This window comes from Micrococcus sp. EWR3.9.1 (assembly GCF_052615555.1).
In genome coordinates this window covers 1-55,809 of the sequence record NZ_JBQXFD010000007.1, presented here as the reverse complement: position 1 = coordinate 55,809, position 55,809 = coordinate 1, and the positions used below count along the sequence as shown (strand labels likewise).

50 protein-coding genes (1 of these 50 only partly in view) are annotated in these 55,809 nt (G+C 74.8%); 33 read left to right on the top strand and 17 right to left on the bottom strand.

All coding sequences use genetic code 11. The features are described 5' to 3' along the window. The 3 genes in view from ACUJ8O_RS06285 to ACUJ8O_RS06275 are tightly spaced (at most 3 nt apart) and all read left to right on the top strand, a layout consistent with a single transcriptional unit that may run on beyond the window. Positions 1-86, top strand: partial view of a sodium-dependent transporter gene (locus tag ACUJ8O_RS06285; RefSeq protein ID WP_445373245.1) — the 3' portion only. 1,558 nt of this gene lie to the left of the window's left edge; only the last 86 of its 1,644 coding nucleotides appear in the window; its start codon lies beyond the left edge, outside the window; the stop codon is at positions 84-86. 3 nt (positions 87-89) lie between these two features. After that, the gene (locus ACUJ8O_RS06280; RefSeq protein WP_063189857.1) at positions 90-275 is read left to right on the top strand and encodes a methionine/alanine import family NSS transporter small subunit; all 186 of its coding nucleotides are present in this window, start codon (positions 90-92) and stop codon (positions 273-275) included. After that, entirely contained in the window at positions 247-717 is a 471-nt protein-coding gene (locus ACUJ8O_RS06275) for a GntR family transcriptional regulator (protein WP_063189855.1), read from the top strand. The genes ACUJ8O_RS06280 and ACUJ8O_RS06275 overlap by 29 nt, the downstream gene beginning before the upstream one ends. A 75-nt stretch (positions 718-792) precedes the next feature. On the opposite strand, the gene acs is transcribed toward ACUJ8O_RS06275, so the two are convergent. Beyond that, positions 793-2,733: an acetate--CoA ligase gene (gene acs / locus ACUJ8O_RS06270; protein WP_036314287.1), complete on the bottom strand. Its 1,941-nt coding sequence runs from the start codon at positions 2,731-2,733 to the stop codon at positions 793-795. 234 nt (positions 2,734-2,967) lie between these two features. Here acs and nth point away from each other — a divergent pair, with 234 nt between their 5' ends. Continuing rightward, positions 2,968-3,774, top strand: a complete 807-nt coding sequence (gene nth, locus ACUJ8O_RS06265; protein WP_445373244.1) for an endonuclease III — start codon at positions 2,968-2,970, stop codon at positions 3,772-3,774. Positions 3,775-3,791: 17 nt separating this feature from the next. Here the strand turns inward: nth and ACUJ8O_RS06260 are convergent, their stop codons facing one another. Continuing rightward, positions 3,792-4,997, bottom strand: coding sequence for an NAD(P)-binding domain-containing protein (locus ACUJ8O_RS06260; RefSeq protein WP_095347352.1), 1,206 nt, complete (start codon positions 4,995-4,997; stop codon positions 3,792-3,794). A 36-nt stretch (positions 4,998-5,033) separates the two neighbouring features. Between ACUJ8O_RS06260 and ACUJ8O_RS06255 the strand changes: the two genes are divergently transcribed. From ACUJ8O_RS06255 to ACUJ8O_RS06230, 6 genes are all read left to right on the top strand, one after another. Continuing rightward, positions 5,034-5,843 carry an NUDIX hydrolase gene (locus ACUJ8O_RS06255; protein WP_101967381.1) on the top strand — a complete coding sequence of 270 codons (810 nt, stop codon included), beginning with the start codon at positions 5,034-5,036 and terminating at the stop codon, positions 5,841-5,843. 158 nt (positions 5,844-6,001) lie between these two features. Next, entirely contained in the window at positions 6,002-7,327 is a 1,326-nt protein-coding gene (locus tag ACUJ8O_RS06250) for a CpaF family protein (RefSeq protein WP_445373243.1), read from the top strand. After that, on the top strand, positions 7,324-8,451 hold the full coding sequence (locus ACUJ8O_RS06245) for a type II secretion system F family protein (RefSeq protein WP_445373242.1): 1,128 nt from the start codon (positions 7,324-7,326) through the stop codon (positions 8,449-8,451). The genes ACUJ8O_RS06250 and ACUJ8O_RS06245 overlap by 4 nt, the downstream gene beginning before the upstream one ends. A 176-nt stretch (positions 8,452-8,627) precedes the next feature. Then, positions 8,628-8,861: a DUF4244 domain-containing protein gene (locus ACUJ8O_RS06240; protein ID WP_036336908.1), complete on the top strand. Its 234-nt coding sequence runs from the start codon at positions 8,628-8,630 to the stop codon at positions 8,859-8,861. Then, complete coding sequence (locus ACUJ8O_RS06235) at positions 8,854-9,306, top strand: TadE family type IV pilus minor pilin (protein ID WP_036384896.1); 453 nt, start codon at positions 8,854-8,856, stop codon at positions 9,304-9,306. The genes ACUJ8O_RS06240 and ACUJ8O_RS06235 overlap by 8 nt, the downstream gene beginning before the upstream one ends. Continuing rightward, a complete protein-coding gene (locus tag ACUJ8O_RS06230) occupies positions 9,303-9,746 on the top strand; it encodes an Rv3654c family TadE-like protein (protein ID WP_036336906.1) in 444 nt (147 codons plus the stop codon). Before ACUJ8O_RS06235 ends, ACUJ8O_RS06230 begins: the two co-directional genes overlap by 4 nt. Here ACUJ8O_RS06230 and ACUJ8O_RS06225 read toward each other — a convergent pair. Together ACUJ8O_RS06225 and ACUJ8O_RS06220 are read right to left on the bottom strand one after the other, a co-directional pair. Then, positions 9,662-12,262 carry a DEAD/DEAH box helicase gene (locus ACUJ8O_RS06225; RefSeq protein ID WP_069942058.1) on the bottom strand — a complete coding sequence of 867 codons (2,601 nt, stop codon included), beginning with the start codon at positions 12,260-12,262 and terminating at the stop codon, positions 9,662-9,664. The genes ACUJ8O_RS06230 and ACUJ8O_RS06225 overlap by 85 nt on opposite strands. After that, positions 12,259-13,032, bottom strand: a complete 774-nt coding sequence (locus ACUJ8O_RS06220; RefSeq protein ID WP_069942059.1) for a GNAT family N-acetyltransferase — start codon at positions 13,030-13,032, stop codon at positions 12,259-12,261. The genes ACUJ8O_RS06225 and ACUJ8O_RS06220 overlap by 4 nt, the downstream gene beginning before the upstream one ends. Positions 13,033-13,124: 92 nt before the next feature. On the opposite strand from ACUJ8O_RS06220, the gene trhO reads away from it, so the two are divergent. From trhO to proC, 6 genes are all read left to right on the top strand, one after another. Continuing rightward, positions 13,125-14,054 (top strand): oxygen-dependent tRNA uridine(34) hydroxylase TrhO, encoded by a 930-nt coding sequence (trhO, locus tag ACUJ8O_RS06215; protein ID WP_069942060.1) that lies wholly within the window; start codon positions 13,125-13,127, stop codon positions 14,052-14,054. Continuing rightward, positions 14,051-15,727: a DUF7059 domain-containing protein gene (locus ACUJ8O_RS06210; protein WP_445373241.1), complete on the top strand. Its 1,677-nt coding sequence runs from the start codon at positions 14,051-14,053 to the stop codon at positions 15,725-15,727. Before trhO ends, ACUJ8O_RS06210 begins: the two co-directional genes overlap by 4 nt. A 142-nt stretch (positions 15,728-15,869) precedes the next feature. After that, positions 15,870-18,704, top strand: coding sequence for a type I DNA topoisomerase (topA, locus tag ACUJ8O_RS06205; RefSeq protein ID WP_371510319.1), 2,835 nt, complete (start codon positions 15,870-15,872; stop codon positions 18,702-18,704). Positions 18,705-18,709: 5 nt separating this feature from the next. Then, positions 18,710-19,732 (top strand): Ppx/GppA phosphatase family protein, encoded by a 1,023-nt coding sequence (locus ACUJ8O_RS06200; RefSeq protein WP_036341216.1) that lies wholly within the window; start codon positions 18,710-18,712, stop codon positions 19,730-19,732. A 2-nt stretch (positions 19,733-19,734) separates the two neighbouring features. Beyond that, a complete protein-coding gene (locus ACUJ8O_RS06195) occupies positions 19,735-20,622 on the top strand; it encodes a sugar phosphate isomerase/epimerase family protein (RefSeq protein WP_036341218.1) in 888 nt (295 codons plus the stop codon). Next, the gene (gene proC, locus ACUJ8O_RS06190; protein WP_036317279.1) at positions 20,619-21,449 is read left to right on the top strand and encodes a pyrroline-5-carboxylate reductase; all 831 of its coding nucleotides are present in this window, start codon (positions 20,619-20,621) and stop codon (positions 21,447-21,449) included. The genes ACUJ8O_RS06195 and proC overlap by 4 nt, the downstream gene beginning before the upstream one ends. 15 nt (positions 21,450-21,464) lie before the next feature. On the opposite strand, the gene ACUJ8O_RS06185 is transcribed toward proC, so the two are convergent. Together ACUJ8O_RS06185 and ACUJ8O_RS06180 are read right to left on the bottom strand one after the other, a co-directional pair. Next, complete coding sequence (locus ACUJ8O_RS06185) at positions 21,465-22,142, bottom strand: potassium channel family protein (RefSeq protein WP_152743364.1); 678 nt, start codon at positions 22,140-22,142, stop codon at positions 21,465-21,467. Beyond that, positions 22,135-23,610 carry a TrkH family potassium uptake protein gene (locus tag ACUJ8O_RS06180; protein WP_095346276.1) on the bottom strand — a complete coding sequence of 492 codons (1,476 nt, stop codon included), beginning with the start codon at positions 23,608-23,610 and terminating at the stop codon, positions 22,135-22,137. The genes ACUJ8O_RS06185 and ACUJ8O_RS06180 overlap by 8 nt, the downstream gene beginning before the upstream one ends. Before the next feature lie 136 nt (positions 23,611-23,746). Between ACUJ8O_RS06180 and ACUJ8O_RS06175 the strand changes: the two genes are divergently transcribed. The 3 genes from ACUJ8O_RS06175 to ACUJ8O_RS06165 all read left to right on the top strand — a co-directional run bounded on the left by ACUJ8O_RS06175 (position 23,747) and on the right by ACUJ8O_RS06165 (position 25,628). Beyond that, positions 23,747-25,000: an acetoin utilization protein AcuC gene (locus ACUJ8O_RS06175; protein ID WP_063189786.1), complete on the top strand. Its 1,254-nt coding sequence runs from the start codon at positions 23,747-23,749 to the stop codon at positions 24,998-25,000. A 163-nt stretch (positions 25,001-25,163) separates the two neighbouring features. Continuing rightward, positions 25,164-25,262: a 30S ribosomal protein bS22 gene (locus ACUJ8O_RS06170; protein WP_005504750.1), complete on the top strand. Its 99-nt coding sequence runs from the start codon at positions 25,164-25,166 to the stop codon at positions 25,260-25,262. A 96-nt stretch (positions 25,263-25,358) separates the two neighbouring features. Further along, positions 25,359-25,628: a glutaredoxin family protein gene (locus ACUJ8O_RS06165; protein WP_063189784.1), complete on the top strand. Its 270-nt coding sequence runs from the start codon at positions 25,359-25,361 to the stop codon at positions 25,626-25,628. A 6-nt stretch (positions 25,629-25,634) separates the two neighbouring features. On the opposite strand, the gene ACUJ8O_RS06160 is transcribed toward ACUJ8O_RS06165, so the two are convergent. Continuing rightward, positions 25,635-26,375 carry a hypothetical protein gene (locus ACUJ8O_RS06160; RefSeq protein WP_063189782.1) on the bottom strand — a complete coding sequence of 247 codons (741 nt, stop codon included), beginning with the start codon at positions 26,373-26,375 and terminating at the stop codon, positions 25,635-25,637. 125 nt (positions 26,376-26,500) lie between these two features. On the opposite strand from ACUJ8O_RS06160, the gene ACUJ8O_RS06155 reads away from it, so the two are divergent. From ACUJ8O_RS06155 to ccsB, 5 genes are all read left to right on the top strand, one after another. Then, positions 26,501-27,175, top strand: coding sequence for a histidine phosphatase family protein (locus tag ACUJ8O_RS06155; protein ID WP_036336891.1), 675 nt, complete (start codon positions 26,501-26,503; stop codon positions 27,173-27,175). 144 nt (positions 27,176-27,319) lie between these two features. After that, complete coding sequence (locus ACUJ8O_RS06150; RefSeq protein WP_036336892.1) at positions 27,320-27,931, top strand: TlpA family protein disulfide reductase; 612 nt, start codon at positions 27,320-27,322, stop codon at positions 27,929-27,931. A gap of 16 nt (positions 27,932-27,947) precedes the next feature. Further along, entirely contained in the window at positions 27,948-28,703 is a 756-nt protein-coding gene (locus ACUJ8O_RS06145; protein ID WP_445373240.1) for a cytochrome c biogenesis CcdA family protein, read from the top strand. Continuing rightward, positions 28,700-30,397: a cytochrome c biogenesis protein ResB gene (gene resB / locus ACUJ8O_RS06140; RefSeq protein ID WP_041104033.1), complete on the top strand. Its 1,698-nt coding sequence runs from the start codon at positions 28,700-28,702 to the stop codon at positions 30,395-30,397. The genes ACUJ8O_RS06145 and resB overlap by 4 nt, the downstream gene beginning before the upstream one ends. A 2-nt stretch (positions 30,398-30,399) precedes the next feature. Next, a complete protein-coding gene (gene ccsB / locus ACUJ8O_RS06135; RefSeq protein ID WP_445373239.1) occupies positions 30,400-31,500 on the top strand; it encodes a c-type cytochrome biogenesis protein CcsB in 1,101 nt (366 codons plus the stop codon). A gap of 14 nt (positions 31,501-31,514) precedes the next feature. On the opposite strand, the gene ACUJ8O_RS06130 is transcribed toward ccsB, so the two are convergent. Continuing rightward, positions 31,515-31,919, bottom strand: coding sequence for a PLDc N-terminal domain-containing protein (locus ACUJ8O_RS06130; protein WP_036381004.1), 405 nt, complete (start codon positions 31,917-31,919; stop codon positions 31,515-31,517). A gap of 65 nt (positions 31,920-31,984) precedes the next feature. Here ACUJ8O_RS06130 and ACUJ8O_RS06125 point away from each other — a divergent pair, with 65 nt between their 5' ends. Then, positions 31,985-32,260 carry a DUF4229 domain-containing protein gene (locus tag ACUJ8O_RS06125; RefSeq protein WP_010080315.1) on the top strand — a complete coding sequence of 92 codons (276 nt, stop codon included), beginning with the start codon at positions 31,985-31,987 and terminating at the stop codon, positions 32,258-32,260. Between the two features lie 51 nt (positions 32,261-32,311). On the opposite strand, the gene ACUJ8O_RS06120 is transcribed toward ACUJ8O_RS06125, so the two are convergent. The 5 genes from ACUJ8O_RS06120 to ACUJ8O_RS06100 form a co-directional block, all read right to left on the bottom strand. Beyond that, the gene (locus tag ACUJ8O_RS06120; protein WP_010080316.1) at positions 32,312-33,184 is read right to left on the bottom strand and encodes a 1,4-dihydroxy-2-naphthoate polyprenyltransferase; all 873 of its coding nucleotides are present in this window, start codon (positions 33,182-33,184) and stop codon (positions 32,312-32,314) included. Between the two features lie 127 nt (positions 33,185-33,311). Further along, positions 33,312-34,493, bottom strand: a complete 1,182-nt coding sequence (locus ACUJ8O_RS06115) for an AMP-binding protein (RefSeq protein WP_445373238.1) — start codon at positions 34,491-34,493, stop codon at positions 33,312-33,314. A 66-nt stretch (positions 34,494-34,559) separates the two neighbouring features. Next, on the bottom strand, positions 34,560-36,125 hold the full coding sequence (locus tag ACUJ8O_RS06110) for an aspartate:alanine exchanger family transporter (protein WP_049147935.1): 1,566 nt from the start codon (positions 36,123-36,125) through the stop codon (positions 34,560-34,562). A gap of 31 nt (positions 36,126-36,156) precedes the next feature. Continuing rightward, positions 36,157-37,128: a 1,4-dihydroxy-2-naphthoyl-CoA synthase gene (locus tag ACUJ8O_RS06105; protein WP_445373237.1), complete on the bottom strand. Its 972-nt coding sequence runs from the start codon at positions 37,126-37,128 to the stop codon at positions 36,157-36,159. A gap of 190 nt (positions 37,129-37,318) precedes the next feature. Continuing rightward, positions 37,319-38,719, bottom strand: coding sequence for a glucose-6-phosphate dehydrogenase (locus tag ACUJ8O_RS06100; protein ID WP_010080320.1), 1,401 nt, complete (start codon positions 38,717-38,719; stop codon positions 37,319-37,321). A gap of 162 nt (positions 38,720-38,881) precedes the next feature. On the opposite strand from ACUJ8O_RS06100, the gene ACUJ8O_RS06095 reads away from it, so the two are divergent. After that, the gene (locus tag ACUJ8O_RS06095) at positions 38,882-40,765 is read left to right on the top strand and encodes a glycoside hydrolase family 15 protein (protein ID WP_445373236.1); all 1,884 of its coding nucleotides are present in this window, start codon (positions 38,882-38,884) and stop codon (positions 40,763-40,765) included. 12 nt (positions 40,766-40,777) lie between these two features. Here the strand turns inward: ACUJ8O_RS06095 and ACUJ8O_RS06090 are convergent, their stop codons facing one another. Both ACUJ8O_RS06090 and ACUJ8O_RS06085 read right to left on the bottom strand, forming a co-directional pair. Continuing rightward, complete coding sequence (locus ACUJ8O_RS06090) at positions 40,778-43,024, bottom strand: S9 family peptidase (RefSeq protein WP_170748105.1); 2,247 nt, start codon at positions 43,022-43,024, stop codon at positions 40,778-40,780. A gap of 102 nt (positions 43,025-43,126) precedes the next feature. Continuing rightward, the gene (locus ACUJ8O_RS06085; protein WP_036382947.1) at positions 43,127-44,617 is read right to left on the bottom strand and encodes an NCS2 family permease; all 1,491 of its coding nucleotides are present in this window, start codon (positions 44,615-44,617) and stop codon (positions 43,127-43,129) included. Between the two features lie 65 nt (positions 44,618-44,682). On the opposite strand from ACUJ8O_RS06085, the gene ACUJ8O_RS06080 reads away from it, so the two are divergent. Next, complete coding sequence (locus ACUJ8O_RS06080; RefSeq protein WP_052007026.1) at positions 44,683-45,981, top strand: MFS transporter; 1,299 nt, start codon at positions 44,683-44,685, stop codon at positions 45,979-45,981. 21 nt (positions 45,982-46,002) lie between these two features. Here the strand turns inward: ACUJ8O_RS06080 and ACUJ8O_RS06075 are convergent, their stop codons facing one another. Next, the gene (locus ACUJ8O_RS06075) at positions 46,003-46,476 is read right to left on the bottom strand and encodes an Lrp/AsnC family transcriptional regulator (RefSeq protein WP_036316705.1); all 474 of its coding nucleotides are present in this window, start codon (positions 46,474-46,476) and stop codon (positions 46,003-46,005) included. A 189-nt stretch (positions 46,477-46,665) separates the two neighbouring features. On the opposite strand from ACUJ8O_RS06075, the gene ACUJ8O_RS06070 reads away from it, so the two are divergent. The 3 genes from ACUJ8O_RS06070 to ACUJ8O_RS06060 are packed head-to-tail and all read left to right on the top strand — an operon-like array spanning position 46,666 to position 50,407. Then, positions 46,666-47,868, top strand: a complete 1,203-nt coding sequence (locus tag ACUJ8O_RS06070; protein ID WP_036339448.1) for a thiamine pyrophosphate-dependent enzyme — start codon at positions 46,666-46,668, stop codon at positions 47,866-47,868. A 2-nt stretch (positions 47,869-47,870) separates the two neighbouring features. Next, positions 47,871-48,920: an alpha-ketoacid dehydrogenase subunit beta gene (locus ACUJ8O_RS06065; protein ID WP_036339445.1), complete on the top strand. Its 1,050-nt coding sequence runs from the start codon at positions 47,871-47,873 to the stop codon at positions 48,918-48,920. Next, on the top strand, positions 48,917-50,407 hold the full coding sequence (locus ACUJ8O_RS06060) for a dihydrolipoamide acetyltransferase family protein (protein ID WP_036339442.1): 1,491 nt from the start codon (positions 48,917-48,919) through the stop codon (positions 50,405-50,407). Before ACUJ8O_RS06065 ends, ACUJ8O_RS06060 begins: the two co-directional genes overlap by 4 nt. A gap of 129 nt (positions 50,408-50,536) precedes the next feature. On the opposite strand, the gene ACUJ8O_RS06055 is transcribed toward ACUJ8O_RS06060, so the two are convergent. Beyond that, the gene (locus ACUJ8O_RS06055) at positions 50,537-51,397 is read right to left on the bottom strand and encodes a phosphatase PAP2 family protein (protein ID WP_440314268.1); all 861 of its coding nucleotides are present in this window, start codon (positions 51,395-51,397) and stop codon (positions 50,537-50,539) included. Positions 51,398-51,507: 110 nt separating this feature from the next. Between ACUJ8O_RS06055 and ACUJ8O_RS06050 the strand changes: the two genes are divergently transcribed. From ACUJ8O_RS06050 to ACUJ8O_RS06040, 3 genes are all read left to right on the top strand, one after another. Beyond that, entirely contained in the window at positions 51,508-52,194 is a 687-nt protein-coding gene (locus tag ACUJ8O_RS06050; protein ID WP_206495897.1) for a hypothetical protein, read from the top strand. A 79-nt stretch (positions 52,195-52,273) separates the two neighbouring features. Next, entirely contained in the window at positions 52,274-53,347 is a 1,074-nt protein-coding gene (locus tag ACUJ8O_RS06045; RefSeq protein ID WP_445373235.1) for an o-succinylbenzoate synthase, read from the top strand. 228 nt (positions 53,348-53,575) lie between these two features. After that, complete coding sequence (locus ACUJ8O_RS06040) at positions 53,576-55,705, top strand: PhoX family protein (RefSeq protein WP_445373234.1); 2,130 nt, start codon at positions 53,576-53,578, stop codon at positions 55,703-55,705. The last annotated feature ends 104 nt before the right edge of the window (positions 55,706-55,809 follow it).

The following is a 55,809-nucleotide window of genomic DNA, read 5'->3' as shown; positions in this document are numbered from 1 at the left end:
TCCCGCACAACGCCGTGCCCGAGGGCACCGTCCCCACCGGCGCCCTGCCGGTGGTGCCCGCGGCCACCACCCGGAAGGAGCTCTGACCGATGAGCACCGCAGCGATCGTCATGATGTCCCTGGCCATCCTCCTGGTGTGGGGCGGCCTCGCGGTCTCCGCCATCCACCTGCTCCGCCACCCGGACGACTCCTCGGGCGACCTCGCCATCGAGGACGAGCTGGCCCCCGCCGTGCGGGAGCGCGAGGATGGCCGTCTCGACGCGCGGCACCGGTGAGTCGATGAGGCTCCCCGGTCCGTTCGCGGCGGCCCCGGTCGCCGACGGGGCCGCGGGCGTGGTCTCCGCCTCCCTGCCGGTCGTGGCGGTGGACGCGAGCCTGCCGGCCCCGCCCTACCGGCAGATCGTGGACGCGGTCCTGGCCGGCGTCGCCTCCGGATCCCTGGCCCGCGGGGACCGACTGCCGCCCGTGCGCGTGCTCGCCGCCGAGCTCGGCGTGGCACCGGGCACCGTGGCCCGGGCCTACAAGGAGCTCGAGGCGCACGGCACCATCCGCACCCGGGGTCGCGCGGGCACGTTCGTGGCCGCCTCGGCGGACGCCCGCGCCGACGCCGCGCACCAGGCCGTGCGGCGCTGTCTGGACACCCTGCTCGAGCGCCTCGGGTACACGCCCGACGAGGCCGTGGAGCTGGTCCGCCGGGACGCGGCCGCCCGCGCCTGAGGCGGGCCCGCCCACCGACGACGCCGCCCCGGACCGCACGCAGCGTGCGGTCCGGGGCGGCGTCGTCGTGCCGGCTCAGGCCTTCGGGGCGAGCGTCTCCACGATGCGCTGCATGACCGTGGGGTCGGCCAGCGTGGTGGAGTCGCCCGGGTCGCGGCCCTCGGCCACGTCCTTGAGCAGACGGCGCATGATCTTGCCGGAGCGCGTCTTGGGCAGCTCGGGGACCACGAGCACGCGCTTGGGCTTGGCGATGGGGCCGATGTCCTTGCCCACGTGCTGCCGCAGCTCCTCCTCGACCTCGGCGACGTCGCGGTCGGCCGCGACGGCGACCGCGGTGAGCAGGACGAACGCGACGACCGCCTCACCCGTGGTCTCGTCCTTCGCACCGACCACCGCGGACTCGGCCACGGACGGGTGCGCCACGAGGGAGGACTCGATCTCGGTGGTGGACAGGCGGTGGCCGGAGACGTTCATGACGTCGTCCACGCGGCCCAGCAGCCAGATGTCGCCGTCCTCGTCGTAGCGGGCGCCGTCGCCGGCGAAGTACATGCCGGGGAAGCGGGACCAGTAGGTCTCCTTGAAGCGCTCCCGGTCGCCCCAGATGCCCCGCAGCATGGACGGCCACGGCTCGCGCACCACGAGGAAGCCCGCGCTCGTGTCCGTCATGGGTTCGCCGAGCTCGTCCACGACCTCCAGCACGACGCCGGGCACCGGCCTCTGGGCGGAACCGGGCTTGAGGGTGGTCACGCCGGGCAGCGGGGTGAGCATGTGGGCGCCCGTCTCGGTCTGCCACCAGGTGTCCACGATGGGGCAGCGGCCGGCGCCGATGACCTCGTGGTACCAGCGCCAGGCCTCCGGGTTGATGGCCTCGCCCACGGAGCCGAGCACGCGCAGGCTGGAGAGGTCGTACTCGTCCGGGATGTGCCGGCCCCACTTCATGAACGTGCGGATCGCCGTCGGCGCCGTGTAGAGGATGCTCACGCCGTACTTCTGCACGATCTCCCACCAGCGGCCCTGGTGCGGGGAGTCCGGGGTGCCCTCGTAGATCACCTGGGTGGCGCCGTTGACCAGCGGTGCGTAGGCGACGTAGGAGTGCCCGGTGACCCAGCCGACGTCGGCGGTGCACCAGAAGACGTCCGACTCCGGGTGCAGGTCGAAGGTGTCGTGGTGGGTGACCGCGGCCTGCACGAGGTAGCCGCCGGTGGTGTGCAGGATGCCCTTCGGCTTCCCGGTGGTGCCGGAGGTGTACAGGATGTAGAGCGGGTGCTCGGCGTCGTGCCACACGAGCTCGTGCTCGTCGGACTGGCCGTCCACGACGTCGTGCCACCACAGGTCGCGGCCCTCGGTCATCTCGACCTCGGCCTCGTTGCGGCGGACCACGAGCACGTGCTCGGCGGTGTGGCCGGGCGCGGAGAGGGCCTGGTCCACGGCGGGCTTGAGCATGGAGGGCTTGCCGCGGCGGAAGGAGCCGTCCGCCGTGACGACGAGCTTGGCCTCGGCGTCGTCCACGCGGGAGCGCAGGGCGTCGGAGGAGAAGCCGCCGAACACCACGGAGTGGACCGCGCCGATGCGCGCGCACGCGAGCATCGTGATGACGGCCTCGGGGATCATCGGCAGGTAGACGGCCACGCGGTCGCCCTTGGTCACGCCGAGGGACTCGAACGCGTTGGCGGCGCGCCGGACCTCGGCGGCCAGGTCGGCGTAGGTGTAGGTCCGGGTGTCGCCGGGCTCGCCCTCGAAGTGGATGGCCACGCGGTCGCCGTGGCCGGCCTCGACGTGGCGGTCCAGGGCGTTGTACGCGGCGTTGGTGGTGCCGCCGACGAACCACTTCGCGAAGGGTGCGTCGGACCAGTCCAGGACGTCGGTGAAGTCCTGCTCCCAGTGCAGGACCTCGCGGGCGCGGCGGGCCCAGTAGGCCAGGCGGTCCTCGGCGGCCTCCTCGTACAGGTCGGCTCCGGCCACCGCCTGGGCGGCGAACTCGGCCGGGGGCGGGAACGTGGGGATCTGCTCGTCCATCGACGGGGTCCTTTCGGGGTGGTGCGGTCGGTGCGCAGCGCGGATGTGACGCGCCCCACACTAGTCTCCCGCCTCAGCATGCCGCGCGCGGCGTCGTCGCCACAAATCCTCGGGTCCTGTGTGTCGCATCGTGCCCGGAAGCGGGGGCCGGACGCGGTGCGGACGTCGGCACGCACCCCGCTCCCTAGGATGGTCGGACCTGAGCGGATCGCACGAGGGCGGGAGGACGCGCGGATGGAGACGGAGTCGACGGGCACGCCGACCGGGGAGACCCAGCTGGCACTGGTGCGCCGGGCGCGGCGGATCAACCGGATCCTGGCCGAGACGTACCCGTACGCCGTCGCCGAGCTGGACTTCGAGACGCCGTTCGAGCTGCTCGTGGCCACGGTGCTGTCCGCCCAGACCACCGACGTGCGGGTCAACGCGGCCACGCCGGCGCTGTTCGCCCGCTTCCCGGACGCCCACGCGATGGCCGCGGCCACCGAGCCCGAGCTGCAGGAGCTCGTGCGCTCCACGGGGTTCTACCGGAACAAGGCCTCCGCGATCCTGCGGCTGTCCCAGGAGCTCGTGGCCCGGCACGACGGCGAGGTCCCCGCCCGTCTCGAGGACCTCGTGGCGCTGCCCGGGGTGGGCCGCAAGACCGCGTTCGTGGTGCTCGGCAACGCCTTCGGCCAGCCCGGGATCACGGTGGACACGCACTTCGGCCGGCTCGCCCGGCGCCTGGGGTTCACGGACGAGACCGACCCGGTGAAGGTCGAGCACGCCGTGGGCGCCCTGCTCCCGCGCCGGGACTGGACGATGCTCTCCCACCGGCTGATCTTCCACGGCCGCCGCGTGTGCCACGCGCGCCGCCCGGCGTGCGGGGCGTGCCCGATCGCCCGCTGGTGCCCGTCCTACGGCGAGGGGGAGACCGACCCCGAGCGGGCGCGCGCCCTGCTGGCCTACGAGCTCAAGCCCGGCCGGGAGGAGCTGCTCGAGCTCCTGCGCGCGGGGCGGACGCGCCGGGAGCTGCGCGCCCTCGGCCACGGGCTGGAGGCCTGAGCGCCCGGCCTGCCCGCTCAGCCTTCGGTGAGACCCGCGAGGATCGCGGCGACCGCCCGGCGCGCGTGAGCCCCCACGCCCGCGAGCGTGGCCGAGGCGGCCCCGCACCAGTCGTCGTAGCCGAGCAGGTGCAGCCCCGGCACGTCCACCGAGGCGGTCGGCAGTGCACGCTCCGTCGCCGGCGCCCCGGAGGGGTGGCGGGTCAGCTCGAGGCCCCGCAGATGGCGCAGGTCCGCCCGGAAGCCCGTGCACCAGACGATGTCGTCCACCGGGTGCTCGGCGCCGCGCACCCGGGCCGCGGCGCGGTTGGCGGCGGGCCAGCCGTGGCTCGCGCCGGCGTCGTGGTCCCAGCGGACGCCGTCCGGCGTGAGCGCGGTGGGCGCGGGGACCGCGTGGAGCCCGGCCCCGTCGCGGGCGCGGATCACCGAGGGCACCATGACGATGTCCCCGAGGTCGCCCACGCGCGCCTCGGAGCGGCCCAGCACGCGCGCCGAGGCCCGATCGAAGAGCACCCGCCCGTCCACGTCGTCCGGCATGAACCGGGGCGGACGCCGGGTGGCCCACGTGGTGGCGACACCCGCCAGCAGCAGGTCCGCCGCGATCTGGGCGCCCGAGTTGCCGCCGCCCACCACGAGGACGTGCCGCCCGGTGAACGCGTCGGGGGAGCGGTACGCGGCGGAGTGCCGCTGCGTGCCGCCGAAGTGGTCGACGCCCGGGAGGGCCGGCAAGAACGGGCGGGTGAACGAGCCGGTGGCGGAGACCACCGCGCGGGCGCTCAGGGCCGTGCCGTCCTCGAGCCGCAGGGTGAACGGAGGGGACGCGGCGGCGTCGTGCGTCACCTCCGCGACACGCACGCCCCGGCGCACCGGCAGCCCGTAGCGGTCCTCGTAGTCGGCCAGGTAGGCGACGACGTGCCCGGCGTCCGGGGTGCCGGGGCCGGGCGACGGCGGCATGGGTCGGCCCGGCAGGGAGGAGTGCTCGGCGGGGGAGAACAGGCGCAGGGAGTCCCAGTGGTGCGGCCACGCGCCGCCGGGCTGGGCGGAGGCGTCGAGCAGGACGAACGACGGCGGCGGGCCCGGCCGGCGCCCGCGGCCGACGTCCCGCGCGGCCCGCGCCAGGAAGTAGCCGGCCGCCAGTCCGGCCTGGCCGACGCCGATCACCGCGACGTCCACCGGATCCGAGGACGCGGTGGCCGCTGGGGGCGAGGTCAGGGGAGCCGTCATGCCCCGAGGCTACGACCGGCGGCTAGCGTGGGGGCCATGCCTGAGACCCCCGCGAGCCCCCGCCCGACCTCCCGCGACGCCGCCGGGACGTCCGAGGCGTCGCTGACGGGTGCGCGGGACCAGCTGGCGGACCTCGTGGCCCGGTGGGGCACGGCCCCTGCGGACGCGCCCGGTCACCACGACCCGGCCTCGCTCACCACAATCCCGCCCGAGGCCGTGCCGATGTGGGGCTTCGACTGGCCCCGGTCCGGCGATCCGCGCCCCTCCGCCGTGCTGATCCTGTTCGGCGCCCTCGACGACGTCCCCGCCCGTCACGACGCCGAGCGCGTGCACCCGCACGTGGACGTGCTGCTGACCCAGCGCGCCGCCACCCTGCGCCAGCACGCCGGGCAGATCGCGTTCCCCGGCGGTCGCGTCGACCCCGAGGACGCCGACGTCGTGGCCACGGCCCTGCGCGAGGCGCAGGAGGAGACCGGCTTGGACCCGGCCGGCGTGGAGGTCCTGGGCGTGCTGCCGGCGGTGCCGGTGGTGGTCTCGGGGCACGTGGTGCACCCGGTGCTCGGGTGGTGGCGGGACCCCAGTCGCGTGGCGGTGGTCGACCAGGCCGAGGCCGCGGCCGTGTTCCGGATGCCGGTCGCGGACCTGGTGGACCCCGCGAACCGGTGCCGCGTGGCCCGGCCCGGCGGCCGCCGCGGCGAGACGCCGGGCTTCCTCGTGGGCGAGCGCCTGGTGTGGGGGTTCACGGCGGCGCTGCTGGACCGTGTGCTGGCACTGCTGGGCTGGGACGTGCCGTGGGACGACTCCCGCGTGCGTGACGCGCGGACCCACCGGATCCTGCGCGGCTGACGGCTGCGCGCCGCCGCCCGCTCCTGCACAGGCGCCGGTGGGCGGGCCCGTGTCCCCAGCGGCGGGGCCGGGGGCGCAGGCGCCCGGGCGGGACGGTGGACTGGACGGGCCGGCGGCCGCGGACCGCGGCCGCCGCCCCGACCCGCAGGAGGCCCGCCATGCGCCCGTTCGTCCCCGCCGCCCCGGCCCGCCCGCCCCGGGGCCGCCGCCGCCGCCCCGCCCCGCCCGAGGGCAGCCGACGGTTCCCGTGGCCCCGCACTGACCCGGCCGAGCCGGAACGCACGCAGGTCGCCGCGCCGCCGCTGGCCGCACCCGCAGCGGGCCCCGGCGGGCTGGACGCCGCCGTCGTGCGCCGACGCGTGGCCGAGGCCCGTGCCTCGGCCACAGACGGGGCGGAGCCGCCGCTGGCCCCGCTGATCGCCGAGGCCCTCGACGCGCCGATCGACGACCCGCGCGTGGCGGCGCTGGTCGATGAGCTCGACGGCTTCGGCCCGCTCGCACCCTGGGTGCGCAGCCCGGGCGTGACCGACGTGCTCGTGGACGGCGCGGGCGCGGTGTGGACCGACGGGGACGAGGGCCTCGTCCGCCGCCCCGGTCGGCTCGACCCCACGACCGCCCGGGCGCTCGCGGTGCGGCTGCTGCACCGGGCCGGCCGCCGCCTCGATGCGGCGGTGCCGCTGGCCGACGCCCGCGTGGGCGGCGTGCGCGTCCACGCGGTCCTGCCCCCGGTCAGCGGCGGCGGCACCCTGCTGAGCCTGCGGATCCCGGCCGCCACGACGCCGTCGCTGGCCGCACTGGCCGACGGCTGGCCGGACGGCGCCCTCTGGGCCGACGCCCTCGAGGCGCTCGTGCGCGACCGCGCCACCGTCCTGGTCAGCGGCGCGACCGGGGCGGGCAAGACCACGCTGCTCTCCGCGGCCCTCGGCCGGGTGCCGGGGGACGAACGGATCGTCGTCGTGGAGGACACGGCCGAGGCCGCGCCCGATCACCCGCACGTGGTCGCCCTGCAGTGCCGCGCCGCCAACGCGGAGGGCGCCGGCGAGGTCGGACTGGCCGAGCTCGTCCGCCACGCGCTGCGGATGCGGCCGGACCGGCTCGTGGTCGGCGAGTGCCGCGGCGCCGAGGTGGCCGACGTCCTCACCGCCCTGAACACCGGCCACCAGGGCGCGTGGGGCACCCTGCACGCCAACGCCGCCGCCGAGGTGCCCGCCCGGCTGACGGCCATGGCCTCCCTGGCCGGCTGGCGGCCCGAGACGGTGGCCGCGCAGGCCCGCGCCGGCGTGGACGCCGTGCTGCACATCGCCCGCGACGGCCACGGGCGGCACCCCGTGGAGCTCGCCGTCTCGGACCCGCGCGCCGACGGGTTCGCCCTGCTGCCCGCCCTCACGTGGCGGCCCGGGACGGAGGCGACGGGCGGGCGGACCGTCGAAGGACCCGGCATGCCCGCGCTCGCGGCCCGGCTGGCGGGGCGGAGCGGCCGGTGAGCACGACGACGGCGGCCGGGCAGGCACGACGGTCGCGCGCTGGGCGTGCCGTGCCGCTGCTGCCCTGGCGGGCGGGGCGGGCGAGGCCGGAGGAGGAGACGGAGGTGCTCGTCGGCGTGCTGCGCCGCTGGGCCGCCCTCGTCTCGGCCGGCCTGACCGAGGAGCAGGCCTGGCGGGAGACCGCGTGCACCCTGCCCGCCTGCGGGTCGAGCCCGGGCGAGGCGGGGACCGTGTGCTGTGCCCATCACCGCGCCCGACGCCGGGCCGAGGCGCTGGCCTGGGATGTGCCGGCGTCGCATGCGGCGACCGGGGAGGCGGCGCGCCGCGGTGGGACCCTGCCCTGGCGGACCCCCGCACGGGACCCGGGCTGGGCGCTGGTCGATGCGGCGCTCGCGGCCGGGGCCCGGGCGGGTGCCGCTCCCGCAGCCGTGGCCCGGCAGCTGGCCCATAGCCTCGAGGCGGACGTGGACGCGGCCCGAGCCCGCCGCTCGGCCGCGGCGGGGCCGGGCGCGACGTCCCGGCTGCTGCAGTGGCTGCCCCTGGGCGGCCTCGGCCTCGCGTGGCTGCTCGGCACCTCCCCGGGGGACCTGGTCCGCTCGCCCTTCGGTGCCGTGGTCGCCGCGGTGGGTCTGCTGTTCTGGCTGGCCGGGCGGTCCTGGACGCGCCTGCTGCTGCGTGCGGCCGCGCGCGAGCCGGCGGCGGTGGGGGCCGCCGTCGTGCTGGACGTGCTGGCGGCGCTGCTCAGCGCCGGCCGATCCCTGCCCGCCGCGCTGGACGACCTCGGCCGGACCCTGCCGGGCGCCCGCGGCCTGCGGGCCACGGCGGCGCTGCTGCTCTGGGGTCGGGACTGGGACGAGGCATGGGTGGGCCTCGATACGGACCCGGTGTGGGCCGAGACCGCCGCCCGACTGCGTCCGCTGCACCGGTCCGGAATGGCCGGCGCCCGCACGCTGGCCGAGACCGCCGCCGCCGTCCGTCAGCAGACCCGGCGGGCGGACGAACGGGCGGCCGAGGAGCTCGCAGTGCGCCTGGTGATGCCGCTGGGGCTGTGCCTGCTGCCCGCCTTCGTGTGCTGGGGCGTGGTGCCCGTCGTCATGGCCCTGCTCGGGGCGGGACCGGGCTGAGGCCGTGGCGACGCCAGGGCGTCCGGTCCTGCACAGGGCCCCGATCGCCCCGGCCCATCCCCGGATCCGCATCGCCCCCGGCGCGCGGGCCCCGGAGCGGGCCAGCCTGGGACCAGCGGCCCGGCCGGGCCGTCACCACCGCCCCGCACCGCGGGGCCCACTCCAGGAGGACCACCATGACCCACCGCTCCCACTCCGCCCAGCCCGCCGTCACCCGCCCGAGCGAGCGCGACCGCCTCGCCCGCGTCGTCGACGCCGCGGGCGAGGAGACCGGCGCGATCACGGCCGAGTACGGCATCCTCACGCTCGCCGCCGTGGGCTTCGCGGGCGTGCTGGCCGTCGTGCTCACCAGCCCGGACGTGCAGTCGCTGCTCGTGGACCTCGTCACCGGGGCGCTCCAGCGTGACTGAGCACCCGACCTCCGCCCCGCCGTCCGCGCGCCGTACGGGCGCCCGGACGGCGGGGCGGCCCCGGGGGCTCCGGGGCGGCGAGACCGGGGCCGTCACGGCCGAGTACGCGGTGCTGCTGCCCGTGATCGCGTTCGTGCTCGTGTCCGTCCTGCTGGCCGGCGCCGCCGCGGTGCAGCAGGTGCGGGGTCAGGACGCGGCGGCGTCGGCCGCCCGCATCCTCGCCCGGGGCGACGACGAGGCGGCGGCCCGCGACGCGGTGGCGCGCATGGCCGGCGACGACGCCTCGCTCTCGCACACCGTCGAGGGCGGCTGGGTGACCGTCGAGGTCGTCCAGCCCGGCCCCGGGCCGCTCGCCTGGGCCGAGGCCCTCACCCTCACCGCGCACGCCGCCGCCCCCGAGCAGCGGCCCGGAACGCCCGCCGCTTCGCCGGAGGACCGGTCATGACCCGCGGGAGGGCGCCCGTGCGGGGCGAACGCGGTTCGGGCACCGTGTCCGTCCTGGGCACGGCCGCCCTGGGGGCGGGGCTGCTGCTGGCCGTCGCGGCGCTGGGGCAGGCCTCGGTCACCGGCGCCCGGGCGGCCGGGGCCGCCGACCTGGCGGCGCTCGCCGCCTCCGACGCCCGGCGCGGGCTCTCCGACCACGAGCCGTGCGTCCTGGCCGGGCGGACCGCCGAACGCAACGGGGCCGCCGTCGTGGCGTGCGAGGTGCGCGAGGACGGGACGGTGCGCGTCGCGGTCGAACTCGCTCGCGCCCCGCTGCCGGCGGCCACGGCCGATGCCGTCGCGGGTCCGCCGCGGTCTCAGGCCCCGGGCGCCGCGTCCGCGGACCCGCCGGAGGCGCCGCCGCCCGAGCCGTCGGTCGAGGCGTCCGCCGGGACGAGGTGATCGGCGTGGTCCATCAGGAACCGCAGGACGGTCAGCGCGCCGGCCTTGTCCAGGGGGCTGTTGCGGTTGCCGCACTTGGGGGACTGCACGCAGGACGGGCAGCCCTCCGCGCACTCGCAGGCCGCGATGGCCCCCGCCGTCGCCTCGACCCAGCGTCGCGCCTGCTCGAAGCCGCGTTCGGCGAAGCCCGCCCCGCCGGGCCGGCCGTCGTAGACGAACACGGCGGGGGAGCCGGTGTCCGGGTGCAGGACCATCGAGACGCCGCCGATGTCCCAGCGGTCGTTCGAGGCGACGAGCGGCATCATGCCGATCATCGCGTGCTCGGCCGCGTGCAGGGCGCCGGGCAGGCGATCCGTGGTCAGTCCCGCGGCGATGAGCTCGTCCGAGGCCGCCTGGAACCACACCGCGGAGGTGAACAGGTCCCGCGCCGGCAGGTCGAGGGGCTCCTCGCCGAGCACCTCCCCGGAGACCAGGGCCTTGCGCTGGAAGGACACCACCTGGGTGCGGACCTGCACGTCCCCGAGGCACCAGCGCAGGGTGCCCTCCCGCGCGTCCAGGCGGCGGTGCACCGCCACGATCTCGATCTCCGTGACGTCCCGGGCCTGCGTGGTGAAGTCCGGCCAGGCGCGCGTGACGACCACCGCGTGCGCGTCCTCGTCCAGCTCCTCCACGAGGTACGTGCGGTCCTGGTGCACGTACACCGCGCCGGGATGCGCCTGGTAGTGGGTCTGGGGCGAGTCCATCGTGCCCAGCAGGGCGCCGGACTCGGCGTCGATGATGTCCATGGGGCCGCCGCCGTCGTCCCGCAGGGAGACCATGCCGGCGGCGTGCTCGGGGTGCGTCCAGAACCAGCCGGCCGGCCGACGGCGCAGCAGCCCCTGCTCGACCAGCACGTCCAGCAGGGCGCGCACCCGCTCCGGCACCCCGAACCAGCCGAACGCCTCGGGCGTGATCGGCAGCTCCGCGGCGGCCGCGCACAGCTGCGGGCCGAGCAGGTGCGGGTTCTCCGGGTCCACCACGGTGTCCTCCACGCCCAGGTCGAACACGGCCTCCGGGTGGTCCACCACGAACGTGTCCAGGGGGTCGTCCGAGGCCACGAAGAACGCGAGCGCGTCCTGGCCGCCGCGCCCGGCGCGGCCGATCTGCTGGAAGAACGACGCGCGGGTGCCCGGCCAGCCGGCCACCACCACCGCGTCCAGCCCCGCGACGTCGATGCCCATCTCCAGCGCCGGCGTCGAGGCCATGCCCAGCAGCCGACCCGAGCGCAGGTCTGCCTCCAGCTCCCGCCGTTCCTCGGGCAGGTAGCCCGAGCGGTAGGCCGCGATCCGGGTGCCGAGCCCCGGCTCGACCTCCTCGAGCTGCCGCTTGGCCGCGCTGGCGATGGCCTCGGCCCCGCGCCGCGAGCGGATGAACGCCAGCGTGCGCACCTGCTGCAGGGCCAGGTCCGTGACCAGGTCGGCGGCGGCGGCCATCGCCGAGCGGCGGACGGGCGCGCCGTTCTCGCCCCGACGGTCCGTCAGCTCCGGCTCCCAGAACGCCACCGTGACCGCCCCGTGCGGGGACGCGTCCTCGGTGACGGCCGTGGCCGGCGCCCCGATCAGTCGGGCGAAGTGCCCGGCCGGATCCGCCGACGTCGCCGACGCCCCGATGAACACGGTCTCCGGACGGTCCCCGCGGTAGTGGGCGGCGATGCGCCGCAGCCGGCGCAGCAGGATCCCCACCTGCGAGCCGAAGACGCCCCGGTAGGTGTGCGACTCGTCCACCACCACGAACGCCAGGTTCCGGAAGAACGCGGCCCACCGCTCGTGGTGCGGCAGGATGCCCACGTGGAGCATGTCCGGGTTGGTCATGAGCACGGTGGCGTGCTCGCGGGCCCAGATCCGGTCCTGCGGTGCGGTGTCGCCGTCGTAGGGAGCCGCGCGCAGCCCCGGGGCGCCGTCCCGCTCGAGGGCGCGCCAGGAGGTCAGCTGGTCCGCAGCGAGGGCCTTGGTGGGGGCGAGGTAGAGCGCGGTGGCCCGGGGGTCGGCGGCGAGCCGGGTGCCGACCGCCAGCTGGTAGCCCAGCGACTTGCCCGACGCCGTGCCCGTGGCGAGCACGGTGTGCGTCCCCGCACCGGCCAGGTTCGCGGCGCGCACCTGGTGCAGCCACGGCCGCTCGACGCCGCGCGCCGCGAACGCCCTGACCAGGCCCTCCGGCGCGTCCGCGGGCCAGTCCGTGTGCCGGGCCTGCCGGGCGGGCAGCTCGGTGACGTGGCGGATCTGTTCGGGCAGCCCGGTCCGGCCCAGTGCCGCACGGAGTGCGGCCCCCGCCGGCGTGTCCGGGCGCAGGTCGCCGGGTGCCGTGACGGACAGCCCGGCCACGACGTCGGCCACCACCGCACCGACGGGTTGCGGCTCCGGTCCGGAGAAGTCCGGGGCGGCGTCGTCGACGGGCGGCGCGGCGTCCGCCGTGCCGGGCGGCCCCCAGCCGCCCGCGGGATCCGCCCAGGGATCGTGCTCGGGGAGGTGGCCGGTCACGCCCCCATGGTGCCGGTGTGCTCGGCGGTGGGGTTGTCCTCGGCCAGGCCGCGACCCCAGATGGACACGGGGCCGAGGTCGGTCCAGGCCAGGTGGCTGTACAGCTTCTGGCCGTCCGGGGAGGCGACGAGCAGGCCGCGGCTGATCTCACCCTCGCTCATGACCTCGGAGGTGAGGTAGCGCATCACGAGGGAGCCGAGGCCGCGGCGACGGTGGTTCGGGGACGTCCAGATCCGGTCGTAGACGGCGGTGCCGTCCTCCTCGGTGACCCAGCCGAGGGCGGCGAGCTCCTCCTCGCCCTCGGGCACGGTCGAGGCGCCGACGGCCAGGATGCGCAGGCGACGGCTGCCCTCCATCGGTTGGTCCACGCGGGCCTCATAGCCCTCGGGCAGCAGCGGGGGCTCCACGTCCTGCAGCTCGGGGTCCATGTCCATGGTCATGAAGCGCTCCGGCTCGGCCTGGGCCTTCAGACCCATGGCCTTCGGGTCCTCGCCGGCGTCGCCGAACACTGTGAGCAGGATCTGCTCCTGGTCCCGCACCGCCTCGCGCAGGTCCTCCAGCTCCCCGCGGGAGGGGTTCACCACCACGTGCTCCCACGTGGCCGGCACGTCCACCGTGGCGCGACCGGAGCCGCCGGGGATCATGCGGGCGGGGCGAGGGGTGCGCAGGGCCGCGCGTCGCCCCGCCTCCTGGCTCGTACGGTAGCCGCGCGATCGCGACCAGGCCGCGAACCAGATGTCGACCAGTGCCGGATCCAGATGCTCAGTCATGTCTGAAGGGTAAGGCGTGTGGCCGGTGCGGGCCAGGCCCCGCCCGCCCTCACGGCCGTGGCGTCCGGGGTCGCGCACTAGCCTGGACCTTGATGAGCACCGTCCCCCTCTCGCGCATCGCGCTGTACTACCGGTTCACCCCGCTCGCCGACCCCGAGGCGGTGCGGCTGTGGCAGCGCACGCTCGCCGCGTCCCTCGGCCTGACCGGCCGGATCATCGTGTCGCCGCAGGGGATCAACGGGACCGTCGGCGGACCGGTCGACGCCGTCAAGCGCTACATGCGCGGCACGCGGGAGCATCCGGCGTTCCGGGACCTCGAAGTGAAGTGGTCGGACGGCTCGGCGGCGGACTTCCCCCGCCTCTCGGTCAAGGTCAAGCCCGAGCTCGTCGCGTTCGGGGCCCCCGAGCGCGTCACCGTGGACGCGGACGGGATCGTCGGCACGGGGGAGCGGCTCACGCCCGTCCAGGTGGACGCGCTGGTCGCCGAGCGCGCCGGCACCGCGAACCCCGTGCGCTTCCTCGACGGCCGCAACACGGTGGAGGCGGCCATCGGCCGCTTCGACGGGGCCGTGGTCCCGGACGCGCACACCACCCGCGACCTGCTCGCCGCCGTCGACTCCGGGGCCCTGGACCACCTCAAGGACGCGCCGCTGATCACCTACTGCACGGGCGGCGTGCGCTGCGAGGTCCTCTCCGCCCTGCTCAAGGACCGCGGCTTCGCCGAGGTCTACCAGCTCGACGGCGGCATCGTCCGCTACGGCGAGGCCCGCGGCGACGCCGGACTGTGGCGGGGCGAGCTGGCCGTGTTCGACCGACGCCTGTCCACCCGCTTCACCGCCGATGCCGAGACCATCGGCCGGTGCGTCACGTGCGAGGCCCCGACCTCGGCGCTGCGCAACTGCGCCGACCCGGCCTGCACCACGCTCGAGGTCCGCTGCGCGGCCTGCGCCGCCGACGACCCCGAGCACCGCTGCCCCGTCTGCGCCCACCGCCCCCACCCCGCCGAGAGGACCGAGGCATGAGTCCCGTCCCGACACCCCCGTCGCCCCCCGCCCCGCGGCTGACCCCGGCCACGGCCGCGGCCCTCGCCGCGGACCTGGCGGCCCTGCCGTTCACCACCGCCGCCGTCGAGGGGCTGCTCGGACCCGTGGCCACGCTCGCCCTGGACCGCGAGCACGCCGAGGCCGCCCGCCGCGTCGTCGCCGGTCACCTGGCGGGCCCCGGCCGGCACGACGACGCAGCCGGCCCCGGCGACCGGCACGGCACGCGGGGCCTCGCCGCCGCCGTCGGGGCCTGGCTGCTCGGCGACCCCGTCCCCGCCGCCGACCTCGACGCCGCGCTGCCCAGCCTCGGTCTGGCCGGGGCCGTGGCGGCCGGGCTCGTCGTCGAGGGGCCGGACGGGCGCGTGCGCGGCGCGGTGGACCTCTCGCCGTACGACGCGGACGAGCCGGGCCGGATGTGGATCGCCTCGGACCTGACGGCCCTGCAGCGGCGCGGCCCGCTGCCTCCCGAGCACGTGCTCGGCATCGGTCGGGCCTCCCTCACGCTCGCCGGCGCCACGCAGCGCCGTCCCGTGGCCCGCGCCCTGGACGTGGGGGTGGGCTGCGGGATCCAGACCCTGCACCTGCTCGCCCACGCCGACCACGTGACCGCCACGGACCTCTCCGAGCGCGCCCTCGCCTTCACCCGGTTCAACCTGCTGCTCAACGCGGACGTGCTCGGCCTCGACCGGGAGCGGCTCGAGGACCGGGTCCGGCTGGCGGCCGGCGATCTGCTGGCGCCGGTGGCGGGGGAGCGGTTCGACCTCGTGGTCTCGAACCCGCCGTTCGTGATCACCCCGCGCACGGACCCGGACGCGCCCGTGCTGACCTACCGCGACGGCGGCCGCGAGGGCGACCGGATCGTCGCGGAGCTGATCGCGGCCCTGCCGGACGTGCTCGCCGAGGGCGGCACCGCGCAGCTGCTCGCCAACTGGGAGATCCCGGCGGGGGACACCACCGACGCCGACACCGCACCGTGGAACGCGCGCCCGCGTTCGTGGGTGGCGCCGGGGATGCAGGCCTGGTTGCTCCAGCGCGACCGGCAGGACCCCGCGGGCTACGCGGAGACGTGGCTGCAGGACTCCTCGCTCGAGCTCGACCCGCCCGCCTATGAGGCCGCCTACCGCGGGTACCTGGAGGACTTCGACGCCCGCGGCGTGGCCGGGGTCGGCTTCGGACACGTGTGGCTGCGTCGGCCCGCCGCGGACGGCTCCCAGGGCCGGGGGTGGGTGGTCGCCGAGGAGCTGACCCAGCCCGTGGACGAGGCCCTCGGCGCCGCGTGGGCCGCCGCCGTCGCCCGCCGGGACCGGCTCGCCGCGGGCGCCGGGGCCGGGGACGCCGTCGGGGACCCGGCCCTGGCCGCGCTGCGGGGCCTGCACCTGCGCGTGGCCGCGGACGTCACGGAAGAGCGGCACCAGCGGTTCGGGGCGGAGCACCCCGAGGTGATCCTGGCCCGGCAGGGCTCCGGGTTCCGGCGCGTGGCGCGCCTGGACACCGCGACGGCGGGCGTGCTGTCCGCCTCCGACGGCGAGCTGTCCGTGGGGCAGCTGGTGGGCGCGGTCGCCGCGCTGCTGGAGCTGGACGACGTCGGGCGGGCCGGCCTGCTGGCCGCGCTGCGGGAGCTGTACGAGGACGGGTTCCTGGTGGAGGGCTGACGATCGGGCGGTGGCGGGCGCGGGGACGCCGGGCGTTATCGTGGTCAGCGCGCCCTACGATGTGGGGACGTCCGTCCGCGGCGGACGCGGGTCGGCTCGCGTCGGCCCCGGATCCGCAGCAATCCCGTCCCAGGAGGACCCGTTGTCCACTCCCCCCGCTTCCGTGACCGCTCCCGTGCCCTCGGGCAAGAAGCTGGTCATCGTGGAGTCCCCGGCCAAGAGCAAGTCCATCGCGAAGTACCTCAACGCGGTGGGCGAGGGCTGGGTGGTGGACTCCTCCGTGGGGCACATCCGCGACCTGCCCAAGCCCTCGGACCTGCCGGCGGAGATGAAGAAGGGCCCGTTCGGCAAGTTCGCCGTGGACACGGAGCACGGCTTCACCCCGTACTACGTGGTGCACCCGGACAAGAAGAAGAAGGTCACCGAGCTCAAGCGCGAGCTCAAGGACGCCGAGGCCCTCTACCTCGCCACGGATGCGGACCGCGAGGGCGAGGCCATCGCCTGGCACCTGCTGGACACCCTCAAGCCCACGGTGCCGGTGTACCGCATGACCTTCGGCGAGATCACCCAGGAGGGCGTGCGCCGCGGTCTGGAGAACATCCGTGAGCTGGACACGGCCCTCGTGGACGCCCAGGAGACGCGCCGCATCCTCGACCGCCTGTTCGGCTACGAGCTCTCGCCGGTGCTCTGGCGCAAGGTCTCCCGCGGGCTCTCGGCGGGCCGCGTGCAGTCGGTGGCCACCCGCCTCGTCGTCGAGCGCGAGCGGGAGCGCATGGCCTTCGTCTCCGCCCACTACTGGGGCGTGGAGGGCACCTTCACGGTGGCCGAGGGCGCGCAGGCCGCGGACGCCGTGGGCAGCTCGTTCACGGCCCGCCTCAGCACGGTGGACGGCCAGCGCGTGGCCACGGGCCGCGACTTCGACGACGCCGGGCGGCTCAAGGCCTCCGCCGGCAAGAAGGTGACCCACCTGGACGAGGCCGGCGCCCGCTCGCTGGCCGAGGGTCTGCGCGGGGCGGACTTCACGGTCGACTCGGTGGAGGACAAGCCGTACACCCGCCGCCCGGCCGCCCCCTTCACCACCTCCACGCTGCAGCAGGAGGCCGCCCGCAAGCTCCGGATGAGCTCCCGCGTCTCCATGCAGGTGGCCCAGCGCCTGTACGAGAACGGCTACATCACGTACATGCGCACGGACTCGGTGAACCTCTCGCAGGAGGCCGTGCAGGCCGCCCGGCGCCAGGCCACCGAGCTCTACGGGGCGGACGCCGTGCCGGCCCAGCCGCGCGTCTACGCCAAGCGCAACGAGACCGCGCAGGAGGCCCACGAGGCCATCCGGCCCGCGGGGGACTCCTTCCGGACCCCGGCCCAGGTCAAGGCCGAGCTGCGCCCGGACGAGTTCCGCCTGTACGAGCTGATCTGGAAGCGCACCGTGGCCTCGCAGATGGCCGATGCCAAGGGCTACACCGCCACGCTGCGGCTCTCGGCCACCGCGCAGGACGGCCGCCTCGCGCAGTTCAGCGCCTCGGGCACCGTCATCACGTTCAAGGGCTTCCTCGACGCGTACGAGGAGGGCCGGGACGCCGAGGTCGACGGCGAGAACGCGGAGGCCAAGGACCGCCGCCTGCCGCAGGTGGCCCAGGGCGAGCGCCTCACCGGTGACCCGATCGAGGCCACCGGGCACGAGACCTCCCCGCCGGCCCGCTACACCGAGGCGTCGATCGTCGCCGAGCTGGAGCGCCGCGAGATCGGGCGTCCCTCCACGTACGCCCCGACGATCTCCACGATCATGGACCGCGGCTACGTGTCCAAGCGCGGCACCGCGCTCGTCCCGTCGTGGACCGCGTTCGCGGTGATCGGGCTGCTCGAGGACTACTTCGCGAAGTACGTGGACTACGACTTCACGGCCCGCATGGAGGACGACCTCGACCGGATCGCGGCGGGCGAGCTCGGCCGCGAGGCCTGGCTGCAGACCTTCTACTTCGGGGCCCCCGCCGCGGAGACGGAGAAGGGCGTCGAGGGCCTCAAGCACGTGGTGGACAACCTCGGCGAGATCGACGCGCGGGCCGTGAACTCGCTGCCGATCACCGAGGACATCACCCTGCGGGTGGGCCAGTACGGCCCGTACCTGGAGCGGTCGCTGCCGGCCGACGCGGAGGCGGGCGCCACCCCGCCGCGCGCCAACGTCCCCGAGGACCTGGCCCCGGACGAGCTCACCCCGGCCAAGGCCGAGGAGCTGTTCGCCACCGCCCAGCCCTCCGAGCGCGAGCTCGGCACGGACCCGGAGACGGGCCGGACCGTCGTCGCCAGGGACGGGCGCTACGGGCCCTACGTCACCGAGGTCATCCCGGAGATGACCGAGGAGGAGCTGCAGGCCTGGCTCGACGCCCAGCCCACCGAGTACTACAAGAACGGCAAGCCCAAGCCGAAGAAGAAGCCGGCCAAGGAGAAGCCCCGCACCGGCTCCCTCTTCAAGAGCATGTCCGTGGACACCGTGACCCTCGAGCAGGCGCTGCAGCTGATGTCCCTGCCGCGCGTCGTGGGCGCGGACGCCGAGGGCGAGGTCATCACCGCCCAGAACGGCCGCTTCGGGCCCTACCTGAAGAAGGGCTCGGACTCGCGCTCGCTCGAGTCCGAGGACCAGATCTTCAGCATCACGCAGGAGCAGGCCCTCGAGATCTACGCCCAGCCGAAGCAGCGTGGCCGCGGGGCCGCCAAGCCGCCGCTGGCCGAGTTCGGCGAGGACCCGGTCTCCGGCAAGAAGGTCACCGTGAAGGAGGGCCGCTTCGGCCCGTACGTCACGGACGGGGTCACCAACATCACCGTCCCGCGCGGCCGTCAGCCCGAGGAGCTCACGGCGGAGGAGGCCTACCAGCTGCTCGCGGACAAGCGTGCCAAGGGCCCGGCCACCCGCGGCGGTGCCAAGAAGCCGGCGGCCCGCAAGGCCCCGGCCAAGAAGACCACCGCGCGGAAGAAGGCCTGAGCGCCATGCGCCTCGGCGTCCTGGACATCGGGTCCAACACCGTCCACCTGCTGCTCGTGGACGCCCACCCGGGGGCCCGCCCCGTCGCCTACGCGGAGCACAAGCGCTCCCTTCCGCTGATCCGCTACCAGGACGCCGACGGGGCGATCACGGAGGAGGGACAGCGGGAGCTCGTGGACTTCGTCCGGGAGGCCGCCGCGTTCGCGGAGGAGCATCGGGCGGAGGACATGATCTCGTTCTGCACCTCGGCGATCCGCGAGTCCGCGAACGGCGCCGCCGTGCTGGCCCGCGTGCAGGCCGAGACCGGTGTGCACCTCTCCGAGCTCACGGGGGACCAGGAGTCGGCCATGACGTACTTCGCCGTGCGCCGCTGGCAGGGCTGGGGCGCCGGCTCCATCCTGAACTTCGACATCGGCGGCGGCTCCTTCGAGATCGCCTACGGCCAGGACGAGCTGCCCTCGCACGCCCTGTCCCTGCCGCTGGGCGCCGGCCGCCTCACCCGCGACTGGGTGCTCGAGGACCCGCCCAGCCCCAAGGCGGTGAAGAAGCTCCGCAAGCACGTGGAGAAGCGACTCGAGGAGGCGTATACGGCCTTCCCGCGCATCGAGTCGCCCGTGGTGGTCACCGCCACCTCGAAGACGTTCCGCTCCCTCGCCCGGATCACCGGGGCGGCGCCGTCGGCGGCGGGCCCCTTCGTGAAGCGGCACCTGCGCGCGGACGACCTGCACCTGTGGGTGAACCGCCTCGCGGCGATGACCGTCGCGGAGCGGGCGGAGCTGCCCGGCGTCTCGGACGTGCGCGCGCACCAGGTGTTCGCGGGGGCGATCGTCGCGCTGACGGCCATGCGCACGTTCGGCATCGCCCAGCTCGAGATCTGCCCGTGGGCGCTGCGCGAGGGCCTGATCCTCAACCGCCTCGACGCGCTCATGCTCGAGGGCCACCTCACCCGGGACGGCCGGCCCGGCGTCGGCCACGTGAACCTCAACCCGGACACCCTCCTGCCGGGACTGAGCCTGGGGGTGCGCTGACCATGCCGGACTCCACCGCGCACCTGGCCCCCGCGGCGCGCTTCGGAGCGGACATCCCCGTGACCCTGTCCTCCTCGTCCGTGTTCCCCCTGGGCACCCAGGACGTGTTCGCCACCGCCGAGGACCTCGGCTACGACGGCGTGGAGGTCATGGTCACGCACAACGCGTGGAGCCAGGACGCGCGGCGGCTGACGCGGCTGTCCGAGCGGCACGGGATGCCCATCGACTCCATCCACGCGCCCACCCTGCTGTTCACGCAGCAGGTCTGGGGCTCCGCGTGGTCCAAGATCCGCCGCTCCGTGGAGCTGGCGCAGGCCGTGGGCGCGGCCACCGTGGTCGCCCACCCGCCGTTCCGCTGGCAGGGCACGTACGCGGTGCGCTTCGCCGAGGGCATCCACGAGCTCATGGCGGAGACCGGCGTCGTGATCGCCGTGGAGAACATGTACCCGTGGCGGGCCTACGGCCGCAAGGCCAAGATGTACCTGCCGCACTGGAACCCGCTGCCCGAGCCGTACGAGCACATCTGCTGGGACTTCTCCCACGCGGCCATCGCGCGGGCGGACTCCCTGGCGGCCGTCCGCGAGCTCGGCCCGCGGCTGCGGCACGTCCACCTCACCGACGGCAACGACTCCGGCAAGGACGACCACCTGGTCCCCGGCGAGGGCACCCAGCCCGTGGCCGAGACCCTGCGCCACCTGGCGACCGCGGGCCTGGCCGGCACGGTGTGCGTGGAGGTGGGCACGCGCGGGGTGGAGTACGCGGGCCAGCGGGAGGAGATGCTCGCCGCCTCGCTCGCGTTCGCCCGCGAGCACCTGGCCGCCGGCGGGACCGACCACCACCACGACGGCGGCGTTCTGCGCCCGACCACGAAGGAGATGGACCGACCATGAAGCTGACCATCCTGGGCCTGGGCACCATGACCGGCGCGATCCTCGCCGGAGCCCTCGAGGCCGGCGCCGTGCGCGCCGAGGACGTCACCGCGACCACCCGCTCCGCCGCCTCCGCCGAGAAGGCCGCCGCGCAGCACGGCGTCACCGTGACCTCCCAGGAGCGGGACGAACGCGCCAACCATGCCGCGGTCGCTGAGGCGGACATCGTCCTGGTGGGCGTGAAGCCGAAGGACATGGTCGCCACCCTCACGGACCTGGCGCCGTCGCTGCGCCCCGAGACCGTGGTGGTGTCCGTGGCAGCCGGCGTCACCGCCGCGACCATGGCCGCCGTGCTGCCGGCGGGGCAGCCGATCGTGCGGACCATGCCGAACACGCCCCTGACGGTGGGCTCCGGCGTCGTGGGCGTGGCCCCCGGGCCGGGCGTCACCGAGGAGCAGACCACCGCCGTGCGCGCTCTCTTCGAGGGCTCCGGCCTGGTGGTGCCGGTGGCCGAGGAGCAGCTCTCCGCCGTGGTGGCGACCGCCGGCTCCGCCCCGGCCTACGTGTTTCTGCTGGCCGAGCTGATCGCCGCCCACGGTGCGGAGATGGGACTGGACGCCGCCTCCGCCGAGGCCATGGCCGCGGCCACCGTCAAGGGAGCCGGCATCATGCTCCAGCAGGAGGGGGCCAGGGCCGAGGCTCTGCGCAAGGCCGTGATGAGCCCGAACGGGACTACCGAGAAGGCCGTGGAGGCGTTCCTGGACGGCGGCATGGGCGACCTCGTGAACCGTGCCATGGACGCGGCCGCGCAGCGCGACAAGGAGATGGCCGAGGAGTTCGGGGCCTGACGGCGCGGGCATGCCTCAGGGCCGGGCCGCGAACCGGTCGATGAGGTCGGTGTGGCCAGAGACGATGAGGGTGTCGCGCGGGCCCACCCGGGTGTCCGGCTGGGCGTAGGTGAAGTCCTCGCCCGGGGTCTTCACGCCCACCACGGTCACGCCGTACTTGGAGCGCACCTTGGACTCGGCGAGCGTGAAGCCCACGCACTCGGCCGGCGGGTACATCTTCACGATCGCGAAGTCGTCGTCGAACTCGATGAAGTCGAGCATGCGCCCGTTCACGAGGTGGGCGGCGCGCACGCCGGCGTCGTGCTCCGGGAAGATCACGTGGTTCGCCCCGATCCGCTTGAGGATCGTGCCGTGCGCCTCGCTGATCGCCTTCACCCAGATGTGGGGGATCTCCAGGTCCACGAGGTTCACGGTGATCAGCACCGATGCCTCGATGGAGGTGCCCACGCCGACCACCGCCGTCGAGAAGTCCTGCGCACCGAGCTGGCGCAGGGCCTCGGAGTCGGTGGCGTCCGCCTCCACCACGTGGGTCAACGAGGGGGCGTAGCGCTGCACGAGGACGGGGTCCCGCTCGACGGCGAGCACCTCGCGGCCCTGTGCGACGAGCTCCTCGGCCGTGGCGGCGCCGAAGCGGCCCAGCCCCACGAGGAGCACGGGGGCGTTGGGATCGGTGCGCTGCGGGGTGTCAGCCAATGACCGGCCTCTCGACGGGGTAGCGGTAGAGCACGCGCCGCTGGCGCAGGGCCAGGGCGGCGGCGAACGTGATCGTACCAACGCGGCCCGCGAACATCATGGCCGTCAGGACGTACTTGCCGGCCGGTGGGCTCTCCGCGGAGACGCCCACGGAGAGCCCGCACGTGCCGAACGCGGAGATCACCTCGAACAGGGGCCGCTGGAGGGACTCGTCGGTGATGTGCACCAGCGCCAGAGTGGCCACGAGCACGAGGGTGGCCCCGAGTGCGAGCACCGCGATGGCCACGCGCAGGGACTCGGGGGCGATCGTGCGGCCGTGCGCCGTCACCTCGCGGTCGCCGCGCGCCTCCGCCACGATCGCGAGGAACATGATCGCCAGCGTGGTCACCTTGATGCCGCCCGCGGTGGAGGCGGACCCGCCGCCCACGAACATCAGCGCGTCCATGAGCAGCAGGGACTCGGGCTGGTGCGCGTTCGTGTCGTCGATCGCGAAGCCGCCGGAGCGGGTCATCACGGAACCGAAGAGCGAGTGCCCGACCCGCTGCCAGAAGCCCATCCCGGCCTGGGTCGCCGGGTTGCCCGCCTCGAAGAAGAAGAGGGCGACGGCGCCGAGCACCAGCAGCGCCAGCGTCACCTCGACCGTGAGCTTGGTGTGCAGGTTCCACTGCCGGAACCGCCACCCCTTCTCCAGCAGCACCATGACCACGGGGAAGCCGAGCGCACCGAGGAACACACCGACGCCGAGCACCGTGATGATCACCGGGTCGTGCATGATCTCCGGCAGGCCGTCCACGTGCAGGGTGAACCCCGCGTTGTTGAAGGCGCTGACCGAGTAGAAGACCCCGTGCCACAGGCCGGTGAGCCACGAGCCGGAGATGGCCGCGAACCGCGGCACGAGGACGAGCGCCAGCGCGGCCTCGGCGGTCAGCACCGTCACGACGACGACGCGCAGCAGCTGGCCGACCTCGCCGAGACTGCCGGAGGTCATGCCCGCCTGCTGCGTCGCCAGCTTCGACCTCAGGCCCAGATGCCGGGAGACGGCCAGCGTGAGCAGCGAGGCCATCGAGAGGATGCCCAGGCCGCCGATCTGGATGGCCACGAGGATGATCACCTGGCCCGCGGGGGACCAGTGCGCGGCCGTGTTGACGGTGGTCAGACCGGTCACGGAGAAGGCGGAGACCGCGGTGAACATGGCGTCGTGCAGGGGGGTGGCGTGGCCGTCCGCCGCGGCCCACGGCAGGGCGAGGAGCCCGGTGAACACCAGGGCCATGAGGGCGAAGGCGGAGAGGGCGGCGCGGGCCGGGGAGCCGCCCACCACCGAGCTGACGGCGCGGCCCGAGCGCCGCAGCACCGTGCGCAGGTCGGTCGAGGACTCCAGCGTGGAGGCCTGGCCGGGCCGGGGGAGGCCGCCGGGCCGGCGCACCCCGCCGTGTCGGCGGGCGTGCGGAGTCGGACGGGGACCTGCCACGGGGCACCTCCTGCACGGGGGACGGGAAACGGACCGGCTCCCAGTATCGCGCGCGCCGTGGCCCGCGCGTCACGCGGGCGAGACATCCGAGGCGATCGTCGCCACCGTGCCGCCCGGAGCCCTAGGCTGGACCGTGATGAGCACCACGTCCACCCCTCCCGCTCCCACCCCCGCTGCTGTGGTGTGGGACTCCAGCCTGCTCCGCTACCGGTTCAGCGCGGAGCACCCGATGGCGCCCCTGCGGCTGGATCTCACGCACCGGCTCGTGGAGGCGTTCGGCCTGCTGGACGCGCCCCACGTGCGGATCGTGGAGCCGCCCGTGGCCACGGACGAGCAGCTCGCCCTCGTCCACGACCCCGAGTACGTCGCCGCCGTCCGCCGGGCCGCGGCGACGTCGTCGGCCGAGGACGGCCGCTTCGGCCTGGGCACCGAGGACTGTCCCGTGTTCCCGGACCTGCACGAGTCCGCCGCCCGGATCGCGGGCGGCTCCCTCGTCGCCGCGGAGGCGATCTGGTCCGGCGAGGTGGACCGCGCCGTGAACTTCGCCGGCGGCATGCACCACGCCGCCCGGTCCTCGGCGTCCGGGTTCTGCATCTACAACGACTGCGCCGTGGCCATCCAGCGCCTGCTGGACCTCGGCGCGGAGCGCGTGGCCTACGTCGACGTGGACGCGCACCACGGCGACGGCACGCAGTCGATCTTCTACGACGACCCCCGCGTGCTCACCATCTCCCTGCACGAGACGGGCATCAGCCTGTTCCCGGGCACGGGCTTCGCCAACGAGATCGGCGGCTCGGCCGCCCAGGGCACGGCGGTGAACGTCGCGCTGCCCCCGCGCACCGGTGACGCCGGCTTCCTGCGCGCCGCCCACGCCGTGGTCCCGCCCCTGCTGGAGGCGTTCGCCCCGGACGTGCTGGTCAGCCAGCACGGCTGCGACGGCCACCTCACGGACCCGCTCGCCGACCTGCGGCTGAGCGTGGACGGCCAGCGCCAGCTCGCATTCGACGTCGGCGACTGGGCCGACCGGTTCGCGTACGGCCGGTGGCTGGCCACCGGGGGCGGCGGCTACAACCCGCTGCGGGTGGTGCCGCGCGCGTGGGCCCACCTGACCGCCGCCGTCCTGCAGACCCCGATCCCCGTGAGGAGCGAGATCCCCGCCGCCTGGATCGAGCACGTCCGGGCCCTCACCGCGGACGAGCTGACCGGGGACATGTCCGTGCACGAGGGGGACGACGCCGAGCGGATCCCCACCGTGATGGGCGAGGACGCGGACGTGTGGTGGCGCTCGTGGGAGGTGGGCTACGACCCGGCCGACCCGGTGGACCAGTCGATCATGGCCACGCGCCGCGAGGTGTTCCCGCTGCACGGGCTCGACCCCTGGTTCGACTGAGCCGGTCCCCGTCCCGGTTCGACCGGGGCCCGTGCGGCCGGTATTGTGGCCGAGAACGTTTCCAGGCGTTCCACATCCGGTGGAATGCGGGTCGGCGTGTCCGGCGCCCCGGATGCCTGCGGTCCCACGACCGCCGACCCTCGCCCCGATTCAAGGAGTCCCCATGGGATCTGTGATCAAGAAGCGCCGCAAGCGCATGTCGAAGAAGAAGCACCGCAAGCTGCTTCGCAAGACCCGTCACCAGCGTCGCAACAAGAAGTGACGCCCGCGCCCTCCGGGCGCTGACGAGACGAAGCCGCCGTCCCCTTCCGGGGGGACGGCGGCTTCGTCGTGGACGGCGATCCGTAGAGTGGGGGCCATGACCGCCGACCTGCCCGCCGCCACCGCCCGCGTCCAGCTGCTCGTGAAGCCCGGCTGTCACCTGTGCGCCGAGGCCGAGGCCACGGTGGTGCAGGTGTGCGACGCGCGGGGCGAGGCCTGGGAGGCCGTGGACGGGGCCGCGCACCCGGACCTGCTCGAGCGCTTCGTGGACGAGGTGCCCGTGCTCTTCGTGGACGGCGTCCAGCGCGACTTCTGGCGCGTGGACCCGGCCCGCCTGGGCCGGCTCCTGGACGCCCCGCGGGCCTGAGCGGGCTCAGCGGCGCGCGAAGCGCTGCCAGGTCTTCAGCCGCATGTACTCCGTGGCGTCCGGGCGGTAGGCGAGCACGATGCCGGCGACGCCGAGGCCCACCCACACGAGGTCCAGCGGGCTGAACGCCCCCATCACGGCGTTGGAGACCAGCACCAGCACGGACAGGGACGCCAGCACCGTTCCGACGATGCGCGCGGCGCGCGAGCCGCCGCGGATCGCGAACGCCACCCACAGGTAGACGAGGAACGCGAGCACGCCGAACACGGCCGCCGTCGTGGCGAGGGCCGGGAGCATCCCGTCCATCATGGTGCGCATCTGCTCCGCCTGGTCGGCGGGCAGATTCATCTGTTCGACGGACCGGTCCAGCTCCTGCTGGATCGCGACCTGGCCCTCCGGCTGGGTGATGGCGAAGGCCGCCAGCAGGGTCGTCGCCAGCAGCAGGAGGCCGCCCGAGACGATCAGCCAGAACGCGGCCGTCAGGGAGCGCGGCCGCGGGGGCAGCTCGACCGGGCCGGGAGACTGCCAGCCGGCGGGGCCGTGGGGGGAGGGGGCCTGGGGCATCCCCGCCTGGCCCGGGGCGCCGTACGGAGCCGCCGGCGGTGCGCCGTAGGGGTTCTGGCCGTACGGGCTCGCGCCCGCCGGGTCAGGGGAGCCCGGGGTCGGCCCCTGCGGGGCGGCGCCGTAGGGGTCGGTGCCGTACGGGTTCTGGCTGCCGTGGGGATCGGTGGGCGAGGTGCCGGACATGGGGCCTCCTAGCGACGCCGACGCTCGCGGCGTCTCGGTGCGGACGGGGGTGGCGGCGCGGTCGCGCCGAGCTGTGCCCCACGCTACCGCCGGAGCCACCGGCCCGCCTCTGCCAGACTGGCCCCATGCAGACGCTCGCCACCGTCCACCTGGTCCGCCACGGAGAAGTCCACAACCCCGACCGTGTCCTCTACGGCCGCCTGCCGGAGTTCGGGCTCTCGGAGCTCGGCCACGAGATGGCCCGGGGCGTGGCCGCGTGGTTCGCGGAGCGCGCCGCGCAGACCGGCCGGGCGCCCGCCGTCGTCGCCGCCTCCCCGCTGACCCGCGCGCAGCAGACCGCCGCGCCCCTCGCGGCCGCGTTCGACCTGCCGCTGGTCACCGAGCCCGACCTGATCGAGGCGGAGAACGCCTTCGAGGGCATGTCCCAGGTGGCGGCGTCGCTGAAGCGGAACCCGCGGCTGTGGCCCCGGCTGCGCAATCCCCTGCGCCCGTCCTGGGGCGAGCCGTACCGCGCGCAGGCCGCCCGGATGCTGGCCGTCGTCGACCGGCTCCGCGGCGAGGCCGTGGCCGCCGACGGGCCCGGCGCCGAGTCCGTGCTCGTCTCGCACCAGCTGCCGATCTGGGTGACGCGCCTGGCCGTCGAGGGCCGTCCGCTGTGGCACGACCCGCGCCGCCGCGAGTGCTCGCTGACCTCCGTGACCTCGCTCGTGTACGAGGAGGGGCGCGGGGTGCCGCGCGTCGAGTACCACGAGCCGAACCAGGCCCTGCTCAAGGACGCCTCCTCCCTGCCGGGCGCCTGAGACGGCCGGCGTCGACGACGCCGGCCGCAGCCTCCCACGGGGTGGGGGTGTGACGTCCAGGGTTCAGTCAGAATGCGGGGCGGACAGTAGACTCCCCAGGTACCCGGAATCCAGCCCCGCGCGTCCCCTGGAGGGCAGCCCGCCATGCAGACCCCCCGTCCGTCCCGTCGCACCGTGCTGACCGGCCTCTCGCTGCTCGGCCTCGCGCCCGTCCTCGCGGCGTGCTCGGGGGACGACTCGCTGACGCGGCAGGCCGGCAACGCGGACGGCAAGAACTACATCGCCGGCGACGGCTCCGTCCTGGAGATCGCCCCCGCCGAGCGCGGCGCCCCCGTGGAGTTCGCCGCCGAGCTCTTCGACGGCACCCCCGTGACCGGCGCGAGCCTGCGCGGCACCCCCGCCCTGCTGAACTTCTGGTACGCCGCCTGCGCGCCGTGCCGCGTCGAGGCCCCCCACCTCGTCTCCCTGCACGAGCAGTTCGCCCCGCAGGGGGTGCGGTTCCTCGGTGTGAACGTCCGGGACACCGTCACCACCGCGCAGGCCTTCGAGCGCACCTTCGAGATCCCCTACCCGTCCATCGAGGACGCCCGCGGGGAGGTGCTCCTGAACATGACCGACTACGTGCCCCCGCAGGCCGTGCCCTCCACCCTCGTCCTGGACGTCGAGGGCCGCGTGGCCGCCCGCGTGCTCGGCGCCGTGGAGGAGTCCACCCTGCGCGCCCTGCTCACCACCGTGGTGGACGAGGCCGCGGCCTGACCCGGCCGCCGTGTCCATGCAGAGCAACCCCTTCGCCGAGATCGCCCTCGACGGCTCCCTGCTGCTGGCCGCGCCGATCGCCGTGCTGGCCGGCCTGATCTCCTTCCTCTCCCCGTGCGTGCTGCCGCTCGTGCCCGGCTACCTCGGGTACGTCACCGGCCTCGGCGGGGACGTGCTCACCAGCCGCCGCCGCGGGCGCCTCGTGCTCGGCTCCGTGCTGTTCGTGCTCGGGTTCGCCGTGGTGTTCGTGGGCATCACCGTGGTGTTCACCCAGGCCATGGTGTGGCTGCAGCGCGACGGCCAGTGGGTCACCCGCGTGCTCGGCGTGCTCGTGGCGCTCATGGGTCTGGTGTTCATGGGCGGTGGCGGACGTCTCCAGCAGGAGCGCCGCCTCCACCTCAAGCCCGCCGCCGGCCTGGCCGGGGCGCCGCTGCTCGGCATGACCTTCGGCCTCGGGTGGGCCCCGTGCATCGGCCCGACCATGGCGGCCGTGCTCGCCATGTCCACTGCGGGCTCCGGCTCGCTCGGGCGCGGGGCGCTCCTGGCGTTCCTGTACTGCCTGGGCCTCGGCGTGCCGTTCGTGCTCATCGCCGTCGGCATGGAGCGCGGCATGCGGGCGGTCGGGTTCTTCACGCGGCACCGCGTGCTGATCATGCGGCTCGGCGGCGCCCTGCTGGTGCTGCTCGGCCTGCTCATGGTCACCGGCGTGTGGACGCACTGGACCACGCAGCTGCAGTTCTGGTTCGCCAACGAATGGAGGATGCCCCTGTGAGCTCGAAGGCCGACCGCGCCCGCTCGGAGGACGTCGCCCTCCCTCAGCTGGGCCTCACCGGGACCCTGCGCTGGATCTGGACCCAGCTGACCAGCATGAGCACCGCGCTCATGCTGCTGCTCCTGCTCGCCGTCGCCGCCGTGCCCGGCTCCCTCGTGCCCCAGCGCCGCGCCGGCCCCGAGATCGTGGACCAGTGGATCGCGGACCACCCCTTCTGGGGCCCCGTCCTGGACGCCCTGCAGTTCTTCGACGTCTACAACTCCGTCTGGTTCTCGGCCATCTACCTGCTGCTGTTCGTCTCCCTCGTGGGCTGCGTGTGGCCGCGCGCCATCCAGCACGCCAAGGCCCTGCGCCAGCCCCCGGCCCGCACCCCCCGCAACCTGACGCGCCTGCCGGCCTCCGGCGTCGTCGTCCTCGAGGAGGGCGGCCCGAGCCCCGAGGAGGCCGTGGCCAGAGCCCAGGCGTGGCTGCGCAAGCGCCGCTACCGCGTGGAGCACCGCCCCGAGGCCGGCGGCGCGTCCGTGGGCGCCGAGCGCGGATACCTGCGCGAGATCGGCAACATCCTGTTCCACGTCTCGCTGATCGGCGTGCTCGTGTTCATGGCCTACGGCGGCATGACCAAGTACGGCGGGCAGAAGATCATCGTGGAGGGCGAGGGCTTCGCCAACAACCTCGTGGCCTACGACTCCTTCACCCCCGGCACCTACTTCAGCGCGGACGACCTCCAGCCGTTCTCCCTCACCCTCGACTCCTTCGACGCCGTGTTCGACCGCGAGTCCGAGACCCACTACGGCCAGCCGCTGGACTACACCGCCGTCATGGACGTCCGCGAGGGCTCCGGCGGCGAGCTCCAGCGCCAGATCCTCAAGGTCAACCAGCCGCTGGACATCGACGGCGTGCGCGTCTACCTCGTGGGCAACGGCTACGCGCCCGTGGTGACCATCCGCGACGGCGCCGGGGACGTGGCCTTCCAGGGCCCCGTGGTCACCCGCGTGTTCGACCAGAACTACGGCTCGCAGGCCACCATCAAGGTCCCCGACGCGCGGCCGGACCAGCTGGGCTTCGTCGGCTTCTTCCTGCCCTCGGCGGTGGAGGACGAGGAAGGCGCCGCGTTCTCCGCGGACCCCGAGCTGCTCAACCCGGAGCTGCAGCTGAACTCATACTACGGGGACCTCGGCCTGGACACCGGCCGCCCGCAGAACGTGTACGTGCTGGACACCGCATCCCTCACCGAGCTCAACAGCCGCACCAACGAGAACGGCGGCATCGTGCTCAGCCCGGGCCAGACGTACGAGCTGCCCGAGGGCAAGGGCTCCATCAGCTTCGACGGCGTCCGCCGCTACGTCGGCCTGGACATCCACTACGACCCGGGCAAGTGGGGCGTCGGCGTGTTCGCCGGCACCGCCCTGCTCGGCCTGGCGATCAGTCTGTTCGTCCGCCGCCGCCGCGTGTGGGTGCGTGCCCGCACCGACGACGACGGCCGCACCCGCGTGGAGTACGCGCTGCTCGCCCGCGGCGAGGAGTTCGGTCTCCACGAGGAGCACGTGGCCCTGCGCGCCGCCATGGAGAAGTGGTGGCCCATCGTCGCCGCCACCGAGACGGCCGACGACGCCGCGGCCGGTGCCGCCCCCCAGTCCACCCCCACCGCCCCCGAGACCCCCGCCGGCCCCGCCGACGCCCGATCAGGAGACTGACAGTGTTCAACCCCACGGCCCCCGTGAACGAGCAGCTGGCGCTGTACAGCGACCTCTTCATGCTCATCGCCGCGCTCGTGTACGCGGCGGCGTTCATCCTGTTCACCATCGACATGGCCACCGCCTCGGCCACCATCCGCCGCCTCGAGGCCGACCTCGCGGCGCAGCGCGGGCAGGTGCGCACCGCTCCCGCCCGCGAGACCGTGGGGGCCGCCGTCGGCGGGTCCACGGCGGTCGGTGCGAGCGACTCCGACACGGCCCGGCCGGTCGCCGCCGCCGAGCGCGGCGTCGACGCGGACGCCGACCTCGTGGACGAGGACATGGACTACACGGGAGGCGGCCGCCGCCCGATCGCCAACGTGGCGGTGGCCGTGCTGGCCGTGGGCTGGGCGCTGCACGCGTTCGCCGTCGTCGCCCGCGGCCTCGCCGCCTCCCGCGTGCCGTGGGGCAACCTGTACGAGTTCATGACCACCGGCGCGCTCGTGATCACGACCGTCTACCTGCTGTTCCTCTTCCGCAAGGATCTGCGCTTCGTGGGCACGTTCGTCACCGGTCTCGTGGTGGCCATGATGTGCGCGGCCACCATGGGCTTCCCGACGCCGGTGGGCCACCTCCAGCCGCCGCTGCAGTCCCCGTGGCTCGTCATCCACGTGTCCATCGCCGTGCTCGCCAGCTCGCTGTTCGCGCTGACCGCCGCGATGTCCGTGCTACAGCTGCTGCAGGACCGCGCGGAGAAGCGCGCCGCGGCGGGCGAGCGCTCGTGGGCGTTCCTGCGCCTCGTGCCGGCCGCGCAGGGGCTCGAGAACTGGTCCTACCGTCTCAACGCGATCGCCTTCGTGATGTGGACGTTCACCGTGATCGCCGGCGCCATCTGGGCCGAGGCCGCGTGGGGCCGGTACTGGAACTGGGACACCAAGGAGGTCTGGTCCTTCGTGATCTGGGTGGTCTATGCGGCGTACCTGCACGCCCGCGCCACCCGCGGCTGGACCGGCGCCCGCGCGGCCTGGCTGAGCATCGTGGGCTTCCTGTGCATCGTGTTCAACTACACGATCGTCAACACGTACTTCCCGGGCCTGCACTCGTACGCGGGCCTGCCCGGCTGAGTCCGGCGGGCCCCTCAGGCGCGCGGCCCGTCGCCGTCCGGGTCGGCGTCGTCGTCGCCCTGCTCCCGACGACGGCGCAGCTCCTCCTCGCGGGCGCGCAGCTCGGCCTCGCGGCGGTCCAGGTCCTGCTCACGGGCGTCCTGGCGGCGCTGCACGCGCAGGCTGCGCAGGAACGCCTCGTCGTCGTCCGGGGCTCCGGAGGGCCGGGGTGCGGCCCGTCCGCCCGCGCCGGCCGGGCGGGCGCGCCCGAGCAGCAGCCACAGCAGCGGCCCCACGAGCGGCACGAGCACGATGACCGCCACCCACGCCGTCTTCGGCAGGCTGCGCACCTCGCGGGCGGGGGTCAGCAGCGCCTCGAACAGCGCGTAGAGGGTCAGTCCGGCGAGGATGATCGCGGCGGGGATGATGAAACGGCCCATCCTTCCAGTCTAGGCGCGGGCTGGGGGGTCGGCGGGCGGGGCGTCCGTCCTCGTAGGATGGACCGGTGCGCATCTTCTTCTACGGTCTGGTCCGCGTGGTCGTCTTCGTCGCCCTGTGGGCGCTGTTCTACTACGTGATGGACCTCGGGATGATCTTCGGGGTGATCGCGGCCACGATCCTGACGTTCGCGGTCAGCTACCTCTTCCTCGGCCGCCTGCGCACGGGGGCCACCGAGGACCTGTCCGCCGCGTGGGAGGGCCGCCCGGGCCGCCGGGGCCGCACCGAGACCGCCGACGCGGACGCCGAGGACGCCTACACCGAGGGCCGGTTCCGCGAGTGAGCCCCGCGGGGCGACGGGGCGGATGCCGCCGCCGTCGTCATCCCGTGCGGCTCAGAGCAGCGCGCCGAGGGTGAACGTGATCGCGTAGACGATCCCGATCACGCCGGTCGCGCGCAGCACCGGGATCAGCGCCCGGCGGTCGTCGGCGCGCAGCACCGTGCGGATCGGCCGGATCGCGAGCAGGCCGCCGATCGGCACGAGCAGCAGCCCCGGGTGCACCGCCACCCAGAACAGCGGCAGCAGCAGGGCGACGGCCAGCATGACGCCGTAGGACGCCCGCGCGGGTCCGTCGCCCAGGCGGGCGGCCAGCGTCATCTTCCCGACCTCGCGGTCCGTGGGGATGTCCCGGATGTTGTTGGCCATGAGCAGGGCCGTGGAGATCAGCCCACAGCCGATCGCGCCGGCCCAGGCCAGGCCGCTGACGGCGTCGGCCTGGGTGTACGTGGTGCCGAGGACGGCCACCAGCCCGAAGAACACGAACACGAACACCTCGCCGAGGCCGAGGTACCCGTACGGCCGCTTCCCGCCGGTGTAGAACCACGCGGCCAGCACGCAGGCGACGCCGACCAGCAGGAACCACCAGTGCCCCGAGAGCAAGATGAGTCCCAGGCCGGCCAGTCCGGCGAGGCCGAAGGACGCGAAGGCCGCCTGCTTCACCTGGGCCGCGGGCACGAGCCCGGAGACGGTGAGCCGGAAGGGGCCCACGCGCTCGTCGTCGGTGCCGCGGATGCCGTCCGAGTAGTCGTTGGCGTAGTTCACGCCGATCTGCAGCGCGAGCGACACCACGAGGGCCAGCAGCGCCGCGCCGAGGTGGAAGGAGCCGAGCTCCGCGGCGGCGGCCGAACCGACGATCACGGGGGCGATCGCCATGGGCAGCGTGCGCAGGCGCGCGGCGGCGACCCACTGGGAGAGCGTGGCGGCCATGGGCGGGGGTTCCTCCTGGGGAGCGGGGTGGGCAGCGGCGCGCGGCGGGCCGGGTCGACGGCGGCGCGCGGCCGGGGCCCGACGTCGGCCGGGCCCGGGTCATTCTCCCACGCGGGCGGGGCGGCGCTCAGCCGGCGGTGAACCGGGCGGCCAGGGCCTGCCGGTCGGTCTTGCCGGTGGAGAGCAGGGGCAGGGCGTCGAGGACGAGCCACGTCTTGGGCACCGCGGCCGCACCCAGCGCCTCGCGCACGTGGGCGCGCAGGACGGCCTCGTCGGGGGCCGCGGCCGGGTGGGCGGGCACGACGGCGGCGCACAGCCGGGCGCCCCACTCGGGATCCGGCACGCCGGCCACGTGGGCCGCCGCGACGCCCGGGTGCGCCTCGAGCACCGCGGTCACCGCCGCCGCGGACACCTTCACCCCGCCCGTGATGACGACGTCGTCCAGGCGACCGGTCACGGCCAGCCGCACGCCGCCGTCGTCGGTGGGGGAGAGCACGCCCGTGTCCTCGGTCAGGAAGGCGCGGGCGCCGTCCGCGGCAGCGACGAAGTGGGCGGCGGTGCGGGCGGGGTCGTCGAGGTAGCCGGCCGCCACCATGGGCCCGGCCAGGCGCACGCGCGGCGGGGCGTCGGGGTCGTCCGGGGCCACCGCGGCGGTGACGCCGGGCAGCGGCACGCCGTCGTAGACGCAGCCGCCGCACGTCTCGGCCATGCCGTAGGTGGCGGTGAGGCGCACCCCCGCCGCCTCGGCCGCGGCCCGCAGCGCGGGATCGAGCCGGGCGCCGCCCACGAGCACGCGGTCGAAGGAGCGCAGGGCCGCCCGCCCGGCCGGGTCGGCGTCGGCCGCGAGGAGGCGCGCGAGCTGGGTGGGGACGAGCGAGACGAGCCGGGGGCCGGCGTCGTCGGGCAGGGCGGCCGCCCCGGTGGCGAACGCCGCGGGCGTGAACGGGCCCGGGGGCAGGGCCACGGGTGCGGTCCCGGCCGCGATCGAGCGGGAGAGCACGGCGAGCCCGGCCACGTAGTGCACGCCGAGGGCCAGTAGCCACGCCCCCTCGCCGCCGAGCCGCCGGGCCGTGGCCGCGGCCGAGGCGCGCAGGGCCGCGCCGGTCAGGACGATCTGCTTCGGCGTGCCCGTGGACCCGGAGGTGCGCACCACGGCAACGGCGTCCGGGTCCCCGCAGCGGCGCGGGTCGCGGGCCTCGGGCCGGAGGAGCGCGGCGCCGTCGGCGGTCAGCTCGACGGGGGCGCCGCCGTCGAAGGCCGCCGCGAGGGCGTCCGTGGCGCGGGCGAGGGCATCGGCGGTGGCGGGCATGGCCCCGAGTGTAGGAGGCCCGACGGTCGGACGGACCCGCCCGGCGGACCGGATCCGCCCGGCCGGTCAGAGCATGAACGGCACGGTGGCGATCTTGACCACCATGATCAGCGCGAACAGCTGGGCGTACCCCTCGGTCACGCGGGCGTCGGTGGACCGGGAGAGCGCGTAGTCCAGGATCGCCGGCTGGCCCGTGATGCCCGCCAGCGCCCCGTAGGTGCGATCCACGGACTGCCCCAGCAGCCGTGCCGCGGCGATGAGCAGGGCCGCGGTCAGCGCGGTGAGCACGGCGGACATCAGGATGGCCAGCCCGCCGACCCGGGTGAACACCGTCTCGATGAACGCCGGGCCGGCGGCCAGGCCCACCACGCCCAGGAAGAGCATGAGGCCGAACTGCCGCAGCGTCAGCGCGATCTCCGTGGACGGCTCCCACACCGTGGGTCCCGTTCGGCCGATCGCACCGAGGGCGAGGCCGACGAGGATGCACCCGGCCGCCGGGCCGAGGGAGAAGGAGGCCCCGCCCGGAAGCGGGATCGTCACCATGCCCAGCAGGTAGCCCAGCGCCATGCCCGTGCCCAGGGAGATCCAGTCCAGGTTCGAGAGCCCCCGGGTCGAGTTGCCGAAGAAGTCGCGCACCGCCTCCATCCGCGGCGCGGTGGTCACGATGAGCACCCGGTCGCCGACCTTGAGCTCGGTCTGCGGGGTGGCCAGCGACTCGACGTCGTCGCGCCGCAGCCGGGCGACGTCGGTGCCGAAGCGCTCGCGCAGGGACAGCGTGCCCAGGCGGCGATCGGCCAGGGCGCGGGCGGTGACGATGACCATGGAGGTCTGCAGCGGGTTCATCACCCGCGCCGGGTCGGCGCCGGTGCGGCGGCCGAAGGCCTCCACGGCCGCGTCGATGTTCTTCTCCGTGCCGTCCAGGACGACCTCGTCCCCGGGTTCGATCCGGTCGGCGGAGCCGGCGATCCGGGCCACGCCGCCGTGGCGCAGCGCCACCACGCGCACCAGCCCCTCGGAGATCCCGGGGATCTCCCGCACGGCGAGCGCGGAGGTGGCGACCGCAGCGGTGAAGCGCAGCTTGCCGTCGGTCACCGGCGCCGGATCGCGTGGGGAACTGCTCCACGGGCGGGCGGCGAGCAGGGTGATCGCGATGATGGTGCCGACCACGCCCACCAGGTAGGACAGCCCGTAGCCCACGGCCGGGGCCTGCCCGCCGGTGAGCTGGTTCGCCAGCGCCATCGCCGGCGTCGCGGTGAGCGAACCCGTCCACACGCCGATCGCCGTCGGCAGGTCCAGGTTGAGCAGCGCGGCCAGCGGGTGCACCGTGAAGGCGGTGAGGATCACCACGACGACGGCGGCCAGCATCAGGGGCAGGTTGCGGCGCAGGTCCCGGAAGAACACCTTGCCGGCGCCGAGCCCGATCAGGTAGGCGAACAGGGCCAGGCCGAAGCTCTGGAACAGGGCCAGCCGGTCGCCGACGTCGGGCAGCACCGCCCCGACGAGCAGGCCCACGAACAGTGCTCCCGAGGCGCCGAGGCGGATCTTGCCCAGGGGGATGGTGCCGACGGCGGCGCCCAGGGCGACCGTGGCCATGAGGACGAGGATGGGCTGGTCGTTGAGCAGTGCGAGCATGGGCGGGTCTCCGTCCTGCCGTGGTGGTCGGTCAGAAGTGGTACGGGAAGGCGGACCAGTCCGGGTCGCGCTTCTGCAGGAACGCGTCCCGGCCCTCCACGGCCTCGTCCGTCATGTAGGCCATGCGCGTGGCCTCGCCGGCGAAGACCTGCTGGCCGGCCATGCCGTCGTCGGGAAGGTTGAACGCGAACTTGAGCATGCGCAGGGCCTGCGGGGACTGACGGTTGATGTCCGCGGCGTACTCGAGGGCGACCTCCTCGAGGCGCTCGTGGTCCACGGCCTCGTTCACCGCGCCCATGGCCACCATCTCCTCGGCCGAGTACTCGCGGGCGGTGAAGAAGATCTCGCGGGCGCGCTTCTGGCCCACCTGCCGGGCGAGCAGGGCCGAGCCGTAGCCGGCGTCGAAGGAGCCCACGGTGGCGTCCGTCTGCTTGAACTTCCCGTGCTCGCGGGAGGCGAGGGTGAGGTCCGCGACCACGTGGAGCGAGTGGCCGCCGCCGGCCGCCCAGCCGTTCACGACGGCGATGATCGCCTTGGGGGAGGTGCGCATCAGGCGCTGGACCTCGAGGATGTGGAGGCGTCCGGCGCGGGCCGGGTCGATGGTCTCGGCCGTCTCCCCCTCGGCGTAGCGGTAGCCGTCGCGGCCGCGGATGCGCTGGTCCCCGCCGGAGCAGAACGCGTGGCCGCCGTCCTTGGGGGAGGGGCCGTTGCCGGTGAGCAGCACCGTGCCCACGTCCGGGGTCATGCGCGCATGGTCGAGGGCGCGGTAGAGCTCGTCCACGGTGCCGGGCCGGAACGCGTTGCGGACCTCGGGGCGGTCGAAGGCGATGCGCACCGTGGGCAGGTCGCGCACCCAGCGGCCGTCGGCGTCGCGCTCCACCTGGCGGTGGTAGGTCAGGTCCTCGAAGTCGAAGCCCTCGACCACGCGCCAGCGCGTGGGGTCGAAGATGTCGGAGACCTGCTCGGGCAGGCGGTCGCGGTCCAGGCGGTGCTGCTCGCTCATGCCCAGAACAGTACCGGCGGCCCGCCACCCCGCGCCTTCGTTCGGGAAACGGGAGCCCCCAGCGGCGCTCTCGTTCGAGGAACGGGAGCTCAGCCGCGCAGCATCCTCGGCACCGGAACGGCCCTTCTCAGGGACTGAAGAGCGCTGAGAAGGGTCATATCGGTGCCACGGCGCCTCTCGGCCCCGCCCCTCACCCCCAGCCCGCCGGCCCCGCCGACCCGGCCGGGTACTCGTCCAGCGGCACCTCCTCGGCCTCCCACGCGGCGAGCACCGGCGCCAGGATCCGCCAGCACTCCTCGGCGGCGTCGCCGCGCACGCTCAGCAGCGTCTGCCCGGTGAGGATGCCGCGCAGCACCTCCCCGTAGGCGTCCACCTGCTCCTCGCCCAGGTCGGCGGCGAGGGTGCGCCGCTCGGCGTCGAACGGGGTGTCGGCCCCGTCCACGGCGAGCTCGATCCGCACCTCGCGCGGGTCCAGGCCCACCACGATCCGGTCCCGGCCCTCCGCGGGCGAGAGGCCCTCCGGCACGTCCTCGGGCGCCCGCAGGGTCAGCGCCACCTCCCACCGCTTCCGGCCCAGCGCCTTGCCGGAGCGCAGCCGGAACGGCACGCCGCGCCACCGCTCGGTGTCCACGGCGAGGGTGACCTCGGCCAGCGTCTCGGTCCGCAGCCCGGGGTCCACGCCCTCCTCCTCCGCGTAGGCGGGGATCCGCTCGCCGTCCACCTCGCCGGCGGTGTAGCGGGCGCGGCGGGAGGCGGCCACGGGGTCGTCCTGCCACACCCGGGTGGCGCGCAGGACCTCGACGACGGCGTCGTGCAGTTCCTGCGGACGCAGCCGCTCCGGCGGCTCGAGCGCCGCCATGGCCAGCACCTGCAGCAGGTGCGACTGGACCATGTCCTTTAGCGCGCCGGTGCCGTCGTAGAACTCGGCGCGCCCCTCGAGCGCGATCGTCTCGTCCACCACCACGTCGACCCGCTCCACGTCACGCCCGCCCCACACGCGCCCCAGCAGCCGGTTCGCGGTGCGCAGCCCGAGCAGCGCGGTGACCATGGACTCGCCCAGGAAGTGGTCCACGCGGAACACGCGGTCCTCCTCGACGACGTCGGCCAGCACCGCGTTGAGCTCGCGGGCGCTCTCCTCGTCCTCGCCGAACGGCTTCTCCAGGGCCAGGCGCAGCCCGTCCGGCAGGTCTTCCAAGCCGGCGAGCGCGCCCACGGCCTCCCGCGTGATGCCGGGGCCGAGGGCGAAGTACAGCACGGGCGCGGCGTCCGGGCCGGCGGCCTCGCGGGCCGTCTCGAACAGGGCGCGCAGGTCGTCGGCGTCCGTGGCGTCGGCGGTGTGCCACGCGGCGCGCGCGACGAGGTCCTCGACCTCGTCCTCGTCCAGGGCGGCGCCCGCGAGGCCCTCGCGCACGATCGAGCGCCACTCGTCCGTGCTGTGCTCGCTGTGGGAGGAGCCCACGAGCGTCACCCGCGGCAGGTCGTGGGCGGCCAGCGCACCGGCCAGGCCGGGCAGCAGCAGGCGCGAGGTGAGGTCACCGGTGGCGCCCAGGATGATCAGGGCGACATCGTCGCGGTCGGCGGGGGAGGTCATGGGTGTCCTTCGGCGTCGGCGGCGGGCGGTCCCGGCCAGTCTCCCGTCGGCCCGCCGATCCAGTCCATGCGTGCCCGTCCATGCGTGCCCGTCCATGCCCGCCGGGCCGGGCGCGGCCTCAGCCCTGGCCCGCCGCGCGTCGCGGATGATGGACTGGAGGGCATGACCACGACGACCCCCCGCCGCCCGCCGCTCATCGAGGACCACGCGTACCTGTCCAACCAGCACTCGGGGGCGCTCGTCACCCGCGAGGGGGACGTGACGTGGCTGTGCCTGCCCCGGTTCGACGCCCCGTCCGTATTCACCTCCCTGCTGGGCGAGCCGGAGCACGGGCAGTGGAGCCTGCGGATCGCCGACGGCGAGGTCGTGGAGCGCGCCTACCTGCCCGGCACGCTCGTGCTGCGCACGCGCTGGCGCGGCCCCGAGGGGGAGGCGGAGGTCCTCGAGTTCATGCCGCTGACCAGCCATCGCGGCTCCGGCGTGGCGGTGGACGACGACGGCGGCGCGCTCGCCTCGACGGGCGAGGGCGAACAGGCCCGGGCGGACCTGGTGCGGCTCGTGCGCTGCACCGCCGGCCGCGTGAGCGTGGAGCAGCGGCTCCACGTCCGGCTGGACTACGGCGAGGTGATCCCGTGGGTGTCCCGGCAGACCGACCCGGCGGGGGAGTCCTTCCTCGCGGTGGTCGCCGGCGGCGACGCCCTGGCCGTGCACGGGCCGGACCTGAGCCCGGACGGGCTGAGCCACCGCGGCAGCACCCCGCTGGAGGAGGGCGGGTCCGCCGCATGGACGCTCGCCTGGTACCCCTCGTGGTTCATGGCGCCGGCCGCCCCGAACGCGGAGCGGGCCCTCGAGGCCACCGTGGCCGGCTGGGTGGAGTGGCTGGGCGAGCTGGAGGCCACCGGCCCGCGCGCCGACCGGGTGGCCCGCTCCGTGCTGGTGCTCAAGGGCCTGACCCACCGGGACACGGGCGGCATCGTGGCCGCCCCCACCGCGAGCCTGCCGGAGGACATCGGGGGCGTGCGCAACTGGGACTACCGCTACGTGTGGCTGCGGGACACCGCCCTCACCCTCGAGGCGCTCATGGCCCACAACCACACGGAGGACGCCAAGGCCTGGCGGGACTGGCTGCTGCGCGCGATCGCCGGCGACCCGCAGGACGTGCAGATCATGTATACGCTCTCCGGCGGGCGCCGCATGCCCGAGCGGGACCTCGAGCACCTGCCCGGCTACGAGGGCTCGCGCCCCGTGCACGTGGGCAACGGGGCCGCGGACCAGTGGCAGGCGGACGTGATCGGCACGGTGATGCTCGCCCTCGGGAAGCTGCGGGACGCGGGCGTGGGGGAGGACCCGTGGTCCTGGACGCTGCAGAAGCGGCTCGTGGAGCGCCTGCTGGCGCACCGGGACACGAAGGAGCACGGCCTGTGGGAGATGCGGGGCGAGCCCGCGTTCTTCACGCACGGCCGCGTGATGATGTGGGCCGCCCTGGACCAGGCCCTGCACGCCGCCCGGGACCACGGGCTGCCGGCCCGCGACGACGAGCTCGAGGCCTGGGAGCGGGCGCGGGAGGAGCTGCGGGAGGAGATCCTCACCGAGGGCGTGGACGAGGACGGCGCCTTCCGGCAGACCTACGGCTCCACGGAGACGGACGCCTCCCTGCTGCAGATCCCCCACACCGGCTTCGTGCCCCACGACGATCCGCACATGCTCGCCACGGTGGCCCGCGTGGAGGAGGACCTCGTCACCCAGACCGGCCTGGTGATGCGGTACCGCGCCACCGGCATGGACGGGCTGCCGGGCGAGGAGGCGCCGTTCATCATGTGCGCCTTCTGGCTCGTGGAGCAGTACGCCCGATCCGGCCGCGTCGAGGACGCGGAGCGCCTCATGGCCCGCCTGGACGACTGTGCCAACGACCTGCTGCTCATGGCCGAGGAGTACGACGACGAGCTGGACCGGATGGCGGGCAACTTCCCGCAGGCGTTCTCCCACCTGGGCCTGATCCGCGCCGTGGACGCCCTGGAGGACGCCCGCGGCGCGGCCGAGGCCTGACCGTCCGCCCCGTCAGTCCAGCCGCTCGACGGCCCCCAGCGCCGTGAGCAGGAACGCGTACTCCCACGCGGTGTCCTCCCAGCCCTGGTACCGGCCGGAGGCGCCCCCGTGCCCACCGTCCATCTCGGTGCGCAGCAGCACGGGCGCGCCGCCGTCGGCCAGCGGCCTCGCCTGGTCCGAGGTGACGGTGCAGCGCAGCTGCGCCACCCACTTGGCGGGCTCCACGTAGAGCACGCGGGTGTCGTGCAGGCTGGTGACCGCGGCGATCGCCGGGTAGTCCACCGCCCGCACGTTCTCGTAGGGGGTGTACGCGCGCATGGCCGCGTACACCTCGGGGTCCTCGATCGGGTTGCCCCACTCCTCCCACTCGAGCGCGGACAGCGGCAGCTCCGGGTCGAGGATGGTGGTGAGCGCGTCCACGAACGGCACCACGGCCAGGCACGCCCGGTACAGCTCCGGCGCGAGGTTCAGCACCGCGCCCATGAGCAGGCCGCCGGCCGAGCCGCCCATGCAGGCCACGCGCGCCGGGTCCGCCCAGCCGAGGTCCACGAGGTGCCGGGTGGCGTCCACGAAGTCCGTGAAGGAGTGCCGCTTGGCCAGCTTCTTGCCGTCCTCGTACCAGCGCCGGCCCAGTTCGCCGCCGCCGCGCACGTGCGCGACCGCGAACACCACGCCCCGGTCCAGCAGGGACAGCCGGGCCACACCCAGCACGGGGTCCATGGACATCTCGTAGGAGCCGTAGCCGTACACCACGCACGGGGCCGTCCCGTCCGGCTTCACGTCGCGGTGCCGGATCACGGTGACGGGGATCCGCACGTCCTCCCCGGTCACCGACGACGGCTCGGAGGCCGGCGCCCACACGCGCTCGGCCACGTAGTCGGCCGGGTCGTAGCCGGGCACCTCCGTCTCGCGGCGCAGGTGCACCTCGCCGGTCGCCGCCGAGACGTCCAGCACGCGCGCGGGCGTGATCCAGGACGTGTAGGCCAGCCGCAGGAACGGGGACTCGGCCGCCGTCGCGGACAGATGGCACGCGTAGAGCTCCTCGTCGAACGCGGGCTCGCGCCAGTGCGCGGCCTGCCCGGCCAGCACGGCGTCCAGCTCGGTGACGACGACGCGCGGGGTCGTCTCCCGGCGCACGGCCAGGGCGGCGTGGGTCAGGGTGACCATGACACCGTCGACCTTCACGTCCTCGCGGTGCGGCACGACGGTGCGCCAGGCGCCGCGGTCGGCGACGTCCGCCTCGGCGACCACCGAGAGCATCCCGTTGGGCGCGGCGACGGGGGCGCCGTCGTCGTCCAGGGCGCGGTCGTGGACCACGAGCAGCCGGCGGACGCCGTCGGCGTCGGTGACGGGCTCGACGTCGGCGAGCATCCGCCACGCGCGGGGGATCAGCACGCGCGGGGCCGGCAGGGGCGCGGCGGGGTCCTCCGGCAGGTCGACCACGAGGGTCTCGGAGACCTCCGAGTTGCCGACGCCGATCAGCAGCTGGGTGCGGTCGGCCACGCCCTCGAAGCCGGTCCACATGCCCGGGTCGGCCTCCTCGTGCAGGATCACGTCCTCGGCCGGGTCGGTGCCGAGCACGTGGGCCTTGACCTGGTACGGCCGCCACGAGTCGTCCCACACGGTGTAGAACACGCGGGTGCCCGAGCGGTCGAAGCGGACGCCGTGGGCCACGTTCTCGACCACGTCCGGCAGGTCCTCGCCCGTGGCGATCTCGCGCACGCGCAGGGTGAAGCGCTCGTCGCCGGTGTGGTCCACGGCGTAGGCCACCCGGGTGGCGTCCGGGCTGATGTGCAGGCCGCCGAGCGCGAAGAACGGGTGGCCCTCGGCCTCGGCGTTGCCGTCCAGGATCACCTGCTCGCCCGGCAGGGCGGCGTCCGGGGTGATGACGGGCGGGGTCCAGTCGGCCTCCAGGTCGCCGGTGTCGCGTGCGGGCACGCGGCAGTGGATCGGGTACTCGGCGCCCTCGCGGGTGCGCACGAAGTACCACCACCCGTCCCGGCGGGCGGGCACGGAGCGGTCCGTCTCCACCGTGCGGGCCTTGATCTCGCCGACGATCGCCTCGCGCAGCGGCGCCTGGTCCGCGGTCACGGCCTCGGTGTACGCGTTCTCGGCGGCCAGGTGCTCGAGCACGCGGGGCTCCGCCTTGCCGCGCAGCCACTCGAAGTCGTCCTGGAACGTGTGGCCGTGGTGGCGTCGGGTCACGGGCTCGGCGGAGACGGACGGCGGAACGGGGGCGTGCGAAGTGGTCTGGGGCATGCGGCCCATCCCATCACGCCGCGCGGGGCGGGGCCGACACCCCGCGCCGCACACGACGACGGCGGCGCACCGGTCCGGTGCGCCGCCGTCGGGGGTGGCGGGTCAGTTCAGGCCGAGGGCCGCCCGGACCACGCCGAGCCCGAAGTACGCGACGAACGCGAGCGCCACGAACCACAGCAGCGGGTGCACCTCGCGGCCGCGGCCCTGGCCCGTGCGGATCACCGCGTAGGCCACCACGCCGGCGCCGATGCCGTTGACGATCGAGTAGGTGAACGGCATGAGGATGAACGTGAGGAACGCGGGGAAGGCCGCGCCCGGGTCGGACCAGTCGATCTGCACCACGTGCTGGCACATCATGAACCCGACCACCACGAGCGCGGGGGCCACGGCCTCGAACGGCACGAGGTGGATGAGCGGGGAGAGGAACACGGCCGCGAGGAAGAACAGGCCGGTGAACACGGAGGCCAGGCCGGTCCGGGCGCCCTCGCCGATGCCGGTGCCGGACTCCACGAAGATCTGGTGCGCCGAGCCGGAGGCGCCACCGCCCACCGTGACCGCGAGCGCGTCCGCGGCGAGCACCCGGTTCAGGTCGGGGATGGAGCCGTCCGGGTTCACGGTGCCGGCCTCGCGGGCCAGGCCCACGGAGACGCCCATCGCGTCGAAGAACACGGAGAGCAGGATCGCGAACACGAGCAGGGAGGCCATCAGCCCGCCCACGGAGGTGAAGGCGCCGAACAGGTCCACGCTGCCGAGCAGGTGCAGGTCCGGGGCGGTCCACTCGGGCAGGGAGGGGGCGATCAGGGACCAGCCGGTGGGCACGGCGTTCCCGTCGGCGTCCACGGAGGGGCCGATGTGGAACACGGCCTCCAGCACGTTGGCGAGGATCGTCGCCGCGACGATGCCGATCAGGATGGCGCCGCGCACCTTGCGGATCACGAGGACCGCGGTCAGCAGCAGCCCGACGACGAAGACCAGCACGGGCCAGCCCTCGAGCTCGCCGCCCGTGCCCAGGCCCACCGGGACCGTGGTGTCGGCGGCGTCCGGCAGCCGCCGCACGAACCCGGCGTTGACGAGGCCGATCAGCGCGATGAACAGGCCGATGCCCACCACGATGCCGGACTTCAGCGCCTCCGGGACCGCGTCGAACACGGCGCGGCGGAAGCCGGTGACCACGAGCAGGAGCATCACGAGACCGGCGAGGGTGACGAGGCCCATCAGCTGGGGCCAGGTGAGCCCCGGCGTCGTGGCGATGGTGATGGAGACGAACGCGGAGACGCCCAGGCCCGCGGCCACCGCGAACGGGTGCCGCGCCCACACGCCCATGACGATGGTCATGACGCCCGCCACGAGCGCGGTGACGGCGGCCACGGCGGGGATGCCCAGGGTGTTCCCGGCCGAGTCGGGCCCGGACAGGATCAGCGGGTTCAGCACCACGATGTAGCTCATCGCCAGGAACGTGGCGAGGCCGCCGCGGAACTCCTGGCCCACCGACGAGCCGCGCTCGGTGATGCGGAAGTACCGGTCCAGGGCGCCGCGGGGAGCGGCGGTGGACGGGGCGGGCGAGGGCGGTGGAGAGGCGGTGCGGGAGGCCATGGCACCAGCGTAGTGACCCGGTCCCACGACGATGGCGCGCGTGCCGTCCCGCTACGCTCGCGGGCATGCGTCCCCGCTCCGCCTCCGCCGCCCGCACCCGGGAGGCGCTGCGCGACGCCGTGCAGATCTACGCCCCCTCCACCGTCTACGCCGTCGGCCTGGGCGCCATGACGCCCGCGCTCGCGGTGGCGGCGCTGGCCCTCGGCCTGGACGCGGCGCGGGCGGCCGCCGTCGTGCTGCTGGTGGGGCTCGGCTCGCTCGTGGCCAACGGGCCGGCCTCGGCGCTCGCGGCCCGGGCGGGGGAGCGGGTCACCATGGTCGTCTCCGCCGGGCTCGGCACGGTCGGCGCGGGCCTGGCCTGGGCGACGACGGCCGGGGTGTCCTCCGGGCCCTCGGCGGCGGGGGTGGCCGAGCCGGGGCGGTTGGCGCTGTTCCTGGCCGCGGTGCTCGCCGTGGGCATGGCCGGGGCCGGGTTCAACCTGGCCCGCCAGGCGTACCTGGCGGTGGCGGTGCCGGCCACGCACCGGGCCCGCGCGATGTCCACGCTCGGCGGGACCGTGCGGATCGGGACGTTCCTGGGCCCGTTCCTGGGTGCCGCCGCGCAGGCCCCGCTCGGGCTGGACGGCGCGTTCGCCGCGGCCGCCGCGGCCATGGCCGTCGGCGCCCTGCTGTGCCTGCGGATCCGGGATCTGCCGGTGCCGGCGTCCGATCCGGCGGCGGGGGAGGAGCCCGGCCCGGCCGGTCGACCCCGGCTGCTGGACGTGGCGCGCGCCCGGCGCGGGGCGTTGCTCACGGCCGGCTTCGGTGTCGTGGCCGTCTCCGCCGCCCGCGCGGCGCGCAACGCCGTCATCCCGCTGTGGGCCACGCACCTGGGCCTGGACGCGGCGACGGCGTCGCTCGTCTTCGGCCTGGCCGGCGCGGCGGACCTGCTGCTCTTCTACCCCTCGGGTCGGCTCATGGACCGCTTCGGCCGGCGCGCTGTGGCGGTGCCGTGCCTGACCCTGCTGGGGGCGGGGTTCCTGGCGATCAGCCTCACCCGGGAGCCGACGGCGTTCGCGGCGGCGGCGGTGCTGCTGGGCATCGGCAACGGCTTCGGCGCGGGGATCGTGATGACCCTCGGGGCGGACCACTCGCCGCCGAACGCGCGCGCCCCGTTCCTCGGTCTGTGGCGCTCGATGTCCGACGCGGGGATGCTCGCCGGGCCGCTGCTGCTCTCCGGGGCGACCGCCGCGGCCGGGCTGGCCGTCGGCGTCGGCTCCCTCGCGGTCGTCTGCGGTGTCGGAGCGGTCGTGTTCGCCGCGGTGCTGCCGCGCGGGCCTGGGGCTGTGGCGGACCCGCCGCCCGTCGTCGTGCGCCCCCGCTGACCGGGGCGCCGGACCATCGGCTCAGTCGGCGGTCTCGTCCGGGGGGATGGTCTGCCCGGAGGCCTGGTCGTCGAAGACCATGTACGTCTGCGTGTCGACGACGCTCGGCAGGGTCTGCAGTTCGTCGAAGATCACACGGCGCAGGTCGGCGGTGTCCCGCGCGCGGACCAGCAGGATCACGTCCATGTTCCCGCCCACGAGGGAGACGTGGGAGACCTCGGGGATGGCCAGAAGCGTGGCGCGCAGCTCGCGCCAGTCGTGCTGACGCAGCTTCATGGTCACGTGGGCGGAGGCCCCGAAGCCGACCTTGACGGGGTCGACCCGCACGGTGAAGCCTGTGATCACGCCCGCGTCCTGCAGGCGGTTCAGACGCGAGTAGCAGTGCGCGCGGGAGATGTGCACGCGCTCGGCCAGGGCCGCGACGGACATCCGCCCGTCCTGCGTCAGTTCGCGGACGATCGCGCGGTCCACGCGGTCCAGCGGCTCGGCGGCCATGGCTCCTCCTGGGGCGGGGCGGACGGGGTCGGCCACGCGGCGGCGGACCGTCTACGTGGCACGAGTCACCATAGCAGTTCGTCCGATGGAGTGCCTGGTTTGCACCCGATTGTCTCGTGCTCCCGGGCGGGCGAGCGACACATTGACCCTCTTGGGCACACTGAAGGCCACAGATCGAGAGGACCCGCCATGAGTGACCCCACCCCCGCCGTGCCCGGGGCCGCCCGGACCGACGAGGCCGAGACCCGCCCGAACGCCGGCGCCGCCTTCGGCATCTCCCTCGAGGAGTACCTGCTCCCCGCCGCCCGCCGCATCCAGCTGATCGGCGAGGACGGCACTCTGCTGGCCCCGGAGGAGCAGGGCACCGAGCCCGGCCACGAGTATCCCCTGCCCTCCGACGAGGAGCTGTTGGCCGCCTACCGCCACCTCGTCATCGGCCGCCGCGTCAACGACCAGGCCTACGCCCTGGTGCGTCAGGGCCGCATGGCCGTCTACCCGTCCTCACACGGCCAGGAGGCCTCCGAGGTCGCCGCCGCCGTCTGCCTGGGCGAGGACGACTGGCTGTTCCCGACCTACCGCGACACCGTGGCCGTGATCGCCCGCGGCGTCCCGCCGCTCGAGGTGATGGTGGCCTACCAGGGCACCTGGCATCAGGGCTACGACCCCCAGAGGCACCACGTCTCCATCCAGTCCACGCCCCTGACCACCCAGATGCTGCACGCCGTCGGGATGGCCAAGGCCGCCCGCCTGCGCGGCGAGGAGGTCGTGTGCCTGGCCATGGTCGGCGACGGCGGCACCTCCGAGGGCGACTTCCACGAGGCGCTGAACTTCGCGGCCGTGTTCAAGCTGCCGGTGATCTTCTTCGTGCAGAACAACAAGTTCGCCATCTCCGTGCCGTTCGCCAAGCAGTCGGCTGCCCCGTCCCTGGCCCACAAGGCCGTGGGCTACGGCCTGGCCGGCGAGCGCGTGGACGGCAACGACCTCGGCGCCCTGCTGGCCGTGCTGGGCCGCGCCGTGGACCTGTGCCGGCAGGGCCAGGGCCCCTTCCTCGTGGAGGCGGACACCTACCGCATGCAGGCGCACACCAACACGGACGACCCCTCGCGCTACCGCGACGACGCCGAGGTGAAGGAGTGGGAGGCGCGCGACCCGCTGCGCCGCATGACCGCCTACCTCGAGTCCACCGGCGCCCTCACCGAGGAGGTCTCGGCCCAGATCGCCCGCGACGCCGAGGACGTCGCGCAGCAGCTGCGCGACGCCATGAACGCCGAGACGGAGCTCGATCCGCTCGAGCTGTTCGACCACGTCTACTCCGTGCAGACCCCGCAGCTCGCCGCCCAACGCGCGCAGCTGGCCGAGGAGCTGTCCCGTTCCGAGAACCAGGAGGCCTGAGCATGGCGACCCTGACCTTCGCCGCCGCGCTCAACGCGGCGCTGGCCGACGAGATGGCCGCCGACGACATGGTGGTGGTGTTCGGCGAGGACGTCGGCACCCTCGGCGGCGTCTTCCGCATCACGGACGGGCTGACCACGCGCTTCGGCGAGGAGCGCTGCTTCGACACCCCGCTGGCCGAGTCCGGCATCGCGGGCATGGCCGTGGGCATGGCCCTCGGCGGCGCCCGCCCCGTGATCGAGATGCAGTTCGACGCGTTCGCGTACCCGGCCTTCGAGCAGATCGCCTCGCACGTGGCCAAGATGCGCAACCGCACCAAGGGCGCCACGCCCATGCCGATCACCATCCGCATCCCCTACGGCGGCGGCATCGGCGGCGTGGAGCACCACTGCGACTCCTCCGAGTCCTACTACGCGCACACCCCGGGCCTGAAGGTGTACACCCCGGCCTCGGTGAAGGACGCGTACATGATGCTGCGCTCGGCCATCCGCCTGGACGACCCGGTGGTCTTCATGGAGCCCAAGAAGATGTACTGGACCAAGGCCGAGCTCGACCTCGACCAGCTGCGCGCCGAGTTCGAGAAGGGCTGGGCCCGCGTCAAGGACAAGAAGGAGCACGGTGAGGCCTGGGCGCGCGCCGCCGTCGTCCGCGAGGGCACGGACGTCACCCTCGTCTCCTACGGCCCCTCCGTGCCCACCTGCCTCGCCGCCGCCCACGCGGCCGCGGAGGAGGGGCTCTCGGTGGAGGTCGTGGACCTGCGCACCGTGAACCCGCTGGACGAGGACACGATGACCGCCTCGGTCGCCAAGACCGGCCGCGCCGTCGTCGTCGCCGAGCCGCAGGGCTTCGCGTCCGTGGCCTCCGAGCTGGTGGCTCGGATCCAGCAGCGCTGCTTCCATTCGCTGGCGGCGCCCGTGGGCCGCGTGACCGGCTTCGACATCCCGTTCCCCGCGCCGAAGCTCGAGGAGCACCACCTGCCGAACATCGACCGCATCCTGGACGCGATCGACGACCTGAACTGGGACCTGGACGCCGAGGAGGCCCGCGCATGAGCAACACCTTCCTGCTGCCCGACCTGGGCGAGGGCCTGACCGAGGCCGACATCGTCCGCTGGCTCGTCGCCGAGGGCGACACCGTGGCCGTCGACCAGCCCATGGTCGAGGTCGAGACCGCCAAGGCCCTCGTCGAGGTGCCGAGCCCGTACGCCGGCACCGTGCTGACCCTGCACGGCGCCGAGGGCGAGACCATGGACGTCGGCAGCCCGCTGATCACCATCGGCGCGGCCGGCGAGTCCGATGAGGGCTCCGCGCCCGTCGCCGGCACCGAGTCCCTGGCCGTCCCGCCGTCCACCGGTGCGGCCGCGGCCGAGGCCGCCCGCCCCGGCGCGCTGAGCTACCGCGAGGAGGAGATGGCCGGCGTCCAGCCGAAGCCGGACAAGGCCCGCGGCGGCGACGGGGACGTCGCCGGCTCCGACGACGAGGCCTCCGGCGCCGTGCTCATCGGCTACGGCACCTCCGGCCACAAGACCACCTCCCGCAGCCGTCCGTCCAAGCGCGGCCGCGGCGCCGCCCGCCCGACGCCGGCCCCCACGGCCTTGGCCGGCGCCCCGCGCGTAACCTCCCCGATCGTCCGCAAGCTCGCCCGCGAGAAGGGCGTGGACGTGGCCGCGCTGACCGGCACGGGCCCGGACGGCCTGATCACCCGCGCCGACGTGCTCACCGCGGCCGAGGGCTCCGCCCCGCAGGCCGCCCCGACCCCGGCCCCGTCGGCCGCTGCCGCCCCGGCGGCCGCGGCCACCGCGCAGCCGGGCGCCGTGGACGGGCGGACCGGCCTGGCCGTCGTCGCCCGCACCCCGATCACGGGGGTGCGCAAGGTGATCGCGGACCAGCTCTCCCGCTCGCGCCGCGAGGTCCCGGAGGTCACGGCGTGGCTGGACGTGGACGTCACCGCCCTGCTCGAGCTGCGGGCCGCGCTCAAGGCGAAGGACCCGGAGAACGCGCCCTCGCTGCTCGGCCTGATCGCCCGCTTCACCCTGGCCGGCCTGCGCCGGTACCCGGTGATGAACGCGCGCATCGAGGCCGGGGCGGACGGCAAGGACGAGATCGTGGAGGTCGACGGCGTCCACCTCGGCCTGGCCGTGCAGACCGACCGCGGCCTCATGGTGCCGTCCGTCGAGCACGCGGAGAAGCTGTCCGCGGACGACCTCACCGCCGCCATCAACGACACCGTCAGCCGCGCCCGCGCGGGCCGGGCCGCCCCGGCCGAGCTCACCCGCGGCACGTTCACGCTGAACAACTACGGCCCGCTGGGCACGGACGGCGCCACGCCGATCATCAACGTGCCCGAGGTCGGGATGCTCGGCATCGGCCGGATCATCGACCGCCCGTGGGTCGTGGACGGGGAGATCGTGGTCCGCAAGGTCACCGAGATGACCGTGACCTTCGACCACCGCGTCACCGACGGCGCCACCGCGAGCGCGTTCCTCACGTTCGTGGCGGACTGCCTCCACGATCCGACGGCGGCCCTCGCCCGGATCTGATCCGGACGATCCCGGCCCGCCCCGACCCCGGACGAGCCCTGCGACGTGGCGGCCATTCCTCGCGGATGGCCGCCCCATCGCAGGGCTCGTCGTCTGGTGGGGGGGCGGTGAGCGTGCGGGGAGCGGCGGTCAGTCCGCGCGGCCGCGGCGGAAGGCCGTGCCGAGCGCGCCCCACAGCAGGACCGCGGGGGAGGCGCTGAGCAGGATCCCGGCCGGCTCGGCCGCCGGGTGGGGGCCGGCGCCGCTGGTCGCGGGGGTGTCGAGGGTGAGGGCCAGCAGCGTCAGCCCGGCCGCCAGGCCCGCGACGCCCAGGGACCAGAGCGTGGCCTCCACGCCGCGGGCGCCGCGCGGTGCGGGCCGCGGTGCGCCGTCGTACCGGGCGAACGGCACGGCGAGCAGGCCCCAGGCGGCGGACACGAGCGCCGCGGCGGCCATGTCCGACGGCCGGTGCCAGGCCTCCGTGTAGGCGACGGCGCCGGTGCAGGAGCTCACCACGGCGCCGAGGACGGTGGTGAGAGGTCGCCACCGGGCGGGCACGAGCAGCAGCGCGGCCACCGCGGCGCCCGTCGCGAGCGTCATGTGGCCCGAGGGCAGTGAGTTGCCGCCGGACCACGGGACCCCGTCGGCGTGCTCGGGCCGCGGAAGCGCCGCCTTGAGCAGCTGCGTGGTGAGGTTGGACCCGGCCAGCACGAGGAGGGCGAGCATCCCCCGCCGCCGCCACCGGGCCACGGCGAGCGCGCCGAGCGAGGCCAGCGCCATGCCGACCGCCAGCCCGAGCGGCAGGATCCGCACCACCTGGGAGGCCACGTCCGGCACGGTGTCCCCGTAGCGCTCCTCGACGGCGCGGAACACCTGGTACTCGAGCACCTGGCCGGCGGAGGACCACACCAGGGCGGCGTAGACCAGCACGACGCCGGCCACGCACGCGGCCAGCGCCAGCCACCACGTCCACGAGGGGAGGCGGCGCGGGGCGCGGGTGGTGGGGGGCATGGGTTCCATTGTGTCGGACGCGCAGCCGTCATGCAGGCTTCATCGGACGGTCACGCCTCCGTCGCCGTCCCGTCCTCCGCGCCCCTGAGCCGCCTGCCTAGCCTGGGGCCATGACCCGCGTGCCCCCCGCCCACGGACATCGCCCGGCCCTCCGCGACTCCACCGGCTCGGCCCCCGGCCCGGGTGCCGAACCGGGCGCCCGGCCCCGTCTCTCGGCCGAGGACCTGCTGGCCGCCCGGGACGCCCTGGCCCCGTTCGGCCGGCTGAGCCGGCAGGAGCCCATCGAGTGGGCCGCCGAGGAGCCCCTCGCCCCGGACCTGGCCGACTTCTACCGCTACGTGGGGCCGGAGTGGCTGGAGATCGACACCCTCGGCCTGCCCGTGATGTTCTTCCCGCTGGACCGCCTCTGGGACGAGCAGGCCGGCTACCGGTGGAACCACCGCACCGGTGCCCTGCTGGTGGACTGGAACGAGGACTGGACGGTGGTGGCCAAGCAGGGCGCCGACCCGTTCATCCACGCGGCCTCCACCGGTCAGGTGCTCATGGCCCCGGGAGACGAGGGCTGGGAGGACCGCCTGGACGAGCCGCGACCGGTCTTCCGGGACCTCACGGAGATGACCCGCGCGCTCGCGGCCGTGGGCACGGCGTGGGCGCGCTTCGACGACCCGTTCACCGTCGACTGGCATCTCACCGAGGAGGTGACGACCGCCGTCGTCGCCGGCCTGGAGGAGGTGCTCGGCGCCCACGACCGCGCCGTGGACCTGGCCCGAGCCCTCGGCTACCTCCGCGCCGTCTGAGCGTCGGCGCCGCCGCGGGAGCCCCACCCCGCCGGCGCCCGTCGGAACGGGAGCCGAGCGCCCTTCCTACACTGGCCGCATGAGCACCGCCCCCGCCCTGCCCCCGCTGCCCGGCGCGCCGGGCGGTCCCGCCCTGCCGAGCATCGAGGAGCTGCTGGCCGACGCCGTCGCGGTCGCCCTGCCGATGCGCGTGCGGTTCCGCGGCACGGACCTGCGCCACGCCCTGCTGCTGCGCGGCCCGGCGGGCTGGGCCGAGTTCTCCCCGTTCCCGGAGTACGGTCCGCACGAGTGCGCCGCGTGGCTGGCCGCCGCGATCGAGGCCGGCTGGCAGGGCTGGCCCGCCCCGGTCCGCGAGACGGTCCCCGTCAACGCCACCGTGCCCGCGGTGGCCGCGGACGACGTCGAGGCCGTCCTGGCCCGCTACGGCGACGGCATCACCGCGGTCAAGGTCAAGGTGGCGGAGCACGGCCCCGAGGGCGAGCTCGTCCCCGGCAGCCGCGAGGCCGACCTGGCCCGCGTGCGGCGGGTGCGCGCGCTGCTGCCCCACGCGCAGGTCCGCGTCGACGCCAACGCCGGCTGGACGCCCACCGAGGCCGTGGACGTGCTCACCGCGCTGGCCGACGTGGGCCTCGAGTACGCGGAGCAGCCCGTGCCCGGCATCACCGACCTCGCGGAGGTCCGCGCGGAGCTGCGCGCCCGGGGCGTCCCCACCCCGATCGCCGCGGACGAGGCGGTCCGCAAGGCCGAGGACCCCCTCGCCGTCGCGGCCGCCGGCGCCGCGGACCTGATCGTGGTGAAGGTCCAGCCGCTCGGGGGCGTGCGCCGGGCCGCGGCGATCGTGGCGGCCGCGGGGCTGCCCGCGGTGGTCTCCTCAGCGCTGGACACCTCCGTGGGCATTGCCGGCGGCGCCGCGCTCGCCGCCTGCCTGCCGTCCCTGCCGCACGCATGCGGGCTCGGCACCGCGGCCCTCTTCGAGCACGACGTCGTCGCCCCGGCCTGGCGCCCACGCGCGGGGGCCCTCCCGGCACCGGGGGAGCGGGCCCCCGCCCCCGACCCGGAGCTGCTCGACCGCGTCCGGGCGGACGGGGCGCGGCAGGCGTGGTGGGCCGACCGCCTGCGCGCGGCCCACGCGGTGCTGGCCGCGCAGGGCTGACGGGCCCGCCCGGTCCCCGTCGACGCGGGGCATGTGAGCCGGATTACAGCACGTCAACGGGACGAAATCCGGCGGCCGGGAAGAGTTCAACTCGCGGCCACCTGGGCGTGGCTCGCCGCTCGGAGCGAGGGGCCAAGGTGATGGCAGCCCCGGCCGGCCTCACCCCCGGGGTCGCCTCCGGCCCGGCACCGGACCCCGAACCATCCCCACGACGCGAAGGACCCCGTCATGCTGAAGCGCCTCCTCCCCATGGCCGGCCACACCCGTGGCAACCGCTCCGCCGTCACGTGCGAGCTCAAGTGCGGCAACGCGTGCGCCCACCCGGTGCCCAACACCTCGGCGAACCCGACCTTCCAGCAGATCGCGGAGACCGCCATCTCGCGCCGCTCCGCCCTGGTCGGCGGCACCGGCCTCGCCGCCGCCGTCGTCATCGGCTCCCAGGTGGCCCAGGCCCCCGAGGCGCTCGCGGACAACGGCCGGCGCCCGACCGGCGGCGGCAAGCTCCCCTTCGAGCCCATCGCCCCGGTGACCCGCACCGTGGACACCATGACCGTGCCGGAGGGCTACGACTGGGGCACCGTGATCCGCTGGGGCGACCCGCTGTTCGCCGACTCCCCGGAGTTCGACATCGAGCACCAGACCGGTGCGTCGCAGGCCGCCCAGTTCGGCTACAACAACGACTACCTGAACATCATCACCGACGGCGGCAACGACCGCTCCGGCTACCTCGTCTCCAACCACGAGTACACCAACGAGAACATCATGTTCTCCCCGGAGTACATCGCCTCGAACTTCGAGGACATCGTCAACGTCGGCCTCCAGGCCCACGGCCTGTCCATCGTGGACCTCAAGCGCGCCAAGCGCGGCGCCCAGTGGGAGTACGTCCGCGGCGGCCGCCGCAACCGCCGCATCACCGGCACCACCGAGTTCGAGGTCCGCGGCCCGGCCGCCGGCCACGCGCTGCTCACGACCGTCGAGGACCCGACCGGCACCCGCGTGCTGGGCACCCTGAACAACTGCGCCGGCGGCACCACCCCGTGGGGCACCGTGCTCTCCGGCGAGGAGAACTTCAACCAGTACTTCAAGGGCCGCGGCACGGCCGAGGAGAAGCGCTACGGCATCTCCGCCGCCGCCACCAGCCGCGGCTGGGAGAAGGTCCACGACCGCTTCGACCTGACCAAGCCCGGCTACGAGAACGAGGCCAACCGCTTCGGCTGGGTCGTCGAGATCGACCCCGAGGACCCCACCTCCACGCCCGTGAAGCACACCCTCCTGGGCCGCTTCAAGCACGAGGCCGGCACCGCCGTGATCTCCCCGTCCGGCCACGCCGTGGTCTACTCCGGCGACGACGAGCGCCACGACTACCTGTACAAGTTCGTCTCGGCCGAGAAGGTCCGCGACGGCGACAAGAAGCACAACATGCGCCTGATGGACAAGGGCACCCTCTACGTGGCCAAGTTCTCCGGCGACTCCCCGGCCGCCCAGATCGACGGCAGGGGCACCCTGCCCTCGGACGGCGCCTTCGACGGCTCCGGCGAGTGGATCGCCCTGGCCGACGAGAAGACGTCCTTCGTCCCGGGCATGTCCCTGGCCGAGGTCCTCGTCTACACCCGCCTCGCGGCAGACAAGATGGGCGCCACCAAGATGGACCGCCCGGAGGACGTCGAGACCAACCCGGTCACCGGCAAGGTCTACGCGGCCCTGACCAACAACACCAAGCGCACCGCCGTGGACGAGGCCAACCCGGTCATCGGCAACCGCGACGGCCACGTCATCGAGATCACCGAGCGGGGCGGGGATCACACCTCCACCACCTTCACCTGGGTCATCCTGCTGCTCGCCGGCGACCCGGCGGTCTCCTCCTCGGCCTACTTCGCCGGCTACCCGAAGGAGAAGGTCTCCCCGATCTCCTGCCCGGACAACCTGGCGTTCGACTCGGAGGGCAACCTCTGGATCTCCACCGACGGCCAGCCCGGCACCATCGGCTACGCCGACGCGCTGCACAAGGTCACCCTCGACGGCGCCGAGCGCGGCCGCGTCCAGCAGTTCCTCGCTGTCCCCCGCGACGCCGAGACCTGCGGCCCCGTGATCCACGACCGCGACAACTCCGTGTTCGTCAACGTCCAGCACCCGGGCGAGGACGGCACCTGGGGCGCGCACACCTCCTCCTTCCCGGACTTCCTGAGCCCGACCGGCCCGGTCCAGGTGGGCGACAAGGTCGCGGCCCCGCGTCCGAGCGTCGTCCAGGTGTTCAACGCCACCGGGAACAACGGCATCGGCAAGGGCGCCGGCAAGGAGAAGGGCAACAAGGGCAAGGGCAACAACGGCAAGGGCAACGGCAAGGGCCCGAAGGGCTGACCCCCGCCTCCGCGAGGACCCTCGACGAGGCCGTCACGGCCGGCGCCACCGCGTCACCGTGGCGGCCTCGCCGCGTCCGGGGCCCGTCCGCGCCCGGGCCTAGA

Coding starts and splice junctions, on each gene's coding strand:
- ACUJ8O_RS06045 (WP_445373235.1), top strand. CDS start 52,274: ATGAGCACCGCCCCCGCCCTGCCCCCGCTGCCCGGCGCGCCGGGCGGT.
- ACUJ8O_RS06250 (WP_445373243.1), top strand. CDS start 6,002: ATGCGCCCGTTCGTCCCCGCCGCCCCGGCCCGCCCGCCCCGGGGCCGC.
- ACUJ8O_RS06050 (WP_206495897.1), top strand. CDS start 51,508: ATGACCCGCGTGCCCCCCGCCCACGGACATCGCCCGGCCCTCCGCGAC.
- ACUJ8O_RS06100 (WP_010080320.1), bottom strand. CDS start 38,719: ATGACCTCCCCCGCCGACCGCGACGATGTCGCCCTGATCATCCTGGGC.
- proC (WP_036317279.1), top strand. CDS start 20,619: ATGAAGCTGACCATCCTGGGCCTGGGCACCATGACCGGCGCGATCCTC.
- ACUJ8O_RS06275 (WP_063189855.1), top strand. CDS start 247: ATGGCCGTCTCGACGCGCGGCACCGGTGAGTCGATGAGGCTCCCCGGT.
- ACUJ8O_RS06160 (WP_063189782.1), bottom strand. CDS start 26,375: ATGTCCGGCACCTCGCCCACCGATCCCCACGGCAGCCAGAACCCGTAC.
- ACUJ8O_RS06085 (WP_036382947.1), bottom strand. CDS start 44,617: ATGGCCTCCCGCACCGCCTCTCCACCGCCCTCGCCCGCCCCGTCCACC.
- ACUJ8O_RS06090 (WP_170748105.1), bottom strand. CDS start 43,024: ATGCCCCAGACCACTTCGCACGCCCCCGTTCCGCCGTCCGTCTCCGCC.
- ACUJ8O_RS06095 (WP_445373236.1), top strand. CDS start 38,882: ATGACCACGACGACCCCCCGCCGCCCGCCGCTCATCGAGGACCACGCG.
- ACUJ8O_RS06230 (WP_036336906.1), top strand. CDS start 9,303: ATGACCCGCGGGAGGGCGCCCGTGCGGGGCGAACGCGGTTCGGGCACC.
- ACUJ8O_RS06040 (WP_445373234.1), top strand. CDS start 53,576: ATGCTGAAGCGCCTCCTCCCCATGGCCGGCCACACCCGTGGCAACCGC.
- ACUJ8O_RS06075 (WP_036316705.1), bottom strand. CDS start 46,476: ATGGCCGCCGAGCCGCTGGACCGCGTGGACCGCGCGATCGTCCGCGAA.
- ACUJ8O_RS06145 (WP_445373240.1), top strand. CDS start 27,948: ATGCAGAGCAACCCCTTCGCCGAGATCGCCCTCGACGGCTCCCTGCTG.
- ACUJ8O_RS06170 (WP_005504750.1), top strand. CDS start 25,164: ATGGGATCTGTGATCAAGAAGCGCCGCAAGCGCATGTCGAAGAAGAAG.
- ACUJ8O_RS06110 (WP_049147935.1), bottom strand. CDS start 36,125: ATGCTCGCACTGCTCAACGACCAGCCCATCCTCGTCCTCATGGCCACG.
- ACUJ8O_RS06065 (WP_036339445.1), top strand. CDS start 47,871: ATGGCGACCCTGACCTTCGCCGCCGCGCTCAACGCGGCGCTGGCCGAC.
- ACUJ8O_RS06150 (WP_036336892.1), top strand. CDS start 27,320: ATGCAGACCCCCCGTCCGTCCCGTCGCACCGTGCTGACCGGCCTCTCG.
- ACUJ8O_RS06080 (WP_052007026.1), top strand. CDS start 44,683: ATGCGTCCCCGCTCCGCCTCCGCCGCCCGCACCCGGGAGGCGCTGCGC.
- ACUJ8O_RS06210 (WP_445373241.1), top strand. CDS start 14,051: ATGAGTCCCGTCCCGACACCCCCGTCGCCCCCCGCCCCGCGGCTGACC.
- ACUJ8O_RS06055 (WP_440314268.1), bottom strand. CDS start 51,397: ATGCCCCCCACCACCCGCGCCCCGCGCCGCCTCCCCTCGTGGACGTGG.
- acs (WP_036314287.1), bottom strand. CDS start 2,733: ATGGACGAGCAGATCCCCACGTTCCCGCCCCCGGCCGAGTTCGCCGCC.
- ACUJ8O_RS06165 (WP_063189784.1), top strand. CDS start 25,359: ATGACCGCCGACCTGCCCGCCGCCACCGCCCGCGTCCAGCTGCTCGTG.
- ACUJ8O_RS06120 (WP_010080316.1), bottom strand. CDS start 33,184: ATGGCCGCCACGCTCTCCCAGTGGGTCGCCGCCGCGCGCCTGCGCACG.
- ACUJ8O_RS06105 (WP_445373237.1), bottom strand. CDS start 37,128: ATGAGCGAGCAGCACCGCCTGGACCGCGACCGCCTGCCCGAGCAGGTC.
- ACUJ8O_RS06175 (WP_063189786.1), top strand. CDS start 23,747: ATGAGCACCACGTCCACCCCTCCCGCTCCCACCCCCGCTGCTGTGGTG.
- ACUJ8O_RS06115 (WP_445373238.1), bottom strand. CDS start 34,493: ATGCCCGCCACCGCCGATGCCCTCGCCCGCGCCACGGACGCCCTCGCG.
- ACUJ8O_RS06195 (WP_036341218.1), top strand. CDS start 19,735: ATGCCGGACTCCACCGCGCACCTGGCCCCCGCGGCGCGCTTCGGAGCG.
- ACUJ8O_RS06200 (WP_036341216.1), top strand. CDS start 18,710: ATGCGCCTCGGCGTCCTGGACATCGGGTCCAACACCGTCCACCTGCTG.
- trhO (WP_069942060.1), top strand. CDS start 13,125: ATGAGCACCGTCCCCCTCTCGCGCATCGCGCTGTACTACCGGTTCACC.
- ACUJ8O_RS06255 (WP_101967381.1), top strand. CDS start 5,034: ATGCCTGAGACCCCCGCGAGCCCCCGCCCGACCTCCCGCGACGCCGCC.
- nth (WP_445373244.1), top strand. CDS start 2,968: ATGGAGACGGAGTCGACGGGCACGCCGACCGGGGAGACCCAGCTGGCA.
- ACUJ8O_RS06260 (WP_095347352.1), bottom strand. CDS start 4,997: ATGACGGCTCCCCTGACCTCGCCCCCAGCGGCCACCGCGTCCTCGGAT.
- ACUJ8O_RS06130 (WP_036381004.1), bottom strand. CDS start 31,919: ATGGGCCGTTTCATCATCCCCGCCGCGATCATCCTCGCCGGACTGACC.
- ACUJ8O_RS06240 (WP_036336908.1), top strand. CDS start 8,628: ATGACCCACCGCTCCCACTCCGCCCAGCCCGCCGTCACCCGCCCGAGC.
- ACUJ8O_RS06070 (WP_036339448.1), top strand. CDS start 46,666: ATGAGTGACCCCACCCCCGCCGTGCCCGGGGCCGCCCGGACCGACGAG.
- ACUJ8O_RS06280 (WP_063189857.1), top strand. CDS start 90: ATGAGCACCGCAGCGATCGTCATGATGTCCCTGGCCATCCTCCTGGTG.
- ACUJ8O_RS06220 (WP_069942059.1), bottom strand. CDS start 13,032: ATGACTGAGCATCTGGATCCGGCACTGGTCGACATCTGGTTCGCGGCC.
- ACUJ8O_RS06060 (WP_036339442.1), top strand. CDS start 48,917: ATGAGCAACACCTTCCTGCTGCCCGACCTGGGCGAGGGCCTGACCGAG.
- ACUJ8O_RS06155 (WP_036336891.1), top strand. CDS start 26,501: ATGCAGACGCTCGCCACCGTCCACCTGGTCCGCCACGGAGAAGTCCAC.